This is a genomic window from Providencia sp. PROV119 (assembly GCF_028482435.1).
GTDB lineage: Bacteria > Pseudomonadota > Gammaproteobacteria > Enterobacterales > Enterobacteriaceae > Providencia > Providencia stuartii.
On record NZ_JAMPQL010000008.1, the window covers coordinates 1 to 57671 of the forward strand.

Here is a 57671-nt window from a genome sequence, read left to right on the forward strand (position 1 = left end):
AAGCAGAACGTCAGCGCCAAGCAGAAGAACAAGCTAAGCTGGAAGCTCAAGATATCGTCGCGTTACGCGATGAGGTTCTGAGTGAGCAAGAAGAGCCGAAACAAACAGAGCAAGAAAAACCTAAAAAGGAAGGTTTTTTTGCTCGATTAAAGAAAGGGCTACTGAAAACACGTCAAAATTTAGGCTCAGGTTTTCTTGGGTTATTTACTGGCAAGAAAATTGATGATGATCTTTTTGATGAATTAGAAGAACAATTATTGATTGCCGATGTGGGTGTTGATACAACACGTAAAATTATTGATAACCTGACCGCTCACGCAAGCCGTAAAGAGCTAAAAGATGCAGAGGCGCTATACAGTAAATTGCGTGAAGAAATGTCTGATATTTTAGCGGGAGTGGATAAACCGCTAGTCATTGAAGACAAGAAACCCTATGTTATTCTTATGGTTGGGGTCAATGGTGTTGGTAAAACGACCACGATTGGTAAATTAGCTCGCCAATATCAATCTGAAGGTAAAACCGTCATGTTAGCGGCAGGGGATACTTTCCGCGCGGCGGCTGTTGAGCAATTACAAGTTTGGGGGGAACGTAACCGTATCCCTGTTGTTGCGCAACATACTGGCGCCGATCCTGCATCAGTCATTTTTGATGCAATCCAATCAGCTAAAGCTAAAGGCGTGGATGTTCTGATTGCAGATACTGCTGGGCGTTTACAAAACAAAGCACATCTGATGGAAGAATTGAAAAAAATTGTCCGAGTGATGAAAAAACTGGATGAAGAAGCGCCACATGAAATTATGCTAACACTAGATGCAAGTACTGGACAAAATGCTGTCAGTCAGGCAAAACTTTTTAATGATGCTGTAGGTCTGACAGGTATCACATTGACTAAACTCGATGGCACAGCAAAAGGTGGTGTGATCTTCTCCATTGCTGATCAATTCGGTATTCCTATTCGTTATATCGGGATTGGTGAGGGTATTGAAGACTTACGTCCATTTAAAGCCGATGACTTTATCGAGGCTCTATTTGCCCGAGAGGAATAATTTTCGATGATTCGCTTTGAACACGTCAGTAAAGCTTATCGAGGTGGCCGGCAGGCTCTCCAAGGGGTAGATTTTCATCTACAACCAGGGGAAATGGCTTTTCTTACTGGTCACTCAGGAGCTGGTAAAAGTACGCTACTGAAGCTTATTTGTGGTATTGAGCGCCCGAGTGCTGGGCATATATTGTTTAATGGCCATGATATTAGTCGTTTGAAAAATCGGGAGATCCCTTTTTTGCGTCGGCAAATTGGGATGATTTTTCAAGATCATCATCTGTTATTTGATAGAACGGTGTACGACAATGTTGCAATGCCATTGATCATTTCGGGCGCAAGTTCCGAAGATATTCGCAGACGAGTTTCAGCAGCATTGGACAAAGTGGGTCTACTTGATAAAGCGAAAAATTTTCCAATTCAGTTGTCGGGTGGTGAGCAGCAGCGAGTTGGGATTGCGCGTGCTGTCGTAAACAAACCAACCATGTTACTTGCGGATGAGCCAACGGGGAACCTTGATGGTGAACTATCAGAGGGGATCATGCGGTTATTTGAAGAATTCAACCGTGTTGGAGTAACGGTTCTCATGGCAACCCATGATGTTGCTTTGATTGAGAGGCGTAATTACCGTGTACTGACTCTGAGTGAAGGGAGAATGATCGGAGGTCAACATGGCTAAACACGTTCGCAAATCTAAGTCTGAACGCCCTATGCAATCAAAAAGTAAGGCATTGAAAGGTGGGTGGCGTGAACAATGGCGCTATGCTTGGTTGAATACATTGGCGGATATGTTAAGACAGCCGTTAGCAACCTTTTTAACGGTGATGGTCATTGCGATTTCTCTGACCTTACCAAGCCTTTGTTATATTGTCTGGAAAAATGTGGCTCAAGCAGCTGCTCAATGGTATCCAACACCACAATTAACTGTTTACCTTGATAAATCACTGGATGAACAAGGTGGGCAAAATGTGGTAACTCAGTTGCAAGCGCTTGATGGGGTAGAGCACGTAAACTACTTATCTCGCGACCAAGCGATGAGTGAGTTCCGTAGTTGGTCTGGTTTTAGTACCGCCTTAGACATGCTAGAGGAAAACCCATTACCTGCTGTGGCAATTATTACGCCAAAATTGGATTTTCAAAGTTCTGAAGTGTTAACAACACTGCGTGATCGAGTAAGCCAAGTTAATGGCATTGAAGAAGTTCGTATGGACGATAGCTGGTTCTCTCGGCTGGCGGCATTAACACAACTTGTCGGGCAAGTCGCTTCGGTGATTGGTATTCTAATGATCATTTCACTATTCCTTGTTATTGGTAATAGTGTGCGTTTGAATATTTTTGCGCGTCGAGACACCATCAATGTGATGAAGCTCATCGGTGCGACAGATGGCTTTATTATGCGGCCATTTTTACACGGTGGCTTGTTAATGGGGGCACTGGGCGCGGTAGTATCGCTGATTATGTCAGCGCTACTGGTGTGGAAGTTATCCGATGTTGTAGCACAAGTTGCGAGTGTTTTTGGTACGCAATTTCATATAGAAGGCTTGCTATGGGAGGAATCTTTATTAGTGATCCTTATGTCAGCCATGATTGGTTGGGTGGCAGCTTGGCTAGCGACAGTCCAGCACTTACGTCATTTTACGCCTGAATAATCCTTTTTATCGGCATAGTTTATCGCTATGCCGATAAAAATGGCACAGCTTGGGAACTTTTGAAGTCTTGATTTGTCTGATATTAACCTGTCGCTATCGCACAAGTAGAATTTATTTAACTCAGTAAAACTGGTAAACTACGGTTTTCTAATCTTATATATCGCATCAAATTAATCTCTTTTCTTTATTTTTCAAAGAGGATCTGAATGACCAAAGACATGCAATCATTAGCACTTGTTCCGCAGGGAAGTATTGAAGCTTATATGCGGGCTGCCAATGCTTATCCTATGCTCACCGCTGAGGAAGAAAAGGAACTTGCTGAACGGCTGCATTACCATGGTGATCTGGATGCGGCAAAGCAACTGATCTTATCGCACTTACGTTTTGTGATACATGTTGCTCGTAGCTACGCAGGTTACGGTTTACCGCAAGCAGATTTAATTCAGGAAGGGAATATCGGCCTGATGAAAGCAGTGCGTCGGTTTAACCCTGAAATTGGTGTTCGCCTAGTTTCCTTTGCGGTCCATTGGATCAAAGCTGAAATTCATGAATACGTGTTGCGCAATTGGCGTATCGTTAAGATCGCGACAACAAAATCGCAGCGTAAGTTATTTTTTAACTTGAGAAAAAATAAAAAGCGTCTCGGTTGGTTTAATCAAGATGAAGTTGATATGGTGGCTAAAGAGCTGGGCGTGAGTACCAAGGATGTACGTGAAATGGAATCACGCATGGCGGCTCAAGATATGGCTTTTGATATGTCTGATGATGATGATAGCGGTGATTTAGGGCAACCTATTGCACCCGTACTGTTCTTACAAGATAAATCATCTGATTTTGCAGGCTCTATCGAAGAGGACAATTGGGAAAGTCACGCAACAGATCGGTTAGCCGACGCATTAGATTCATTAGATGAGCGTAGCCAAGATATTATTCGTGCTCGTTGGCTAGATGATGATAATAAGACAACATTACAGGAATTAGCCGATAAATATGGCGTTTCTGCCGAACGAGTCCGTCAGCTCGAAAAAAATGCCATGAAAAAATTGCGTGCCGCAATGGAAGAAGGCGAAGAAGAGAGTTATTAAAATCGATTTCCTTCCTGATTCACTGTTACTGCATTTATTGTCGCCGCCACGCGCGGGGCAATAAATGCAGAATACGCAGTATCATTCACTGTATAATTCTAAGGGGAGTCCATCCGGATCGGCAAAAAAAGTAAACCTTTTTTGTGTGTAGGGATCGATTCGTGGTGATTCACAATCAACATTATGCTGCTTTAAATATTCAATCCATCCGTCAAGATCGTCCACACTAAACGCCAAATGCCTCAAACCACAAGCTTCAGGGTAACTTGGTCTAGCTGGTGGCGTAGGAAAACTAAATAATTCAATTTGGTATTGGTTGCCGAGCGCTAAATCTGCTTTCCATGAATCAGACTCTGCTCGATAATGCTCTTCTAATAAGGTTAATCCAAGAATTTTGCAGTAAAAATGTTTACTGGCAGCATAATTGGAGGCAATGATGGCAACATGGTGAATCCGCTTTAATTTCATAGTATTAAACTCGTTTTTCCCATCGATGACTTTCTTGTGTTGGTGTGAAGCGACAAGCTAATAAAAATTGCTCCATCACGATTTTATCCGCATCTAAAACCCCCTCTAAGCTGAAATACCAATGGGTTATTTGAGGCTCTTGTCGGCATATTTCGTCGAGTAAATAGAGCCCTACGCCACGGCGACGAGTGACCTCGCGCACTAAAAAATCGTAGATAGTACCTTTGTGTTGTTCTCGATGAATTTTGGCTGCGGCTAATAGGCGATCATTAAAGCGTGCCGCATAGATTTTTTGCTCTGATTGGCATTGATGAGCAAGTTGGTCTGGCTTCTGGTCAGGCCAGATTTTGTACAGGTCAAGATATTGTTGCTCAGTAGGATTGACCAAAGGAATGATTGTTAATTTCATAATCTTTCTATCTATATTAGTGAGACACCAAGCTGTAACTCATTGATTATTGCTGCTGTATGTAATCACATAGCCATGTTTGTCATTAAGGATATGCTTAATGGCTACCAAGCTGCAACTCGCATTATTTAGAGTATGCCCTTTGCTTATTTTTCATTCATACTCATCGACAGAGTGATCTGTAACCGATTTTTTGATTTTAGAGATGAAGATTTTGTCTTGGTTGATCTTCCGAGTTTAGCTCGGATTAATTTAAATTTAACTAGAATATAACACTGGCATTTACCAAAAACCCACGTAATAACATTAGATTTTTATTCTGCTGATTATGTAATTACCTGCCATATACATTTGCTATTTAGCATATTTATCTTGTTTAATGTCATGAAATATATAGCCTTATTGGCTATGTTTTTAAATATTAGGCATTCGATAATGCCAATCATAATAATTGACTATAAATCAAACACAAACATGCAGAACCACAGAAGATGGGGACGACAGAATGAAAAAAATGAATAAAATGTTACTGGCAGGATCGATTGCGATGGTGTTTAGCCAGCCGATATGGGCTAAAGAGGTGAAGATCGCAGTTGTTGGTGCTATGTCTGGCCCTGTTGCCCAATATGGCGACATGGAGTTCACTGGTGCTCGCCAAGCAGTCGCTGATATTAATGCAAAAGGTGGGATCAACGGCGATACTTTAGTTGCAGTTGAATATGATGATGCTTGTGACCCAAAACAAGCTGTCGCTGTTGCTAACAAAGTGATCAATGATGGGATTCGTTATGTTATTGGTCATCTCTGCTCTTCTTCAACACAACCTGCATCCGATATTTATGAGGATGAAGGGATTATCATGATCACGCCGGCTGCAACCAATGCTGATCTAACCACGCGTGGTTATCAAATGATCATGCGTACAACAGGTCTAGATTCAGACCAAGGCCCTACCGCAGCGAAATATATTGTCGATGAGATCAAACCAAAACGTATCGCTGTTGTTCATGACAAACAGCAGTACGGTGAAGGTTTGGCGCGCTCTGTCCGTGAAAATCTAAACAAAGCGGGTGTTAAAGAAGTGATGTTTGAAGGGATCACCGCGGGCGATAAGGACTTTTCTGCACTGGTAGCCAAACTGAAAAAAGAGAATGTGGATTTTGTCTATTTTGGTGGCTACTACCCAGAAATGGGGCAAATTTTACGTCAAGCGAAGCAATCGGGTTTGAATATTCGCTTTATGGGCCCAGAAGGAGTAGGTAACTCATCACTTTCAAATATTGCTGGGGAAGCTTCAGAGGGGATGTTAGTAACATTGCCTAAACGCTATGACCAAGTCCCAACTAACAAACCTATTGTGGATGCGATTAAAGCGAAAAAAGAAGATCCAACCGGTCCGTTCGTTTGGACTACGTATGCGGCAATTCAAGGCTTGACGACAGCAATGGAGCGTACAGGGAGCCGAGAGCCAGAAGATTTGGTTAAGGATCTAAAAGCAAATCCAGTCGACACAGTGATGGGGTCATTGACTTGGCAGCCTAATGGAGACCTGAAAGGTTTTGAATTTGGCGTATTTGAATGGCATGCGGATGGTACATCCACTGCAGTGAAGTAATTTCACTATTCAGGCGCTGAACCGGGAGTTGGCTTACCAACTTCCGGCTTCTGCCCTGTTTAGGGATGGTAGTATTAAAGGATAGTCCTATGTCAGATCAAATTCTTTATTTTATCCAACAACTCCTCAATGGCTTAACCTTGGGCAGTACCTATGCATTGATAGCGATTGGCTACACAATGGTTTATGGCATTATTGGTATGATCAACTTTGCTCATGGTGAAGTTTACATGATTGGTAGCTATGTCTCCTTCATTGTCATCGCTGGGCTAATGATGCTAGGTATTGATGTTGGTTGGATCCTTATTGCTGCGGCATTCGTGGCTGCGATTGTTGTTTCAAGCTCCTATGGTTGGAGTATTGAACGCGTCGCATACCGGCCTGTTCGCCATTCAAAAAGGTTGATTGCACTTATCTCTGCAATTGGAATGTCAATTTTCCTACAAAACTATGTCAGCTTGTCACAGGGATCACGTGATCTGGCATTACCGAGTTTGATCACAGGTCAGTGGGTATTAGGCGAAAGCGATGGCTTTGAAGCGAGCATTACAAAAATGCAGCTGACCATTTGGGTGGTTACCTTACTTGCTATGTTGGCATTGACCCTATTTATCCGCTATTCCCGTATGGGAAGGGCGTGTCGTGCCTGTGCTGAAGATTTAAAAATGGCAAGTTTATTAGGCATTAACACAGACCGAGTGATTTCATTAACTTTCGTGATTGGTGCCACAATGGCAGCGGTAGCGGGAGTACTACTTGGGCAGTTTTATGGGGTCATAAACCCTTATATTGGTTTTATGGCTGGAATGAAAGCCTTTACCGCAGCCGTACTGGGGGGAATTGGTAGTATTCCTGGCGCTATGCTAGGAGGCATCATTCTCGGTGTTGCGGAAGCAATGACATCGGCTTATTTAAGCACGGAATATAAAGACGTTGTGTCATTTGGTTTATTAATTGGTGTATTGCTGATCATGCCAACCGGCATTCTGGGGCGCCCGGAGGTCGAGAAAGTATGAGAAAAGAAAATTGGATTAATGCCATTGTCGCGTCTGTGATGTTCTTTATTCTCTCTGTCTTTATGATGGGTCTGCAATTGACACTTGATGGCACGAAACTGGTTGTTTCAAGTGGTGATTCGGTACGCTGGAATTGGATTTTTGCAGGGATTGCAGTGATCTTTATTTTTCAGCTAATACGCCCTTCATTGGTGAGAGTGTGGCAAGGTGTTCCGAAACAATCGTGGTCTATACCTGATTTTGATGGCTCGACAGCGAGGCAAAAGATCCTTGCATTAGTTATTGTTATTGCTGCAATTATTTGGCCTTTTGTTGTTTCTCGAGGTAGCGTCGATATTGCGACATTAACCTTAATTTATGTGATGTTAGGTCTTGGTTTAAATGTGGTTGTCGGGCTATCAGGCTTACTGGTTTTGGGGTATGCAGGGTTTTATGCAATAGGTGCTTATACTTTTGCATTATTAAACCATTACTACGGGTTTGGCTTCTGGGAAAGCCTACCTATTGCTGGGTTAACAGCGGCCTTAGCTGGGTTTTTATTGGGGTTCCCTGTATTGCGGCTAAGAGGCGATTATTTGGCGATTGTCACCTTAGGTTTCGGTGAGATTGTGCGTATTTTATTGCTCAATAACACAGAAATCACGGGAGGACCAAACGGGATTAGCCAGTTGCCTAAGCCAACGTTGTTTGGTTTAGAGTTTAGCCGCACAGCAAAAGAGGGTTGGGATACTTTCCATAATTTCTTTGGCCTTGATTACAACGCAGGCGATAGGATTATTTTCCTCTATTTTGTGGCTCTGCTGCTGGTGCTATTAACGCTGTTTGTGATCAATCGATTATTACGTATGCCTTTAGGACGGGCTTGGGAAGCATTACGGGAAGATGAAATCGCCTGTCGCTCTTTAGGTTTATCACCGACAAAGATCAAGTTAACCGCCTTCACGATCAGTGCTGCCTTTGCTGGGTTTGCGGGAACGCTTTTTGCGGCTCGCCAAGGCTTTATCAGCCCTGAATCATTCACTTTCGTTGAGTCTGCTTTTGTACTAGCCATTGTCGTGCTCGGAGGGATGGGCTCACAAACATCGGTGATATTAGCGGCGATTATACTGGTTGTCTCAAGAGAAATGATGCGTGATTTGAATGCTTACAGTATGTTGCTATTAGGGGCATTGATGGTGCTGATGATGATTTGGCGTCCACAAGGGCTATTACCAATGAAACGTCGCCAAATGAAGCTAAAAAATAGCGAGCAAGTCGCCAGTGAGGGGGAAAAAGTATGACTCCTCTATTACAAGTCAACGGTCTAACCATGCGTTTTGGTGGGCTATTAGCGGTAAATAACGTTGAGCTGAGCTTAAATCAAGGTGAAATCGTTTCCTTGATTGGGCCAAATGGTGCAGGAAAAACGACAATTTTTAACTGCTTAACCGGGTTTTATAAGCCAACTGGCGGCTCAATTCTATACCGAGAAAAGCATTTGGAAGGCTTATCGGGTCAGGCGATCGCTCGGCTTGGGGTGATCCGAACTTTTCAGCATGTACGCTTATTCAAAGAAATGACCGTGATTGAGAATCTGTTAGTTGCTCAACATCAACATTTGAAAAGTGGTATTTTCTCCGGGTTACTGAAAACGCCAGCCTTTCGACGAGCGGAATCAGAAGCGATCGACAATGCAGTAAAGTGGCTTGAAAGGGTCGATTTATTGCAATTTGCTAACCGTCAAGCTGGTAACTTAGCGTATGGTCAACAGCGTCGGTTAGAGATAGCTCGCTGTATGGTGACACGGCCTGAAATTCTTATGTTAGATGAACCCGCGGCCGGCCTAAACCCGAAAGAAACTGATGACCTTGATGAGTTAATTGCTGAGTTACGCTCTCATCACCAAGTATCTATCTTATTGATTGAACATGATATGAAACTAGTGATGGGAATTTCAGATCGCATTTATGTGGTGAACCAAGGCACGCCTTTGGCGAATGGAACACCTGATCAAATTCGTCAGCACCCTGATGTGATCAAAGCTTACTTGGGGGAGGCTTATTGATGTTAGAATTTAAACAAGTTTCTGCCCATTACGGAAAAATTCAAGCACTACATCAAGTGAGCCTGAATATTCAAAAAGGGGAGATCGTCACATTAATCGGTGCTAATGGTGCGGGTAAAACGACGCTACTGAGCACATTATGCGGTGACCCGCGAGCCTCAGAAGGGCAAATTCTCTACCGTGATGTCGATATTACTCAGTTGCCGACCGCGAAAATTATGCGTGAAGATATTGCATTAGTACCCGAAGGTCGCCGCGTTTTTTCACGAATGACCGTCGAAGAGAATTTAGCGATGGGGGGCTTTTTTGCTAATCGCCAACAATATCAAGAGCGCATAGAGCGTGTTTATACGCTGTTCCCGCGTTTGCATGAGCGCCGTAGTCAACGCTCTGGCACCATGTCTGGTGGTGAGCAGCAAATGTTAGCGATTGGTCGTGCGCTGATGAGTCAACCTGAGTTGTTGCTACTTGATGAACCATCATTAGGTCTAGCGCCAATCATTATCATGCAAATCTTTGATACCATTTTGCAACTGCGCGAAGCGGGAATGACTATTTTCCTTGTGGAGCAAAATGCCAATCAGGCATTAAAACTGGCTGATCGCGGCTATGTTCTTGAGAATGGGCGTATTGTATTGGAAGATAGTGGTAAAGCGTTACTCGCTAATGAAGCAGTACGTAATGCCTACTTAGGCGGCTAAACAATCCCCCTTCATATCCTCTATTGGATACTGAAGGGGCTTAATAGTTTAAGGTATTTTTATTAATGTCGGATTGGTTTCGAGTTCAATCTTTATGGTGAGCTTATCTAGATTATCAAATTTTAACGTATGATCTTTATTCACGTTGAAACAAGTTGCTCTCTTTATCTCAATAATAGACCCGGAAATTAATCGTTGAGGCTCAATTTGTTCAAGTTGATAACGGCAATGGGATGTTATTAAATATCCATTTTCCGTTATTTCGATTTGGACTGTTCCTTTATTCTCTCTTTGAGAGATATTGATTTTATCACGGTTTTGATTTGTGTTATATATATCGATATAAGCGTTTAAAATATGCTTTTGGTTCGCAATGTTACATAGATGACTAATGTGCTCAGGTGGTAATTTTTTAAAAGCATAATAAATGTCATTTATTGAATCTAATACAATTGACGAGCCATTCTCTGATTTGAAAATAATCTTCATTGCACCTATATCACGGGATATCTGCTCAAGGCATGAAATCTTATCTTCTGATTTTATTGTTATTTTTGAATTTTCATCCTCTATAATTTCATCTCCTTTACCCCACCGCCTTATCTGATAGTTTAATGCAGCAATCAATTCATTTTGTGTCATCAGAATATCTGTTTTACCTTGATTTGCCTCATTGAAATAAGAGGAGATCTCTTTGTTAAATTCAATAGTAACTTTTTGGTTATCTAATGATAATGACTTTAAACTTAACTTTGTATCGGGTTTATTTGCTATATTCTCTGGTAGGTGAAAATATTGATTAATAAAATCAATGGCAGACTCTTCATCCGTGATTTTAGGTTGCCAATGTGTATTTTCAGCTTGGTTTATTTTTGAAGTTTTAACAGGAAAAGAGTGATCACTATTTTTTACTTTGGCTATTTTTGATTCATGAGTGTGATCGTTATTGAGCCAAGAAGTAAGGCTATAAAATGGATTTTTAATCTTCATAAGTTATCACCAATAAAATTTATTTGCGATAACTTACAATAGGTTTGATGCGAAAGATTGCAATAATCGAGCATCCTATCGCTCATAGTGGGCTTTTCATGACTAGTTTATGTGAAGCGTCTCGCATTTCAGCTATTTACTTGTTTCTGCATATTAAATTAGTTGTCTATACATCTTCCTTCGAATAAACAGCAAGCTATCACTCATTGTATAGCTCATCACCTCCCTAGCTATCTAATCTTTGTGCAAAAATTCAAATTTAAATGTATATACTTTGTGAATTAAATGTATATATATTTAAAGGTAACAAGATAAATGATTTGATAAAAATGATAGAAAATTAGTGCTGAGATAACTTCAACTGATTGAATATCAATAAGTTGAAGGAGGTTTGAAATCAATAAATCTATCAGTGAAAAAATAATGACTAATGAGAAATATCATTGATTGTTACAAAAAAGTTACATAAAAAGGATAAATAGGGGATACACCGATGCTAAACCGTACTGACTCTACACGCGTTATCCGCTCCCCACGTGGCAGCGAAAAAACTTGCAAAAGCTGGCTGACAGAAGCCGTGTATCGCATGATCCAAAATAACTTAGATCCGGATGTTGCTGAGCATCCGCAAAGTCTAGTGGTGTATGGCGGAATTGGACGTGCTGCTCGTGATTGGGAATGTTATGACAAGATTTTAGAAGTATTGAAAACGCTTGAAGATGATCAAACGTTATTAGTGCAATCAGGCAAGCCTGTTGGTGTTTTCCCGACTCACCCTGATGCCCCCCGCGTATTAATTGCTAACTCAAATATCGTCCCTCATTGGGCGAATTGGGAACATTTCAATGAGCTAGATAAAAAAGGCCTAATGATGTATGGCCAAATGACGGCTGGCTCTTGGATCTATATTGGTTCACAAGGCATCGTACAAGGGACCTATGAGACTTTTGTATCTTTAGCTAAGCAACATTTTAATGGTGATCCAGCCGGACGTTGGATCCTAACGGGAGGACTCGGTGGAATGGGGGGCGCACAACCTCTTGCTGCGACCATGGCCGGCTTCAGTATGATTGCTGTTGAATGTGATGAAAGCCGCATTGATTTTCGTTTAAGAACACGTTATGTCGATAAAAAGGCCACTTCATTAGATGAAGCGCTGCACTATATTGAGGAAGCGAAACAGAGCGGTAAGCCAGTTTCAGTTGGCTTATTAGGTAATGCTGCCGATGTTTACAGCGAATTGGTAAAACGTAACATTACCCCAGACTCAGTAACTGACCAAACGAGCGCACACGACCCCGTTCATGGCTACTTACCTCAAGGTTGGACATTGGCGCAATGGCGTGAAAAACAACAGACTGCTGCCGATGAAGTGACTAAAGCTGCGAAGAAGAGTATGGCAGTACAGGTTGACGCTATGCTGACTATGCAAAAACGTGGCTCAGCAGCCTTTGACTATGGTAATAACATTCGCCAAATGGCGAAAGATGAAGGTGTGAGTAATGCCTTTAATTTCCCTGGCTTCGTTCCTGCCTATATTCGCCCTCTATTTTGTGAAGGAATTGGCCCATTCCGTTGGGTGGCATTATCGGGTGATCCAGAGGATATCTATAAAACAGATCAAAAAGTAAAAGAGCTGATCCCAGACGATAAACACTTGCATAACTGGCTGGATATGGCCCGTGAACGCATCGCATTCCAAGGGCTGCCTGCTCGTATTTGTTGGGTTGGCTTAAAAGATCGTGAAAGATTGGGTCGAGCATTTAATGAAATGGTGAAAAATGGCGAGTTAAAAGGGCCTATTGTGATCGGTCGTGATCACTTAGATTCAGGCTCTGTAGCAAGCCCACATCGTGAAACCGAGTCGATGAAAGATGGCTCTGATGCAGTCTCTGATTGGCCTTTACTCAATGCGCTATTGAACACCGCGGGAGGAGCGACATGGGTGAGTTTACATCACGGTGGTGGTGTCGGAATGGGCTTTTCACAACACGCGGGTGTCGTGATTGTCTGTGATGGCACTGATGCCGCGGATAAACGTCTAGCACGAGTTTTACATAATGACCCAGCAACAGGGGTGATGCGCCATGCTGATGCGGGTTATGACATCGCAATACATTGTGCAAAACAGCAAGGTCTGAATTTGCCGATGGTCAAGTAGCACCTTTGGCCTGCCTCAGATTAGGGGCGGCCTTATTTAGAAGGGGATCAGTATGAATACGATGTCAAAGCCAAAAAGAGTAGGGCCATTATCAGGGATCAAAGTTATTGATCTAAGTCGCGTACTTGCCGGTCCTTATTGCACAGGCATGATGGCCGATTTAGGGGCTGAGGTGATCAAAATTGAGGTGCCTGATCATGGTGATGATAGCCGCCATTTGGGGCCATTTATTGATGGTGAGAGCGTTTATTACGGGCTGATTAATCGAGGCAAACGCAGTATTGAGTTAGATCTAAAATCAGAGACTGACCGCGAAATCCTTTATCAGTTAGTCAAAGAGAGTGATGTCGTCGTTGAGAATTTTCGACCGGGGGTAACCGCGAGGTTAGGCATTGATTTTGACAGCCTAAAACAGCACAACCCAAAATTGATTTACGCCAGTATTTCCGGATTTGGTCAAGATAGCCCACTGGCTAATTACCCCGCTTATGACATTGTGGCACAAGCGATGTCAGGGTTAATGAGTGTGACAGGCTTTCCACAAACAGGCCCAACCCGTAGTGGAGAATCGATAGGTGATGTTTGCGCTGGCATATTCGCTGCTTGGGCGATCAGTAGTGCACTATTTGCACGGGAAGCTCACCAAGAAAAAGCACAATATATTGATGTTGCTATGGTTGATGTGCTGCTAAGTATGCAACTAACAGGGTTATCTAACCTATTTGCAAATGGTACAGCGCCCAGCTTAGTGGGTAATCGACACCCTGTATCCACACCGTTTGATACTTATCAGGCACAGGATGGTTTAGTGGTTATTGCTATCGCCAGTGAAAAGTTATTTCAGCGTTTTTGTGAGTGTATGGGGAAACCTGAATTACGCAATGACCCTCGTTATAAAGACGATCCTACAAGAACGCTTTATCAGGCTGAACTTCGAAAAGAAATCGAACGTTGGACATCACAAAAAACGGTCGAAGAAGTTTGTGATTTGCTGCTAAACGCTGGGGTTCCTGCTTCGCCAATCCATGATTTGCAGCAGGCAACTCAGAGCGAACATGCAAAGGTACGTGCTGTTCTTACTCATCTTGATGATGGGGGAACACCATTAGTGTCTCAACCTGTTTTCTTTAATGGGTACAAACCTCATGTGACGCAAAGGGCACCTAGCTTAGGTGAAGCGAATGCTGTTTATAAATCGGCAAATCTCACAATAAAAAATGCGGAGACAATACAATGAGCTTTCAAATTGATGAAACAGAACAAGCAATTGTAGATGCTGTTGAAAAGGTTTGCCGGGATATTCTGCAAGCAAATGCGCAGCGTTACGATGAAACAGAAACCTTTTGTGCAGAAAGCCTAGCAGCACTGGGTGAAATGGGCTGCTGGGGGATCAACTTACCGGAACAATACGGCGGTTTTGGCATTGGCAGTATAGCAATGAGTATGATCGTGGAAGCAGTGGCAGCGGCTTGTGCATCAACATCATCGGCTTTAACGGCACACTTTCTCGCAACAGACTCAATTTTGATTGGGGGAACGGAGGAGCAAAAACAGTATTGGTTACCGAAAGCGGCAAGCGGTGAAATGCTAGGGGCGTTTGGCCTAACAGAGCCAGCGGCGGGATCAAACCCTGCTGACATGCGTACTATCGCGACCCGTGAAAATGGTGGTTGGCGAATTCGTGGCAATAAACACTACATTACCAATGCCAAAGAAGCTGATTTTATCGTGTTATACGCCAAAACGAATCCAGAAGCCGGCGCTCGTGGCATTAGTGCATTTATGATCCCAAAGGGCACTGAAGGCGTCGAGTTTTCTTCACCTGAGAAAACGATGGGGCTACGAGGGAGCACAATCTATGAACTAGCTCTGAATTGTTGGCTGCCTGAGTCGGCGCTATTAGGTGAAGAAAATAAAGGTTTCCATACCGCAATGGAAGTGTTGGATAAAGGTCGCGTGGAAGTTGCGGCGACTTCATTAGGTATTGCTCGTGCTGCCATGGAATGTGCCTTAAATTGGGTGAAAGAGCGCCAAATCGGTAAAAAGCCATTAGCGGCTTACCAAGGAACACAATGGCGACTTGCAGATATGCATACTCAATTAGAAGCCGCGCGTATGTTGACATGGCGTGCTGCGGAGTGTCGAGATTCAGGCGAACGTTTTAGCTTGCAATCGGCAACAGCAAAATTATTTGCCGCGGAGTGTGCTGGTTTTGTTACCGATGCAGCATTACAGCTTCATGGTGGTTATGGCTATATTCGGGATCTACCTTTAGAACGCTATGTACGTGATGCAAGAATTTTACGTATTTTTGAAGGTACTTCAGAAATCCAAAAAATCATTATCTCACGTGCGGTTTTAGATGCTGTTTAATGTGAGATAGGGAAATGCGAGTGGGCAGACAGGGTCCACTCGTAATGAGTAAAAACTGCAATAGGATGAACGACCTGATAACAGGATCATGGAATTAAAAACACAACAACAACCGGGTTTAAGAATGTATTTCAATTTTTAATGGCGGGTAGTTTATAAAACAACAATAACATCCGTCTTAACGTCTCATGGCTGTATCCTACGACAACCATTGCGACAAATTGGTCCATTCTTTAAGCCAAGCCTTGCTTAAAGAGGAGTTACCATGACAGTTTCAAACGACATAATCGCAGATAAAAAACATCGGCAGGATAATGTTCCTTTAATCGAAGCACGCTCTATTGACTATATCCCTGAATCAGAACGGCATGGCACATTATCAAGTCAATTTACTCTCTGGTTTGGGGCAAACTTACAGATTACCGCTATCGTGACTGGGGCACTCGCTGTCGTGTTAGGTGGCGATGTATTTTGGTCATTAATTGGTTTGTTTATCGGGCAACTACTTGGTGGTGCAGTGATGGCACTGCATGCTGTTCAAGGGCCAAAGCTAGGGTTACCACAGATGATCTCAAGCCGTGTTCAGTTTGGTGTCTATGGCGCGGTGATCCCGATCCTTCTTGTGTGCATGATGTATGTTGGCTTTTCAGCGAGTGGCACAGTATTAGCGGGTCAGGCCGTTGGGCAATTGCTCAATGTTAGTGATTGGGTCGGTATCTTGATCTTCGGTGCTGTGATCATCGCGATTACGATCTGTGGCTATCGTATCATCCATATGCTAGGTAAAGCGGCCAGTGTGATCGGTGTAGTTGCATTCTTTTATCTATTTTTCCGCTTGTTTTATATGAATGACGTTTCGGTTTTATTAGAAAACCGTCATTTCACGTGGACCAATTTCTTACTTGCAATGTCACTCTCAGCATCATGGCAAATTGCATTTGGCCCTTATGTTGCCGATTACTCTCGTTATCTACCTACCAAAACGCCGACAATCAAAGCGTTCTTAGCGGTAGGTTCGGGAACGGTGATTGGCACTCAAGCATCTATGATCCTAGGCGTCTTCGCTGCTGCTTTAGCCGGTAACGCATTCGCAGGTCATGAAGTGGCTTATATTGTTGGTCTGGGTAGCACAGGGCTTATTGCCGCGCTGCTCTATATCAGCATTTTCTTTGGTAAGGTGACGATCACTGCACTAAACGCGTACGGTAGCTTTATGTCGATGGCAGCCATCTTCTGTGGTTTCCGTGGCAAGCAGCAAATTTCTCGCAGGCAAAGGCTGTTTTTCATCATATTGATGGTCAGCTTCTCAACGGCTCTGGGCTTAGCTGGGCAACATTCATTCCTAAAACTATTTTCAGCTTTCCTACTGTTCTTACTGGCATTTTTTACCCCATGGAGCGCAATCAACCTTGTTGACTACTACTGGGTAACGAAAGGTCGTTATGACGTGCCTCAGCTATCGAACCCGAATGGTCGTTATGGGCGCTGGAATAAAGTTGGCATCATCACTTATGTGATTGGCGTTATGATTCAATTGCCTTTCATTGCGACAGGTTTTTACACCGGACCATTAGTAGAGAAGCTGGGAGGCGTTGATATCTCATGGATTGTGGGCCTCGTTGCCACCAGTATTATCTACTATGCTGCGATTAAAATATGGCCAATGTCCGTTGCAGATAGGCTAATACTGCCGTCGTCAAATGAAATACTGGACAGCAAATCAGCTAATTAACAAATCACGTTAAAACAAAAATAAGAGGGGATGATAGCAGTGAATATTCACTGCTAAGGCTCCCCTCAGCCTGAAAAACACTTTCTGGCAGAGAGTAATTAGGAGTAATTATGAAAATTTTAGTGGCTGTTAAAAGAGTTATTGACCACAACGTCAAAGTACGAGTGAAAGCAGATGGTTCAGGCGTCGAATTAACGAATGTCAAAATGGCAATCAACCCGTTTGATGAAATTGCCGTTGAAGAAGCGGTGCGCCTAAAAGAAGCTGGAAAAGCGGATGAAGTGGTTGTTGTATCAATCGGTGATGCTCACTCACAGGAAACGCTGCGTAGCGCGATGGCGATGGGTGCCGACAGAGCCATTTTGGTTCAGAAGCCGAGTGATTTAGTGTTAGAGCCACTGGATATTGCTCGCTTATTGCAGCAGGTGGTGGTTTCAGAGCAGCCGGACTTAATTTTGCTTGGTAAACAAGCTATTGATAATGACTGCAATCAAACAGGGCAAATGTTGGCTGCACTTCTTAAGTGTGGGCAAGCGACGTTTGCTTCCTTGATTGAAATTGATGGTACATCACTGCAAGTCACTCGTGAAATTGATGGTGGATTAGAAACATTAACATTAGCGTTACCAGCGGTAGTGACAACCGATTTACGTTTAAATGAACCTCGCTATGCAACCCTCCCTAATATCATGAAAGCAAAGAAAAAACCGCTTGAAGTTCGCGATATTTCAGCGCTGGATTTTACGCCATTAGGGCAAGTAAAAACATTGATGGTTACGGAGCCGAAAAAACGTACAGGACAATGCACATTATTTAATGATGTCAAAGCATTAGTCAGTGAACTGCAAGCTAAAGAAGTTATCTAATCGGGGAGAGCGCCATGAGCCAATTATCAGTATTAGTTGTGGTAGAACATGACAACCAAACTATTAAATCGTCAACATACCATAGCGTGACAGCGGCTAAACAGATCCTTGCAGGCCAAGGGCAATTGCATCTACTCGTTGCTGGTAGCCAATGCGCTAGGGTTGCAGAGCAGGCGGCTAGCATTGCAGGGGTCGAAAAAGTGATCCTTATCGACCATGTAGAGCTTACTCATCAACTCGCAGAAACTGTGACTGACTCAGTGGTTTCGATAGCTAAACATTACAGTCATTTAGTTTTTCCCGCGACCACTTACGGTAAAAATGTTGCTCCACGTGTAGCGGCAACGCTAGGTGTTGCACAGATTTCCGATATTACTGACGTTATTGATGCACAAACCTTTGTGCGTCCTATTTATGCGGGCAACGCATTAGCCACAGTACAAAATAATGGGAACCAAGTGGTGTTAACAATCCGTAGTTCTGCTTTTTCTGCTACGACGGAAACTCAGCCGGCGGCTGCCATCGAAGATTATTGTGCAAACAGTTTTAACCCATTATCTCAACTGAAAAGCCAATCTTTAACCCAAATGAGCCGTGCTGAGCTTAGTTCGGCAAAAGTGGTGATATCGGGGGGAAGAGGGCTAAGTTCTGGTGAAAACTTTGCTTTACTTGAAACCATTGCCGACAAATTAGGGGCTGCGGTTGGGGCATCAAGGGCTGCTGTTGATGCAGGTTATGTGCCGAATGATTATCAGGTTGGACAAACAGGTAAGATTGTTGCCCCCGATCTCTATATTGCCGTTGGAATTTCTGGGGCGATCCAACATATTGCTGGCATGAAAGAGAGCAAGGTGATCGTCGCAATCAATCAAGATCCAGAAGCTCCTATTTTCCAAGTTGCGGACTACGGAATTGTTGGTGATCTGTTTGAGATCTTACCTGAATTAGATAAAGCATTAGCCTAATTAGGGGGAAATATGACTATCGACAATAGTGTCAATATCAATGAGGCTCCAGAGCGCGAATCGATGGAATTTGATGTCCTGATTGTCGGTGGTGGACCTGCGGGACTATCTGCGGCAATCCGCTTAAAGCAACTTGCCTTAGAAAAAAACAGTGAATTATCTGTCTGTCTGATCGATAAAGGTGCTGAAATTGGAGCGCATATTCTATCGGGTGCCGTGATCGACCCCCGTGCCCTTGATGAGCTACTACCCGACTGGCAGCACTTTGTCTCCAGTGACTTAACGGCAGTCACTGAAGATCGCTTTTTGCTCCTAAAAGAGCATAAAGCGAACCGGTTACCACTTGCTCTGTTACCAACCAGTTTAAAAAATGAAGGAAATGTAATTGGTAGTCTAGGGCGGGTATGTTCCGCCTTAGCATCACAAGCCGAACAGCTCGGGGTCGACGTATTTGCGGGCTTTGCGGCAACAGAAGTTATATACAGCGAGTCAGGCTCAGTGATAGGGGTGACGACGGGGGATATGGGGCTTGATAAATCAGGTAATCCGACCTCAATGTATCAACCGGGCATGAATTTATTAGCAAAAATAACGTTTTTTGCAGAAGGGTGCCGTGGGCAATTAGGGAAGCAACTTATTGAACATTTTGACTTATCAGCTGGCCGTGGAAAGCAAACCTATGGTCTTGGATTAAAGGAAATTTGGCAAATACCTAAAGAGCAGCATCAAGCCGGTTTGGTCGTTCATTCAATTGGTTGGCCTTTAGGTAATAATACTTATGGTGGCGGCTTCGCTTATCATTATGGTGAAAATCTGGTTGCTGTTGGTTTAGTGGTAGGGCTGAACTACGAAAATCCTTATTTATCACCGTTTGATGAATTCCAACGTCTCAAAACTCACCCAGCGTTTAGCGCTTTTTTACAAGGTGGCGAACGAGTGAGTTATGGGGCTAGAACCTTGGTTGCTGGAGGACTTTCCGCATTACCAGAACTGAGCTTTCCTGGAGGAGCATTGATTGGTGATGATGCAGGCTTTTTGAATGCGGCTCGGATCAAAGGTAGTCACTGTGCAGTGAAAAGCGGTGCACTTGCGGCAGAAGCCCTGTTCGAATCAATGCGCGATCAATCTATCGATTATGCGGAATTTAAAACACAATATCGTCAAAAATTTGCACAGAGTTGGCTCTATCGTGAGTTATACCAAACTCGTAATTTCAAACCCTATATGAAAAAAGGTTTGTACTTAGGGTCGTTATTATTTGGTGCAGAACAGCTGCTTTTAAAGGGGCGTACACCGTGGACGTTAAAGCTAAAGCAAGCAGACCATGAAAGTTTGCAAGAGGCTAAAAACTTTCAACCGATTGAATACCCCAAACCGGATGGCATTTTGACTTTTGATAAGCCTTCGTCGGTATTTCTATCAAACACTAATCATGAAGAAGAACAGCCGTGCCACTTAAAATTACAGGATAGTCAAATACCTATTAGCGTTAATTTACCTCGATATGCGGCACCAGAGACCCGTTATTGCCCCGCGGGGGTCTATGAAATAGTGAGTGAAAAAGAACAACCAAAGTTACAAATCAATGCGCAAAACTGTTTGCATTGTAAGGCGTGCGATATTAAAGACCCAACGCAAAATATCTGTTGGACAGCACCACAAGGGGGAGAAGGGCCAATTTATCAAGGGATGTAACTGGTTTTGTTGTGATGTATTCCCGCCAATAGAAGCGCGGGTGTGGTTGTGCTTTATTTTATCAGTCGCTTTGGGGCATTTTGTGAATTTGCCCCATTTTTTTGTTTATGTGTTATGGGGTATCAATACGTGAATGTAACTTTAATTTGTAACGAGAGCCTGCTGTTATCATATTGACATAACTAATTAAAATAGAGCCTGTCCAAGTACGGCGGCTAAGTTGTAAGCAGGGGGAACCTTCTTTAATAGAGAGGGATTGGGCAATGGCCTTAGTCGCTAAAGCGGCTTCGATGGTATGCTCCATTTCACTAACGGGAAAATGCCGCTGCAAGTATCCACTTGGTGTTTCTGTATCGCCAAAGTGTTGTTTGACGAAATCAGGAACGATAGCGTGATTGACATAACGCTCCTCAAGCATCAAAGGAATGTCATTTTCAAAATGGAGTACCTTGCAATAGCCGATATCACTTCCTTCCATCACTCCAAGTTGTAACGCAATTTCAGGCGAAGCAGTAATAATTTTAAGTTGTAATTGATGACCGCTATATTTATTACCGCTTAATGATATTTCATCAAAAATATCAAAAGCTTTGGTTACAGGCAGCTCATGCTTTTGGGTCGCAACAAAGGTGCCTTTCCCAGCAATACGATTCAGAATACCTTTTTGGCTTAGCTCAGAAATGGCTTTATTCACCGTCATGCGGCTGACATTAAATTGGGCGCAAAGCTCTAGCTCTGTGGGTATTTGAGTTTCAGGTTTGAAGATACCTAAATCAATACTACGCAGAATATAAGATTGAATTTGCTTGTATGCTGGTTGTGAAGTCATCGTGATTATTTTATTAATAATAAGGTGTTAGAAGAATCCGTTAATCTTCAGTTGTTACCATACCTAATCGGCGGTTTGCCCAAGTTTACCAGCAAACCTGCATCATTGTGACAAAAAAGTGTATTAAAGTACCGTAATGCTATTCAAAATAAGAAACACTGTAATTACCTGAATTTTATTAGTAAAGTCTAATTGTTATTAGGTGCATAATACGCCCTGACTATGATAGTGAAATATTAATAAATAAGATAGGCTCTACGTATGGGGGCAGTACTTTTATGCCACTTTATCCGAGTATGATTATCGGTATGTTAGCCCAAAAGTAGGGTTCGATTGATAGCATCTGATTTAGTATTCTTTTTTACTCTTGAAAGTTATTAAAAATAGCAATATTTTTTGAAAAAATTTTAAAAGTGGCAATAAATTGGTGAGTTGTACGGAAAGCAAATCGATCGAATTGATTGGTTGAGTTGGCTATTCCATCAACCAAAAGGCCGTTTAAAGCTTATGGCGTGAGTAATGCAGGGAACAAACACACTATTTTTCAGACTCAATAATAGGTGAACTTGGTATTTTATTAAGGGGGAAGTTTGCCAAAACATAAAAAATAATGAATAACGTATCGCAAATTTTATTAAGTTATATAAGGTATTTTCATTGATTTTATTTGACTTAAATCTATTTTAACTTAAGTGAGATGTTACTTTAATTTAATAAAATAAACTTAAATCTTAACAAGCTATAATAAAATTTCCTTGTTAATGTTTTTATTAAATTGTTATAAAATTCAGTGTGTTACTTTTATTTTTACGGGTTTTTGATTTCAATAAATAATGTGATGAGCGTCATGTTGTTGTCGATAAATTATTCAATATTGTGATGCGTGTATAATATAATGACAACAGAGATTAAAATAACTAAATAGTTGTTATATATCTAAGCTCGACGGTAGTACTAATCCCTTAATTGAGGAGGCATAGTATGTTATCATTACATAAGCTAGTAATATCGAGGAGTTTCTTCTATATGAAGAAATGGTTCAATATTGATATTCCTTTAGCCTTCTTTTTTCCTCATCGATAATTCCAACGTTTTCTCTTAATTAATCGTTATCTTATTAATCATAATAAGTACGAATTTCTGTTTTTATTATTTAATGAAAATTAAAGGTATTATCATGGCTAAAAGAATCGTAGAACCGTTCCGTATTAAAATGGTAGAAAATATTCGTATTCCATCTAGGGAAGAGCGAGAAGCTGCATTAAAAGAAGCTGGCTACAATCCATTCTTATTACCGAGTAGTGCTGTTTATATTGATTTATTAACCGATTCCGGTACTAACGCAATGAGTGATCAGCAGTGGGCCGCGATGATCACAGGGGATGAAGCGTATGCAGGGTCTCGTAACTATTATGATTTAAAAAATAAAGTTAAAGAGATGTTTGGCTACGATTACACTATTCCTGCTCACCAAGGGCGTGGTGCAGAAAATATGTTGTTCCCCGTATTATTGAAAGCTAAACAACAGGAGGGAGGAGCTAAGAATCCAGTCTTTATTTCTAATTTCCATTTTGATACAACAGCCGCACATGTTGAATTAAATGGGTGTAAAGCGATTAATATTGTCACCGAAAAGGCTTACGATTCGGAAACATATGATGACTGGAAAGGTAATTTTGATATTCAGAAGTTAAAAGATAATATTGCTAAATATGGGGCTGAAAACGTTGTCGCGATTGTTTCTACCGTCACTTGTAATAGTGCTGGTGGTCAGCCCGTTTCTATGGCGAATTTAAAAGAAGTCTATGAAATCGCTAAGCAGCATAATATCTTTGTTGTCATGGATTCCGCTCGTTTTTGTGAAAATGCCTATTTTATTAAAGAGCGTGATCCAAAATATAAAGATGCCACAATCAAAGAAGTTATTTTTGACATGTACAAATATGCCGATGCATTAACCATGTCTGCGAAGAAAGACCCGCTATTAAATATTGGTGGCTTAGTTGCTATTAAAGATGATGAAAATATTTTCACCTTAGCAAGGCAACGCTGTGTTCCAATGGAGGGGTTTGTCACTTATGGCGGTTTAGCCGGACGCGATATAGCGGCGATGGTACAAGGGCTTGAAGAAGGAACTAGGGAGGATTATCTACATTATCGTATTGGTCAAGTGAGATACTTAGGTGATCGCTTACGTGAAGGGGGGATCCCTATTCAGTACCCTACAGGGGGACATGCGGTATTTGTTGATTGTAAAAAGTTAGTTCCACAAATACCGAGCGAGCAATTTCCAGCCCAAGCAGTGATTAATGCACTTTATCTTGAGTCCGGTGTTCGTGCTGTTGAAATTGGTTCATTTTTACTTGGTCGTGACCCTGAAACAGGGAAACAGAAACATGCTGATATGGAGTTCATGCGACTCACTATAGCAAGGCGTGTTTATACCAACGACCATATGGACTATATCGCAGATGCCTTGATTGGCCTTAAAGATAGATTTGCAACGTTAAAAGGGCTGGATTTTGAATATGAGCCACCCGTATTAAGGCATTTTACCGCTAGATTAAAACCTATTAAATAATAGTCAATACTTCAGGTTCCCGTGCAATGCGGGAACTTTACCCTTATTTTTAAGGTGAATAACCATGAATAATTCGTCAGAGAAGAAGGAACCCTCCATATTGGTAGGGGGCTTTGTGCTCGGTGGCGCTATGATAGGGGCGGGCATGTTTAGCTTACCCACAATTATGGCAGGAGCATGGTTTATAAATTCAGTCATTGTTCTATTCGTTGTTTGTTTTTTTATGTTTCATTCAGGGATATATATTCTCGAATGTATTTCTAAATATGGATCAGGAACAAATTACTTTTTTATATCAAAAGAACTATTACCTAAATGGGCTTGTTATATTGCAAATGCAGCATTGATTTTTGTCCTCTATATTTTAATCTATGCGTATATATCTGCTGCTGGATCTGTAATTAAAGAATCAGCCTCCATTTATGGCTTCGATATTAATTTAAGAATTATATTTATTATTTTTACGTTAATATTAGGTGCAACTATTTGGTGGAGTGGTATTGGAGCTAGCCGTTTAACATCAATATTCTTATTGATAAAAATAGTATTATTTGTCTTAGCTTTCTCAGGTCTTTTCTTTGTAGTAAAAACGGATTTACTTTTAAAACTTCCAACAGGAGATACACAAACCTCTCTTTTACCGTTTGTCTTTATTATCATTCCTTATGCAATCACTTCTTTTGGCTACCATGGTAATGTTTGTAGTTTATATAAGCTGTACCATGAAAATGAAAGAAAAGTGGTAAAAAGCTGTGTCATCGGTTGTATTCTTGCCCTTGTTCTCTATTTCCTATGGGTATTAGGAACGATGGGAAATTTACCTAGAACAGAGTTTTTAACCATCATCAATAAAGGTGGCAATCTTGATGCTTTTATTGAGTCACTTTACGCAGTTCTGAATAGCAAGCATATTGCGACATTTTTATTGTGGTTTTCAATCAGCGCCGTATTTTGCTCATTCTTAGGGGTAGCAATCGGTTTATTTGACTACATCTTAGCATCGTTGAATTTCCAAGATAACAGCTCTGGACGTATGAAATCTGCACTACTTTGCTTCTTACCTCCATTAATACTCTGCATGTTATTCCCTAATGGGTTTTTAGTTGCAATTGCCTATGCCGGTATGGCGGCCTGTATTTGGGCGATTATTTGTCCTGCGGTGATGGCACTTAAAGCTAGAGAGCGTTTTCCTGAATCAACGTTTAAAGTATGGGGAGGGAAGGGGTTAATATATGCAGTCATTGTGTTTGGGGTTGTAGGGATTATTTGCCAGCTACTTGCTCAGTTTAATTTGCTACCAATATATCGTTAATTGTTTAATCTCCTTTTATGCTAACTGTCAAAGGCACAGCAATTTTGCTGTGCCTTTTTACTATGGCTTTAACCATAATAAAAAAGCACTTCCTGAGAACCAGAAAGTGCTTCTAAAAACACTGCATTAACCGACTAGGATTAGTTCATGCCGTATTTTTTCAGCTTCTTACGCAGAGTACCGCGGTTGATACCCATCATCAGGGCTGCACGGGTCTGGTTTCCACGGGTATATTGCATAACCATGTCCAACAAAGGCTGCTCTACCTCAGCCAATACCAGCTCATATAAATCATTAACATCTTGATTGTTTAATTGAGCAAAATAGTTCTTCAGTGCTTGCTTAACTGAATCACGCAATGGTTTTTGAGTTACTTGATCTTGTGAATTTACAGTAGCAACGGTTAGTACGTCAGAATTTACGCGTTGTTCGAACATAGTTCTGTCAGCTCTTATCTTTATTTACGCAAAATATTCAAAAAATGCTTCCAACACCTCCAGCTGTTCGCTGGCGTCCTCAATGGCGTTGAATGAGCGCCGGAACTGGTCATCAGGTGCATGCTCTTTTAAATACCAAGAGACATGTTTGCGCGCTATACGGGCTCCTTTGCCTTGACCATAAAAGTCGTGCAACTCCTGTACGTGCGCAATCATAATGCGCTTCACCTCTGCCATAGGCATGGGGGGCAACATTTCACCTGTGTCCAGATAATGCTGGATTTCCCGAAAGATCCAGGGTCTTCCCTGAGCTGCTCGTCCTACCATTAGGGCATCAGCCCCCGTGTAATCTAAGACAGCTCTGGCTTTAAGCGGGTCAGTAATGTCACCATTGGCGATAACCGGTATGGCAACAGTCTGCTTAACTGCCCGTATGTTGTCGTACTCAGCTTCACCATTAAACAAACAGGCACGGGTCCTGCCGTGAATGGTCAGCGCTTGAATACCACAATCTTCGGCCAATTTGGCAATTTCTATGCAGTTTCGTTCTTCAGGTGACCAACCTGTGCGGATCTTCAGTGTAACAGGCACATCTACTGCTTTTACGACTGCCGACAGGATAGACTTCACCAAATCGGGATAGCGCAAGAGTGCAGAGCCTGCCAACTTACGATTCACTTTCTTAGCTGGACAGCCCATATTGATATCAATGATCTGGGCACCACTCTCAACATTAATCTGAGCCGCAGCAGCCATTTCATCGGGATCATTGCCAGCTATTTGAACGGAACGCACCCCCGGTTCATCGCGATGGATCATTCTTAGTCTCGATTTGTCAGTCTTCCAAACCTGTGGGTTAGAAGAAAGCATTTCTGATACCGTCATCCCCGCACCCATGTCATAACAGAGGGACCTAAATGGTCTATCCGTAATGCCTGCCATGGGGGCAGCAATAAGACAGTTTCTCAACTGATATTGTCCGATTCGCATAACTAAAGGGGGCCATACTGTGACTGCAAGGGCGCGTATATTACGCATTTTTTTCGAGATATGAAAGGACAAACTTTGAGCAAACCGTTATTTATCACTAACTTTTTTATCTTGATTTTTTCAAAATACAACTATTAGTCTTTTATAACAATGGGTTAGGTATGTTTGTAAAAAAGCACACGAAAACCGCTGTTAGTCCGTTCAAATCTCAAGCAGGATAGAATATCACCAGCAGTTGAACAATATTTGAGCTATAAGATAATCTATTCCTGCCCTAATTTCAAAGAAATTATTCACTGATTTTTATTATAAATTTGTCAAAAACGCTTGACACCAGTGATACGACACCATTCATCTTTTTCAGCGATAGGGTCTATCTCAAACAGTTGACGATAAGCATCGGCCACCCCTTCTGCTTGGGTAGCAAGGACACCTGAAAGCCCTAATAAACCTCCTGTACGAGGCAATACGCTTATCATAGGCGCTAACTCACGTAATGGGCCAGCTAAGATATTGGCGACCACGACATCGGCTTGTAGCTCTTTTGGCTGGTCTTTAGGCAAGTAGAGTGATAGGCGTTCTGAAACACCGTTGCGTTCTGCATTATCACGACTTGCGATAATCGCCTGTGGATCAATGTCGATCCCGATAGCTTGTGCAGCACCTAATTTTAATGCGGCGATCGCAAGAATACCGGATCCACAACCAAAATCGATGACGGTTTTACCTTCAAGATCAAGTCCATCCAGCCACTCTAGACATAACGACGTTGTTGGATGAGTACCTGTACCAAAGGCAAGGCCAGGGTCTAACATGACATTGACTGCGTTAGGATCTGGAACATCACGCCAGCTTGGGCAGATCCACAGGCGTTGCCCAAAGCGCATAGGATGAAAATTGTCCATCCACTCTCTTTCCCAGTCTTTATCTTCCAGTTGCTCGATTTTGTGAACAAAACCTTTTTCGAGCAGAGGGCTGTTTTCAAGTTGTGCCACAACCATGTTCATGTCAGTTTCAGCATCATAAAGGCCGATAACATCCGTATCGCCCCATAGTCGTGTTTCTCCCGGTAACGGTTCGAAAACAGGGGTATCATGACTATCTTGAAAGGTGACTGACACTGCGCCACTTTCAATAAGTTCATCGCCGAGAGCTTCGGCTTGTTGGCCTGTTGAGTTGAGTCTGAGTTGTATCCAAGGCATAGTTATTCTCTTTTAACTTAATTTTTTGCGGGCGTAGCCTGCTCATTGGGCGCCGATTGTACTGGATTTTTACCGAAAAGATTACCAATTATAAAAGCAATCAAGCTAAATAGTAGTGAAGGCACGATGGCGTGGAACCCCATGATTTCGATTTTAAATGATGCCAGTAGAGCATAAGAGACGCCGCCTACAATCATACCGCTAATCGCTCCCTTGCTGTTGGCTTTTTGCCAATATAGGCCTAAAACCAGTGGCCATAAAAACACTGCCTCCAGTCCACCAAAGGCCAGCAAGTTGAGCCAAATGATCATTTTGGGGGGATCCCATGCCGCGAACAGCAGCAAGATACCGAGTATTAAGGTTGAAAAACTCGAAATGCGGGAGAGCTTTTTCTCATTCTTAATTTGTTCGGGGGCGGCGCTTAAATAGATATCTTTTACAATCGTAGCTGATGACTGCAATAGCTGTGCGTTGATGGTTGACATGATTGCTGCCATTGGTGCGGCTAAGAAAATACCCGCTGCAAAAGGTGGTAGCACTTGCACCATCAATGTTGGAATAACCTGATCTGGAATAGTGAGATCAGGTAAGACGGCGCGGCCTAAGGCTCCGGCAAAGTGCATACCAAACATGAGTATTGCCATCACGATTGTGCCTATTACGATACCACGGTGAACGGCTTTACTGTCTTTGTAGGAAATACAGCGTACAGCCGTGTGTGGCAAACCAATCACCCCAAAACAGACTAAAATCCAAAAAGAGGCAAGGAAAGGGCCACTAAGAATATCATCGGCACCTTCTACGGAAACCAGTTTAGGGTCAATGGCCTGAATTTTTTCGACTGCCGCGCCAAGCCCACCTGCATGGTAAATGATCGCAACAAGCAAAATAACCGTACCTAACAACATAACGAGGCCTTGTAAGGCATCATTGAGCACACTAGCTCGAAAGCCACCGATAGCGGTATAGAGTGCGATAGAGATACCAAAAATCATTAAGCCATAGGTATAAGGGATACCCGCAGCGGTTTCGAGTAGTCGTGCACCGCCAATAAATTGCACGGTCATTGCGCCGAAAAAGGCGACGAGCAAACTGATACTTGCAAATCCAACTAAAAAGCGGCTTTGGTAACGTGCATAAAGCATATCATTGAGTGTTACTGCATTGTATCGGCGAGCTAAGATGGCAAATTTTTTCCCTAGTACACCCAGTGATAGCCAGATAGCAGGAAGCTGGATCATGGCAAGTAGTACCCAACCTAGCCCATATTTATAGGCTGCTCCTGGTCCACCGATAAATGAACTGGCGCTGACATAGGTTGCTGTGATCGTCATGGCGAGCACAAAACCCCCCATAGAGCGATTCCCTAAAAAATACTCATTGAGGAATTCTCCCTTTGTGCGTTTGCGATAAGCGTACACAGATAGCAAGAATACGAGTGCAAGATAACCAATTAGAGGTAGTAGAACTTCAGTCTGCATCCCTATCCTCCAGCGGAATATCTTTAAAAATAATTTTGACCATCATAATACACAGTAAAATGAAAATGACCGGTAGGATGAGACATGACCATTCAAACCATAAAGGTAAACCTGTCAAGCCAATCGCATTACTCGGAAGATAGGCACAAATAACCCAACCAACTAAATAGGCGAGCGTCAGATAGAGTGACCAGCGAGCTTCCCTGTTTGATTGAAGAAAACGTTTATCCATACGTATTTCCCCCTCATAGAAATAAAAATAATCAGGGATTGTACGATAAACCTAGGAATGTGTGTAAAAAAACAGACCAAGGAAAGCCAAGGTGCTTAGTTTACAACCAAAGATAATTTTGAGTATGTAGGATAGTAAGTATTATTTATCTACCAGCAGGTGCACAATCAATAGGATGGACATAGTAAAAATAGCAAAAGCCGTAATATAAAGAAAAAGTGAGCTATCTATCTTAAGTCCACTATTTTGATACGCTGTTGAAATACTCCTTTTGAAGCTAATTAAGCACAGTAGGGCGATCGCAATGACAGCTCCTAATAACGCTAGCCATGACGACTGTATTAGCCCTAGTCGTAAGAACAATAACCCATTGATTGCTAACAGGAGCAAAGTACGGCTCCAGGCTTGTTGTGTTCTTTCCGGCTGTAAACCAGGATCACGCATGATAGTGCCTATAGCAGAACATAGAAGAGTGAAATGACGGCAATGACGGTAATGAATAGCGTCATCATAGTAAGAAAGGAGGTGTATTGTAACGGCTCCTCTTTGCGCATAGCGATTTCGTTTTGTCGCCAGCGATAAAGGGCCATAATGGCGGTAATCCCCCCCGCAGATGCAAGAAAAACCGCTAATAAGGTTCTTAGCCAAGGGGCGGCAGCCTCATGTAGGAGCTGTTCAATGGCAATAGCACCCGCTAATAGTGCTAACGCGGTTCTGATCCATGCTAGAAATGTTCTTTCATTCGCCAATGAGAATCGATAGTCTGGCGTTTTTCCAATGTTTTTCCACTTATTACGTTTAAAAGACATGGTTTTTTCACTATGTTGATTGTCGTGGTGGTGTTTGGGGTATGTGACTCATGATAGCTTGATTATGAGATAAAAAAATACCGGAAAGGTGACTTTCCGGTATTTGATGAATGAGAGGTGAATCTCAGTGTTTCAGTCATTACTCCTGAATACCGAGTTTTTTCTCCAAATAGTGGATGTTAGTGCCACCTTTTTGGAAGTTTTCATCATTCATGATCATTTGGTGCAGTTCAATATTGGTTTTGATGCCATCGATGATCAGCTCATTAAGCGCATTCTTCATACGCATAATGGCGATTTCACGTGTTTCACCGTAGGTGATCAATTTACCAATCATTGAGTCATAGTATGGCGGTACGCTATAGCCTGCATAAATGTGAGATTCCCAACGAACACCAAAGCCACCTGGCGAATGGAAACGGGTGATCTTACCTGGGCTAGGCATAAAGGTATTCGGATCTTCAGCATTGATACGACATTCAATCGCATGACCACGAACGATAACATCTTCCTGTTTTACTGATAATGGTAAACCAGATGCGATGCGTAACTGTTCTTTGATCAAGTCAACGCCAGTGACCATCTCTGTTACTGGATGCTCAACCTGAATACGGGTGTTCATCTCAATAAAGTAGAATTCACCATTCTCATAGAGGAATTCGAAAGTACCTGCACCACGATAGCCAATTTCGATACAAGCATTAGCACAACGCTCACCGATATTGCGGCGAACTTCAGGAGTAATACCTGGTGCTGGGGCTTCTTCAACGACTTTTTGGTGGCGACGTTGCATTGAGCAGTCACGCTCTGCCAAGTAAATGGCATTGCCTTGACCATCAGCCATAACTTGAATTTCAACATGACGAGGGTTTTCAAGGTATTTTTCCATGTAAACCATATCATTATTGAAGGCCGCTTTAGCTTCTGCACGCGTCAGATTGATGGAAGATTCCAAATCTTTTTCGTTACGCACAACACGCATACCACGACCACCGCCGCCGCCAGAGGCTTTGATGATAACAGGATAGCCGATACGTTGTGCGATAGCTTTGTTTTTATCAGTATCGCTGCCTAGTGGACCATCAGAACCTGGTACACAAGGAACACCGGCAATTTTCATCGCTTCGATAGCGGAAACTTTATCGCCCATTAGGCGGATGGTTTCAGCTTTTGGTCCGATAAAAATAAAGCCTGAGCGTTCAACTTGTTCAGCAAAATCAGCATTTTCAGACAGGAAACCATATCCTGGGTGAATAGCTTGAGCCCCTGAAATCTCTGCCGCTGAAATGATAGCGGGAATGTTCAAGTAGCTTTTTGCGGAGGCTGCTGGGCCGATACAAATAGTCTCGTCTGCCAACAGCACATGTTTTAAATCACTATCTGCCGCGGAGTGCACAGCTACGGTCTTAATGCCTAACTCTTTACAGGCACGAAGAATACGCAGTGCGATTTCGCCACGGTTAGCAATGACAATTTTTTCCAGCATGGAAACGCCTCGTTATTCGATAACCACCAACGGCTGGTCATATTCAATTGGCTCGCCGTTCTCTGCCAGGATTGCTTTCACAACACCTGCTTTTTCTGCTTCGATTTGGTTCATCATTTTCATTGCTTCGATGATGAAAAGTGGATCACCGACGTTGACAGTTTGGCCAACTTCAATAAATGGTTTTGCTTCAGGGCTTGGTGAACGGTAGAAAGTTCCCACCATAGGTGAGCGAACTTGGTGGCCCGCAACAGCAGCCGCTGCTGGAGCTGGGGCTGCCGCCGCCGCTTCTTGAGCAGGTGCAACAGCGGTAGCTAATGCTGGCTGAGCTGCTGGCGCTGAATAAAATTGTTGAGGAGCCGTCATGACCTGAGAAGTAGCTGAAACGCGACTGATGCGTACTGATTCTTCACCTTCAGAAATTTCCAGTTCAGAAATACCAGACTCTTCGACCAGTTCGATCAGCTTTTTAATTTTACGAATATCCATGGATATGATTCCGTACTCTTATATTTGGATTTAATTGATTTATGACAGACGGTTAACCGCTGCCTGTAACGCGAAACTGTAACCGTCAGCACCAAGACCACAAATCACACCGACAGCTTTATCGGAAAGATAGGAGTGATGGCGAAACGGTTCTCTGGCATGCACATTAGACAGATGGATCTCGATAAACGGGAGTGCAACTGCTAATAATGCATCACGTAGGGCAACACTTGTATGTGTGAATGCCGCCGGGTTAATCAGAATAAAATCTACGTTATCTTTTGCAGCATGAATTTTTTCAATCAACTCATGTTCTGCATTAGACTGAAAATGACTCAATTTTACACCTAGCTGTTCCGCTTCTGCGGTTAACTTGGAGACAATATCTACCAGAGTTTGATTACCATATTTCTCTGGCTCCCTTGTGCCAAGTAGGTTTAGATTCGGTCCATTGAGGAGTAAAATGTGAATATCTTCTGTCATTGTGGTGCTAACTCCGACGATATGTCAATAACCTGACAACATAACCTGATGTTGGCGGTTTGTCATCTTTTATCATAAAAATAAATGAAATCTTTATCGATAAAAAACGCTATTATAATTATTTCGTGGCATATGACAGCAAAATACTGGTCTTATCAGAGAAATTACCCGAATTTATTTTTTGAATTGTGCGGTAATCCAAATTTCTGAATATCTCCGCACAAATTCAAATTATGAACGCGAAATGTTCACCAGTGTACGCCCTGTTATCTGATTTTTTAAGATCTTTTGTGCGTACTCAATGGACTGCGTTAAGGTAATTTCTGAGGTAACCTGTGTATAAAATGACTCAGGAAGTAATTGTGTGAGGCGTTGCCAAACGGCGGAGCGCTTCGCGGCAGGGTAGTAAACAGAATCGACGCCTTGCAGGCGAATATTGCGCAAAATAAATGGCATGACAGTCGTCGGTAATGAAAATCCTCCGGCTAGGCCACAAGCCGCGACAGCGCCATTATATTGTGTTTGGGCTAATATATTCGCGAGTACCTCTGCGCCTACCGTATCAATTGCACCAGCCCAATGTTGCTTATCAAGTGGTTTGGCCGGGGAGGTAAATTGGCTTCGTGGTAGCACTCTTTTCGCCCCTATTTGCTGCAAATAGTCACTGTTTTCGGCGCGTCCTGAGATGGCAACGACATCATAGCCTAACGATGATAAAAGCTGTATTGCGGTAGAGCCGACACCGCCGCTAGCGCCACTGACAATAATTTCCCCTCTCTCTGGCGTGATCCCAGCATCTTCTAATGCGTTGACACAGAGCATAGCGGTGAAGCCTGCCGTACCGATAATCATCGCTTGGCGTAATGATAAATCTTCAGGAAGCGGGGTGAGGTAATCTGCGGGAACACGAGCTTGTGTCGCCAGTCCACCCCAGTGCGTTTCGCCTACACCCCAGCCTGTGAGTAAAACATGTTGGCCGACACTAAAGCGAGGATCTTCGCTGTGGTGTACGACACCCGAGAAATCAATGCCAGGCACCATGGGGTATTGACGTACAATCCCTGCCTTACCACTGATAGCGAGGGCATCTTTATAATTTAATGTGGACCAATAAATATCCACGATAACATCGCCAGCAGGAAGTTGTTCAGTGGGAATGGATTGGATATCGGATGTGAGTTGGTCATCGTGTTTCTGTAGGACGAGGGCTTTCATACTTCGCTCCTAATTTTGAGGGGATTTTTTAGTCAATTTAAGAATAATGAATGATATCTATCATGGCAACTTTATCGCAACCGAGTGAGTTGTGACGCTCGTATCATTACTATTGTAATTAATTTGTAAAAATGTAATTTTTTCTGGCATAAACACTGTTTTATCGTGCAAAATATCACGTTACGAAGATTTCTGTTTGTGAATAAGTACCATTACCTAGTTTCTTTAGTGAGTAATGGAACTAACATACAGAAAATGCACGTGTTTAGCTGTGAAGCTAGTCGATGTGCAACAATAAAAAAAATAACAAAATATTATTTGAACTTGTAGCTATAAAAACTTGTCAACACAGGGTGGAAGAGAAGACGGCGTATATAACAACCAAAGTGCTATTGTCTGTTGATAAATTTATGCATAAATAAGTTAAATTTACTCACCAATAAATGGCCCTTTTTAAAGGTTGTTATCTGCTTCGTTTTCTAAAGAGGCATGTACAGTCATTTGTGCTGTAACAACAGATGGATTAACCATATTTTTCGAAGCGGCTCATTAACGCCTTGAGACAGCTTCAAGTGGTTGGTAGAGTAGACGGGTTTTTATTCGTCCCCAGCTTGCAGGATAACCCTTTCGTTATGTTTAAAAAATTTCGTGGCATGTTTTCTAATGACTTGTCAATTGACTTGGGTACGGCCAATACCCTTATTTATGTCAAAGGACAAGGCGTAAAATTAAATGAACCTTCTGTTGTCGCTATTCGCCAAGACCGCTCAGGTACGCCAAAAAGCGTCGCGGCTGTTGGTGGTGAAGCTAAGCAAATGCTGGGGCGTACACCAGGTAACATTTCAGCGATAAGACCAATGAAAGATGGTGTTATTGCAGACTTTTTCTTAACTGAAAAAATGCTTCAGCATTTTATCAAACAGGTTCATAGCAATAGTTTCCTTCGCCCAAGCCCTCGCGTGCTGGTCTGCGTTCCTGTTGGCGCAACTCAAGTTGAACGTAAAGCAATTCGTGAATCTGCGTTAAGTGCGGGTGCACGTGAAGTCTTTTTAATTGAAGAACCTATGGCTGCGGCAATTGGTGCTGGGTTGCCGGTTTCTGAAGCGACAGGTTCAATGGTTGTTGATATCGGTGGTGGTACTACCGAGGTAGCGGTTATTTCGTTGAATGGTGTTGTCTATTCTTCTTCTGTTCGCATTGGGGGTGACCGTTTTGATGAGGCGATCATTAACTATGTTCGTCGCAACTATGGCTCTTTAATTGGTGAGGCAACCGCTGAGCGTATTAAGCATGGTATCGGTTCTGCTTACCCAACTGATGAAGTTTATGAAATAGAAGTTCGTGGTCGTAACCTCGCTGAAGGTGTGCCGCGCGGCTTCAAAATGAATTCAAATGAAATTTTAGAGGCATTGCAAGAGCCACTAACCGGTATAGTTAGTGCTGTCATGTTAGCATTAGAACAGTGCCCTCCTGAATTAGCTTCTGATATTTCAGAACGCGGTATGGTATTAACTGGTGGCGGTGCTCTGCTACGTAACCTCGACCGCTTACTAATGGAAGAGACAGGTATACCTGTTATCGTTGCTGAAGATCCTTTGACCTGTGTTGCTCGTGGTGGCGGTAAAGCACTAGAGATGATTGATATGCACGGTGGCGATCTGTTTAGCGATGACTAAATAACGCTATAGGCAAGCTGGGGCTTTGGCTCCGGCTGCTGATTTGCCTATTTTTGTTCCTCCGAACTTAGTGAAACACAGCCATACATGAAGCCGATTTTTAGGCGAGGTCCATCGCTCCAGCTGCGTATTTTTATTGCTGTTATTGCCGCAATCGCACTGGTCGTGATCGATCATCGCTTTGAGCCTTTCAATAAAATCCGTAACTATCTAGACACGGCGGTTAGCCCATTTTACTTTTTGGCTAATGGCCCACGTCAATTTCTTGATAATATTTCGGAAAATTTCTCCTCGCGTGAACAACTCCAGTTTGAAAATAAGGCATTGCGTCAGGAATTGTTGTTGAAAAAAGCAGATAGTCTTTTGCTCGAACAATTAAAGCAAGAGAACGCTCGCCTGAGAGAATTACTTGGCTCACCGCTCCGTCAAGATGAACACATGATGGTCACACAAGTGATCTCGGGAGCGAACACGCCTTATCGAGACCAAGTCGTTATCGATAAAGGTGAAAATGATAATGTGTACGAAGGGCAGCCCGTCATTAGTGATAAAGGGGTTGTAGGGCAAGTCGTTGGTGTTAGCCAATTTAATAGTCGCGTCTTGCTGATTTGTGACACGACCCATGCGCTACCGGTACAGGTATTACGTAATGATATCCGAGTGATCGCCGCGGGGTCGGGGTGTGCCGATGACTTACAGTTAGAGCCACTGCCTGAAAATACGGATATTCGCGTTGGGGATGTTTTGGTCACATCCGGTTTAGGTGGTCGTTTCCCTGAAGGCTACCCTGTGGCCGTTGTCTCTAATGTTAAGCACGATACTCAGCGGGCTTATACGATTATTAGCGCAAGGCCAAGTGCTGAGTTGCAGCGCTTACGCTATTTGTTACTATTATGGGGTAATGATAACGATGCCGTTACACCATTACAGCCTTCAGAGGTCTATCGCGCTGCCAATGAGCGTCTGATGAAGGTGCTCCCACAAGTATTACCAAACCCGAGTGAAATTCAGGGTCCACCGTTACCTCCATCAATGTCTCAAGAAGCCCAACCATAAAGGAAGGTATAATGGCTATGGGTAAAGAGGGTTAGTTAAATGGATGAATATCGCGGTAATGGTCGCAGTATTATTTGGATTTCTTTTTTCATTGCATTGATTTTGCAATTGGTCCCATGGCCGGAACAATTTACGTTTTATCGGCCATCATGGTTACTTTTGATCCTTATCTACTGGGTTATGGCGTTACCGCACCGTGTAAGTGTGGGAACGAGCTTTATTCTTGGCATTATTGTTGACTCTATTCAAGGTTCGGCATTGGGGGTTCACGCCCTTTCATACAGTATTATTTGTTATCTTGTCTCCTATAAATACCAATTACTGAGAAATATGGCGCTGTGGCAGCAAGCCTTAATCATTGTGTTGCTGACAATCATACTGGATATGACTGTTTTTTGGGCTGAATTTGTCTCTTCTCAGGTATTATTCCACCCTCAAGTATTCTGGAATAGTCTCGTAAATGGTATTCTGTGGCCATGGCTGTTTTTGCTATTACGGAAAATTCGTCGTCAGTTTTCAGTGTGTTAAGATTTTTACCGGCTGGCAATTATCTCTGGAATATCGTTTTATGAGTTATATTTATTTGGCTTCTGGTTCGCCGAGAAGAAGAGAGCTTGTGCAACTATTAGGATATCATTTTGATATCTTGCTTCCCAACGTTGAGGAACAATGGCAACCGGGTGAAACTCCTGAAGCGTATGTTCAACGTTTGGCGCGGGAGAAATCACAGGCGGGGGTTAAAATAGCGCCTAAAAAATGCCCGGTAATTGGGGCAGACACCATTGTTGTTCTTAATAATCAAATCCTAGAGAAACCTCGCCATGAACAGCATGCTCAAGAAATGCTGTCAGCCCTTTCGGGAAATACGCACCAAGTGATGACGGCTGTCGCAATCTCGGATATGGATCGCACACTCAGCGCATTGATTGTGACAGATGTGACGTTCCGCGAGTTATCTTTAACTGAAATACAGGATTATATAAAGTCAGGGGAGCCTATGGATAAAGCTGGAGCCTATGAGATCCAAGGTAAGGGTGGCTGTTATGTAAGGCGTATAAATGGCAGCTATCATGCAGTTGTTGGTTTACCGTTAGTAGAAACAGATGAATTAATACAACGATTTTTAGCGTTAAGTGATGGTAAGGGGATGTCATGACGGCTGAGTTACTAGTAAATGTTACACCATCTGAAACGCGCGTTGCTTATATTGATGGTGGGATTTTGCAAGAAATCCACGTAGAGCGAGAAGCAAAAAGAGGAATTGTAGGGAATATCTACAAAGGTCGTGTGAGCCGTGTGTTGCCCGGTATGCAGGCGGCCTTTGTTGATATTGGTCTGGATAAAGCTGCCTTCTTACATGCCTCCGATATTATGCCTCATACCGAGTGCATTGCTGGGGATGAGCAAAAGAATTTCCATGTTAGAGATATCGCTGAACTTGTTAAACAAGGGCAAGACTTGATTGTTCAAGTCGTGAAGGATCCCTTAGGCACGAAAGGTGCAAGGCTCACGACAGATATTACATTGCCTTCTCGCTATCTGGTATTTATGCCGGGAGCTTCACATGTTGGTGTGTCACAGCGCATTGAAAGTGAAAGTGAACGCGAGCGTTTAAAAGAGTGCGTGTCTCAATATTGCGATGAAAATGGTGGCTTTATCATACGCACCGCTGCTGAAGGGGTGGGTGAAGATGAAGTGAAGCAAGATGCGGCATTTCTCAAACGTTTGTGGGCTAAAGTCATTGAACGGAAGAAACGTAATGTCACTCGCACCAAAATTTATGGCGAATTATCACTCGCTTACCGGATAATTCGTGATTTTGCGGGGGCTTCATTAGATAGAATTCGTGTGGATTCTCGTCTAACCTATAAGGAGTTACAGGAGTTTATTGAAGAATATGTTCCTGAAATGACAGCTAAGCTTGAATTGTATCAAGGTAACCAGCCGATTTTTGATTTGTTTGACGTAGAGAACGAGATCCAACGCGCGATGGATCGGAAAGTCGAATTGAAATCAGGTGGTTATTTGATTATCGATCAAACTGAAGCGATGACGACAATCGATATCAATACAGGGGCGTTTGTAGGGCATCGCAATCTTGAGGAGACCATCTTTAACACCAATATAGAGGCGACCCAAGCGATTGCTCGTCAGTTACGGCTGAGAAATTTGGGCGGTATTATTATTATCGATTTTATTGATATGAGTGATATCGAGCACCGTCGCCGTGTTTTAGCCTCTTTGGAGCAGGCGCTTAGTAAAGATAAAGTAAAAACCACGATCAATGGCTTTTCTCAGCTAGGGCTAGTGGAAATGACGCGTAAGCGTACCCGGGAGAGCCTTGAGCATGTTTTGTGTGATGTGTGCCCAACTTGCCAAGGGCGTGGCACAGTAAAATCGGTTGAAACCGTGTGTTATGAAATTTTACGAGAAATTGTTCGTGTTCATCGCACAATCGATGCAGATAGGTTCTTAGTTTATGCTTCCCAATCAGTGGTTGATGCACTGACTGGTGACGAGTCTCATGCCCTTGCGGAAGTGGAAATTTTTGTCGGTAAGCAGGTTAAAGTTCAGACTGAATCGTTATACAGTCAGGAACAGTTTGATGTCATCATGATGTAGTTTTTACGTGAAGGAGAAACGGGTGAAACGACTGCCACGGGTAGTATGGATGACGACGGCTATCGTGCTGCTGCTTGGTGCATTGCTGCTCACTGGGCTACGTTTCTTCTTACCGAATATCAACTATTACCGGCAAGATATCATTGGCTATATTGAAAAAAACACGGATATCACCTTACAAATAGGTGAAATTGAGGGGGCATGGCAATCGTTTGGGCCGGTTCTGACCTTAACCGATGTGGTTGTTCGCAATGAAGAAGTCGATGCAAAAGCCAGCAAAATCGCCGTTGAACTCGATATTTGGAGCTCGTTACTTTCTTTAACATGGCGTTTTCGTGACATCACTTTCTACCAGCTCAATGTCGATTATAAAGTGCCTTTTAGTTTTGAAGGCCGCGCACAACCGATTGATAGTGATAGTATTGAAGGGCTATTTCTAAAGCAATTTAACCATTTTACTCTCAAAAATAGCCAACTGACCTTTCTGACGCCATCAGAGCAAAAAACAACCCTGATTTTACCTGAATTAACTTGGTTGAATGAGCAACGCCGCCACCGTGCCCAAGGGTTTGTTAGCTTAGAAACGATCAACAAACAGCATGGTTTTTTGCAAGTCAAAATTGATATTAAAGATAAAAACGGCATCTTGAGCGACGGCACCATTTATCTACAAGCTGACAATATAGATATGCAGCCATGGTTAAGTCGCTGGTTACGTGAAAATACTGGGCTGCGCGATGCCAATTTTAGCTTATCCTCTTGGGTTACCATCAAAAATAATCGTATTGATAGCGGCCTCTTGCAGTTACGACAAGGCGAAGCGAATTGGGGGGAAGCCCCTTTAGCGCAAAACCTACAAGTTAATGATTTACTCATCCGCATGAGAAGGCAAGGGGAAGGCTGGTTATTTAATATTCCTGAGTTAGATACATTAAAAACCAATGAATATATTTGGCCGAATGGGAGTGTTTCGGTACTTTATCTGCCTTCATCGATGAAATACCACCAAAAAGATCACTGGCGGATCCGAGCTAAAAATATTGAGTTAGAGCGCCTTAGTGAAATCTTACCTACTTTTTCATTTGTGACGCCAGAAACGGTGCAAGAATGGCAGCATCGCCAACCGAAAGGTTTATTATCCGTTTTTGCTCTAGATATTACTCCCGATCAACTTGAGCACACGCAAATTGATATGGACTGGCAGGATGTCAGTTGGAAAAAATGGAAACAACTCCCTTCGGTTGATCACTTCACGGGGGTCTTGGTCGGGAATGCGCAGCGAGGGGTTCTCTCTGCGACATTAGATAAGAGTTATGTTGACTATGAGCCTCAATTTAAAGCCCCTTTTCAAATTGATAAAGCACGCGGACAACTGTATTGGCAAAATGATGACAATCAATTCAAGTTGTGGAGCGACCAACTGGATATACAGGCCTCTTCATTATGGGCGAATGGGCAGTTTAGTTTTTATCAGTCGAAAAAAAGTGATGATACTGACCTGAGCATCTTAGCGGGCGTCAATATTGATAATGCGGGAGAAGCGTGGCGCTATTTCCCGCAACAGTTGATGGGGGAAAGCCTAGCGGACTACCTATCAAACGCTATCATCGCAGGGCAAGCGAAAGATGCGACAGTCGTCTTCAAGGGTGACCCTAAACATTTCCCATTTAATCAGAACGATGGCCAGTTCCAAGTCTTTGTGCCCTTACGCAAAGCGACCTTTGAGTATGATAAAGGTTGGCCTGCTTTATCTAATTTAGACATTAACCTTGATTTTAAACGTTCAGGTCTGGCAATGCGTGCAGACAGTGTCAAATTAGGTGAAGCAACAGCCACACAGCTAACCGCTGATATCCCGAATTATCAAAATGAAATGCTATTTATTAAGGCTGATTTAGCGGGTACAGGCTCACAAATACAGCAGTATTTTAGTATGACACCACTGAAAAGCTCGATTGGCAATACGTTAGATGAGTTGCAAATTGGAGGCATGGTAACAGGTGATCTCGCTTTATCTATTCCGTTAGCACACGGCAAGGAAGTTAACGCGAAAGGGAATATCAATCTGAATAAAAATGATTTATTGATTAAGCCTATCGACAGTAAGCTCACGGAGTTGACGGGGCAGTTTAAATTTAACAACGGCGATTTGGTCGGTGATAAATTAAAAGCACAATGGCTGGGGCAACCTGTCGACGTCAATTTTTCAACGGTTGATAACCCTAAAGATTACCAAGTGAAGGTGGATCTAGGGGGAAATTGGGATATAGCAAAAATTGCTCAATTGCCTGATTCATTAAAGCAAAAAGTGGCGGGAACCAGCGATTGGAACAGTCATATTGAAATTACACTTCCACATTCGCCGTCCGATGATATGGCTCTTGCCGTGGAATTCTCCGCTGGTTTAAAAAAACTGAAGAGCCGCCTCCCTGCATTGGACGATCGCTTACTTAAAGAGTTAGGGACGGTCAATGCAACAGCTAAAGGCTCATCGACACATTTAAATATAGGCGGTGATATTGGTCGGCGTATTGGTTTCAACACGCGTTGGGATCTGAGAGCACCACAATTACGTTTAGAAAAAGGCACTCTGGCAAAATGGAATGGCAAGCCACCAGAGTTACCGCAGTCATCAATGCTACTTGCTGATTTGCCAGTGATTACTAACCCACAATGGTTAAAAACAGTCGATACATTTTTTTCAGCAGATCAAGGTGGTAAATCGATAAATATTGGCTTACCTGAAACAGTGAGAGTGAAGACACCATCCCTATCTTTAGGTGGACAAGCATGGCAAAATTTAGACCTCTCATTTAATTTGTTGGCTAAAGAGCAGCAAATTAAGGTATCAAGCGAAAATCTTAAAGGGGAATTACAGATTTTTGCTCAACAGCCTTGGGTGCTGAATATCGATTACCTGTATTACAACCCAATGGCATTCCCTGGAGAACAAACAACCAGTAGCAATGACTCTTCCTCATTCAATTTTAGCCATTGGCCTGAAATGACGGTTAATTGCCAAGATTGCTGGGCAGGTGGACAAAAATTAGGGAAATTGAGTGCCCACTTGAAGCCGCAAGGAAATACATTGCAACTAAGTGGTGGAACATTAAGTAATAGCGCCACTCAATTAAAATTAGATGCTTTATGGCAAAGCGGTAAACAAAACCGTACACAAATTGCAGGCTCCTTAAGTGGGGAGCAATTTGATGAAACAGCCGCTTACTATGGTATTTTAGTTCCTATTATCGGTTCACCTTATACGCTTGATTTCGAACTCAATTGGCAAGATGTGCCTTGGTCGCCAGATATTGCAACCCTTAATGGCGCGTTATCAAGTAAGCTTGGTAAAGGCGCGATCGCTAAAATGGGCGGAGGGCGAGCGGGCCAACTGTTACGGCTAGTGAGTTTTGATGCACTATTACGCAAACTTCAATTTGATTTTCGCGATACCTTTAGTAATGACTTTGACTTTGACTCAATTAAAGGTAATGCCAAGATCCGTAATGGTATTCTATCAGCAAAAGATGTGTACATTGATGGGTTAGTTGCCGATATTACGTTAAGTGGGGAAATTGATTTGGTGAAACGCCAAATTAACGGTGAAGCGGTCGTGACGCCCGAAATATCTGCTACAGTAGGAGTAGCAACGGCATTTGCAGTTAACCCGATTGCGGGTGCAGCGGTTTTTGCTGCATCAAAAGTATTAGGTCCGCTATGGAGCAAAATTTCTGTGATACGTTACCGTGTGACAGGAAGCTTGGATGAACCCAAAATTGATGAAGTATTGCGTCAGCTAAAGGAGACTCAAGAGTAATGAAAAATGGCAATGTTGCACTTTTGCAGTTATGCAGCGGTAAAAATACGAAACATAATTTGGCACAGATTGAGCAGCAAATTAAGCAGTTGCCAGAGACTGTTGAGCTAGTATTGACACCTGAAAATGCCTTGTTGTTCGCAGATGCGGCGACTTACCGTAAACAGGCCGAAAAAGAAGGGCAAGGCCCTTTACAAGAAGCTATTGCCAATATGGCGAAGCGCTACAATGTCTGGATTTTAATTGGCTCAATGCCATTGATCAGCCGTGAGGATCCTGAACGCATTACGAGCAGCAGTATTTTAATTGATTCCCAAGGGCAGATTCAGGCGCGCTATGACAAGATCCACATGTTTGATGTGAATATTGAAGATGAGCAGGGAACCTATAATGAATCGGTTATTTATCAGCGTGGTGAACATATCACGGTGGTTGATACGCCTGTAGGTCGATTAGGTATGACAATCTGTTATGATCTCCGCTTCCCTGGTTTATTCCAAGCCTTGCGTGAGCAGGGGGCTGAGATTATCTCTGTACCTGCCGCTTTCACGCGTTATACCGGTAAAGCACATTGGGAGCCACTGCTGCGTGCAAGGGCGATAGAGAACCAATGTTTTATATTAGCGCCCGCTCAAGTTGGTGTACATGGTACGCGCAGAACGTGGGGCCACACCTTAGCCGTCGATGGTTGGGGTAAAGTTATGAAAAAGAACGTTGATGCTGTAGCATCGACGGTTTTAAATATTCAAACTGAAAATTTAAGTGGGATGCGGGAACAAATCCGAGTGGTGAAACATAACCGCTTTAGGCCGCAACTGACTTCATTGATTAAAAAAGACACAATAAAAGAGTAACCAATATGAGTTTAGCTTCTGTCAGCGAACATTTGCTGGCCGCCAATGGTCTTGACCATCAAAAACTGTACGACACACTAGGCTTGTTATCTGAGCGTAAAATTGATTATGCGGATCTCTATTTTCAATCAAGCTACCACGAAGCGTGGGTATTAGAAGATCGCATCATCAAGGACGGCTCTTATAACATTGACCAAGGCGTCGGTGTTAGAGCGATAAGTGGCGAAAAAACGGGATTTGCCTATGCCGATCAGGTTTCGTTGATGGCGTTACAGCAAAGCGCGACTGCGGCACGTAGCATCGTCAGCGAGCAAGGTAACGGTAAATCACAAATTTTGACTGAAGTGGGCTACAAGAAGCTATACTCAGAAACGGATCCACTGCAAAGCTTGTCACGAGAGGACAAAATTGCGTTATTGCACCGTATTGATCAGGTTGCAAGAGCAGAAGATCCGCGAGTGATCGAAGTCAATGCAAGCCTAACGGGTGTTTATGAGCAAGTATTAGTAGCAGCAACGGACGGTACGTTAGCGGCCGATATTCGCCCATTAGTTCGTTTATCTGTCAGTGTGCTGGTGGAGCATGAAGGTAAGCGTGAGCGCGGTGCTAGCGGCGGCGGCGGGCGCTATGGCTACGAATATTTTCTTGAAATTCATCAAGGACAAGTGCTTGCAGAGCAGTATGCGAAAGAAGCGGTACGTATGGCACTGGTTAATCTGTCAGCGATTGCAGCGCCAGCTGGTATGATGCCTGTTGTATTGGGGGCAGGCTGGCCGGGCGTATTGCTTCACGAAGCGGTAGGACATGGCTTAGAAGGTGATTTTAACCGTCGCGGCACGTCTGTTTTCTCAGGGCAAATTGGTGAGCTGGTCGCATCTCCTCTTTGTACTGTCGTTGATGATGGCACAATTGCAGGCCGTCGAGGCTCTTTAGCCATCGATGATGAAGGTGTACCGGGTCAGTATAATGTCTTGATTGAAAATGGTATTTTGAAAAATTACATGCAGGATAAATTGAATGCACGTTTAATGGGGGTCGCACCAACCGGAAATGCGCGTCGTGAATCTTATGCGCACCTACCAATGCCTCGTATGACCAATACCTATATGTTGTCAGGTACGTCAACGCCTGAAGAGATTATCTCTAGCGTGGATAAAGGCATCTACGCACCTAATTTTGGTGGTGGTCAGGTTGATATTACTTCCGGTAAGTTTGTTTTTTCAACTTCTGAAGCTTATCTAATTGAAAATGGCAAAATTACCTCTCCGGTTAAAGGCGCAACGCTCATTGGTTCTGGCGTTGAAGCAATGCAGCAAATCTCCATGGTAGGTAACGATCTTGCGCTCGACAAGGGAGTGGGTGTGTGCGGAAAAGAAGGGCAAAGTGTGCCTGTTGGTGTTGGGCAACCGACACTGAAATTGGATAAAATGACTGTTGGCGGCACCGCATAAATTGGAATTAAGCAATGAATAAACGGATTATTTCAATGCTGTTGATGGCGGTCTTGATCGCGCTTAGCTTATATTTTAATGCGGGTGAACAACAAGACAAAAAACAGGCCGAAAGGCCTGTTTCAGTGCCAGCGCAAACAACAGAACAACAGCCGCATCCCCAGAAAATTGATGAACTAACCAAACAGGCAAATGTGGTGAGCTATATGCAAAAACATCAGCAATTGCCGAGTTTTTACATCACGAAAAAAGCGGCTCGTCAGGCTGGTTGGGAGCCGAAACAGGGGAACCTGTGTGATGTGCTACCTGGGAAAGCGATTGGGGGAGATAGGTTCTCTAATCGAGAGAAGCGGTTACCCATCGCTCCGAATCGCCAATGGTATGAGGCTGATATCAATTACAACTGTGGGCACCGCGGTGCAGACCGTTTGCTATACTCCTCCGATGGCATGATTTATGTCACTACAGATCACTATAAAAGCTTCCAGCAGGTAAACTAAGAGATAGCAGCGATGAACCAAAAAATAGTTTTTGACTTTCGGCAGATCAAAACAGTTGAAGACTTTTATTTGCAATTTTCACAACGGTTCTCGCTGCCAAATTGGTTTGGTCACAATCTTGATGCCCTTTGGGATATGGTCTCTGCGGGGCTAGAGCTGCCTATTACCATTGTTTTTAGCCACATGACATCAACTCAGCGGATAGAATTCTCGGATATTATTGATGTAATGAATGATGCACAAGATATGTGGGAAGATGAGTTTATTTTCGCCCTAGATATAACGAAAAATTCTAAATAACCATTAAACTATGCATGGTATAGTATATGCCAACTGATTAGGGTTATGGAGAAATAAAAATGGCAAATGACGTTTCTCAAAATGAGTCATTGAAAGGTAAGAAGTTTGTCATTGTGCATGGTTATACCGCTTCACCAGAAAAAAACTGGTTTCCATGGTTAAAGGCTGAGTTAGCGTCGTTAGGCGCGTTAGTGTATGTACCTGAAATGCCTGAACCGCTATCACCCGAGCCATTAAAGTGGCAACAACATCTCAAAAACTTAGCAATTGAGATTGATGAAAATACCCTATTTATTGGGCATAGCCTAGGGTGTGTGACCGTATTGCGCTTTTTAGAGCAGCAGGTTGCAAAAGGCAATAAAGTCGGTGGCTATATTTTAGTAGCGGGTTTTGATCAGGAGCAAAGCACACTACCTGAATTAAAGCCTCACACGTTGAGCCGATTAGATTACCCATATTTAATTGATATAGCAGATAAAAGGATTTCAATTATCTCTACCAATGATTGGGTCGTTTCACCACAATCATCACAAACACTCGCCAAGGCATTACAAACCGAAGTGATTATTGAGGAAGAAGCTGGGCATTTCCTTGATAGAGAAGGGTATACAGAATTCCCAACATTACTTCACTCAATAAAAACTCAATTTAACTGAATATAAAATCAGGCTGATTGAAGTCAACCAGCCTGATTTTATTAATCTTCAAGTGGCTCGCCCCGTAAGAGGGCTGCAAATCTTGCCTTGGCTTCGTTATCCGGCTCAATGGCATGACATTGAGTCAGCAATGGCTCTAAGTCTTGAGGCCAATCTTCTCTTTTCCAATTCGCTAATGCCCTAAGAGCCATATTACGGTTACGCACTACAGGGCTTTGCAACCCACAGAGGATCATAGATAAACCGACACCAGGAAAACGCGGTAATTCTTGTAAAATAAAATCAAGTTTTCCATGTTGTGCATAGCCAGCACCAAGACCAAGGCTATCACTCGGCCCTGTCGATATTGCTTCTAATGGGAGCTGCTGCTCTGCTAAGGCTATCACTTGTTTGACTTGGTCTATATCGTTCGTTTTCATTAACTCAAACCACAAATCATTCTCAGGATGATTTAACTGTTTTTCGTATAGATAAGGGAAGATATCTTGACCACGGGCTCTGGCTATACTGGTGCTATTACGGAATAAGATATCATCATCACTATTTAAACCTTGAGCGATTAATTTATCCCATATAGGGTTATCCAATATAGTTTGTGCTAATGAAGTGATGGCTGTGCTATTTTCAAATTTCTCGCTATTTTCTTGAAAATAATCATTAATGCCGAGTACAGTAAAATAATAGTCTAATAAATAATCTTGTTCTAAAATGCGGCTCAAGTAATTGAAGCAACAACGAAAAGCATCATCATAGTCATTGATATCACGTGCCGGTCCACCGCCTAGCAACGCTTGAATAATATCGGATGAGGCTACTAATAATTGGCTATCATTTTGTGTTTCTAATGCATCTGCCAAGTGGCAATAGGTTGCACAGTGCCAAGCGGTATATTCAACCATAACACTATTTTGATAGCCTGTAGTCAGTATCCATTGCTTGGTTTCCTCACTTATTTCATCGGGTAGATGTTCAATAAGATGTACGCGCCCCCAGCCTTCAACACGTTTTGCTAACTTTAGCCACATTGCATCATAGTCAGATGTGGATGTGAGCATCGCATGGATTGGGATAATAGTGTAAAGCGTGAATTCATCATGGCAAGCAAGACAATAAAGTGTCTTAAGGCGTTCATCACTTGGAAAAAACACAGTAAAGGAAATGGCCAATTTAACCACATTAGTATCGGGGCTATTGTGGAGTAACCAGTCGGTAAAGGCTTCCAATTTTGGCGCATGGATCTCTTGTTTATCGACGATTAAATGGATTAGATCGTCGATATAAGATAACGGGCTTTGTTCGGCGACTTGCTGATAGAAATGATAAACCGATTCTTTGTCGTTTTTCTCCAGCGCTCTTTTTAGTGAAGTGTAAATTTCGCTAGCAGTGATTTCAGAAGCCCCCATTCCGTGGTGGCTGAATACACCATCTTCAGCGCCATTAGCCCAACGAATTGTATTTTCATCGACTTCAGTTGTATCTGGGAGCTCAGACAGTGATTCAGGGAGTGGGGATAATTCGTTTATCCAAGGCAATAAATGCTGATAGATTGGCGTGATATTCGTATTCCAAACGACAGGATAATTTTCTTGTCCTTTTTTAAAAAGAGAGGCTAACCATTTTTTCATTTTTGATAACATCCTATTGTGTTTGAATTATGGGTTTTTATATTGAATAAGCCAATAAAATGTTTTTTTAATCATAAAATAGATAACACGGTAGGTTCGATGTTGGCTCAATCAATTTTGTGATAAAACCTTCTTTAAGGGTAATTAAAAAAGGTTTCACTTATCGTCATTTCTTACGGGATAAACTCGCTGAGATAACTTGGAACAATATCTTTAAGTATCTCAATTAATTGCGGGTCCATGTATTGATACTCATCAGGAATATCGAGTACATAAAGTGATTTGTGTTCGAGTAGGCGAGTAAAATTGGCTTTTAGCCGATCTTTATGTTTTTGTTCCATGACAAAAATAACATCAGCCCAACGGAGCAAATCTGCGGTAATTCGGCGTCTTGCATTGCTACTGGTGCCAGCAGAGCGTACCGACCAGCTTGGATGGTGGCGCCAAATTTGCTCTGCGGTTGGGCTACGCCATTGGTTACGACTACAAATAAATAAAATATTCATTTACTGTTATGTATTTCCTCCAAACCTTTCAGAGCAAGCTGTCTGTTACTGATTTGGGGGTATGCCATACCTAGCTGTGTCGCGCGAATAATTTTTTCCTACGCCCATACATCTGTTTCCAGTTTTTCTCAGCGGGAAAGCGATCTCGTTTTTTTCGCGGCGAGTGGATTCTATTTTTGGCTCTACGCCATGCTCGATTTCTTGAATTATCCATATCTTCCACATAAGGTTATCGGGGATAGCAGCCGCGATAATACGGGTAAGAATATGATTAACGTCAGTATCATACGGAGACATTGTATGACTATCAAGCAAATTCAAGATAGCTAACGTTTTTTAGGATTATTACGTTATTTATATCCTAATAATGATTATTCTACTGTTATTGGGTTTAATCATTTTACATTTATCTCAAGGTTAATGATAATTGAATATTTATGACTAAAGCTAGATTTATTTATAATAAAATAATGCTAAATAAGGTAAGGGAAATGAATTTTTTTGAAAGAATAAACATCAGTTTTTCCGATTGTGTTAAAAAATACCATCTCGAGTTTCTACCTAGTTATCTTGAGGATTATTATAACGGTCGACTTTTACGGGTCAAAGAAAGTGTCACATTGGACTCTTTAGAAATTGATGATATAGACGAGATGGGAGGGACTATTATTCTTTTTGAAAAAGACCTTATTATCGAAAATGCGTTAACTCAAAGTAATGTAGATTATGGTCCAACCGTTATTGTAAAAGGGAATGTATCAGCTAAGAACATAGCATTTGGGGGAGCTTGTATTATCATCAAGGGGGATGTGACCGTTGAGCAAACCATGATAGGAATTTATAATCATGGAGTGATAAATATAACAGGTAAAGTCACAGCGGAATATATTATTTCGGATGACCACTGTTTTTCAATCTATGATAAGGGGAGTAAAGGTATCTTTTTAGGTTTCCAAGATTTAAGGTATCATGCAAAAGACGTATTATCTGGAAAGTATTATGATGACGCCGAAGAAAATATCAAAATAGATAAAATCATTGAGGCGATAAAAAAAGGTAATTCGATTAAGAAAAATGGTAATATAGTAAGTCAAGTTCAGAAGGCAATAGATAAGTTTAAAGCATCAAAAAATGCTAAACTTAATTTGTCTAACCTAAATCTTACAGAAATACCCGAAGAAATATTTCAGCTTGAAAATATTAAAGAGCTAGATTTATCAAATAATCCGCTAAAAGAATTATCGTTGAAGGGCATGCAGACTGACCATTTAAAATCCATTAATTTAGCGTGCTGCTCGTTGACTGAATTTCCAATAGATATATTAAATATCAATCAGATAGAATCCATTGATTTAAGTTTTAACACTATTTCAAGTTTACCCGAAGAACTACCTGTACTCAATCAATTGAAAAAACTATTGTTAAGCCATTGTAATTTTACCGAGTTCCCTTGTATTTTATATCAGGTAGTCAATTTAGAATATTTAGATCTTGGTTTTCAAGATGAAGAAACCTTATTTCTTATCGACAAAGCACTTCAAAGTTTAAAGGTGTTACTGCTATCGGGTAATGCAAATATCAATATTACTGCACCACAACCCAAATTATATGAACTGAATATCAGCCATTGTCTAATGGATACTTTTCCAATTGCATTAACCAAGTCAACACATCTTACACACTTGGATATGAGTTATAATCATAAAATGAGATGGCTACCTGATGAGTTTTCTGAGTTAAAAAAATTAAAAAAACTCTCTTTTTCAATTCTCTATATGGAAGAAAGTCATATCAATATTTTACAAAAACTTCCTAAGCTACAATATATCACTAATTTTCTAAAGAGTGATAATCCGTTCTATGGTAATCAGGTGGCTCAAGCACTATTAGCCGTCAAAAATTGGAATACATTGGTTATTGATAGTGTCTTAGAAGATCAAACAATTATTGATGCAATCGTACTCAGAGAGAACCTTAAAAAATTCATTATGGGTGAATATGAAGTTGATATAAAAGAAGCAAGGCAATGTTTAGGGGTTAGTTTTTAATCTATTTTTGACATCATCCCCTATAGCATATTGTGAGTGGTATAGGGGATGGTGATTTAAGCGCTTTCGGACAGCTCTTTTAAATATTGAAAAACTTGGCGGAAGGCTTTTGGTGGCTTATTGCCTTCACGCTCTTTTTTAGCGTTACGTACCAATGCCCTAAGTTGTTGTCTATCTGTATGGGGAAACAGAGCAACGACTTCTTCGATAACATCATCACCATTTTCAATAAGGCGTGTACGCAGGTCTTCAAGCTTATGCAGAATGACAACTTGCTGATTATGGCGATTTTTCAGTTTATCTAAAGCCTCTGTGATGGGGTCAACGTCTCGAGAGCGTAGCAACTTACCAATATATTGTAGTTGGCGACGACGACCTTCACGCTTGATTTTTTGTGCCAGTTCAATGGCATCGAGTAACTGAGCATCAAGTGGAATGCGCTCAAGTTCATTTTTGCTTAATTCAACAAGTTCGGCCCCCAGTTTTTTGAGAACTTCAGCATCGCGTTTAATTTCGTTTTTACTGACCCAAATGATCTCATCATCGTCTTCATCTTGCGGCGCTGGGACATCATCCAGCCAGTCTTCAGGCTGTTTGGCCATATATCGATTTCCTTTTTACAGAACGCAGCGTGTAATTGCATGACCTGCCGCGTTGTGGATGTTAACATTCATATATTATGTATTGTAACTGGGAAAAAGCCCTGATGACACCCGACATTTGTGAGTTGGTGTAAAAAAAGCCGGGTTTCCCCCATTTTATGTGGATTGAATCGATGAATTTAACTGAACAAGTCAGCGAACAACGTAAAAATTTAGAAGAGGCGGTTGCACGGGCGCTTCATTTTGCAAAAAGTCGTTGTGATGCCGCTGAAGTTGCTGTGAACAAAAGCACTGGAATTAGTGTCAGTACCCGTCAAGGAGAAGTCGAAAATGTTGAATTCAATAGTGATGGCGCACTTGGGATCACCGTTTATCACAACCAACGTAAAGGGAGCGCCTCTTCAACAGATTTAAGCCCCGAAGCGATTGAGCGTACAGTACAAGCTGCGGTAGACATTGCCCGTTACACATCGGAAGACCCATGTGCAGGCCCTGCTGAGAAGTCACTATTAGCCTTTGATGCCCCTGATTTACAACTATTCCAAGCCAGTAATATCACTCCTGAAGAAGCAATTAAATTGGCGTCACAAGCGGAAATGTCGGCACTTAAGGTTGACCCGCGTATTGTGAATACGGAAGGGGGAAGCTTTAATGGTCATTATGGCGTGCGGGTTTTTGGTAACTCTCACGGTATGCTACAAAGCTATTGCTCAAGCCGTTATTCGATGTCAAGTTGTGTGATCGCAGAGCAAAATGGTGAAATGGAACGTGATTATGCTTATACCATCGGGCGCAGCTTAAGTGCTTTGAAATCGCCTGAATGGGTGGGGCAAGAGTGCGCTCGTCGTACATTGGCACGCCTCTCACCGAGAAAGCTGCCAACGATGAAGGCACCTGTTATTTTTGCTGCTGAAGTGGCGACAGGGTTGTTTGGTCATCTTGTTGGGGCAATTAGTGGAAGTAGTATTTACCGCAAATCTTCTTTTCTACTCGATAGCTTAGGTAAGCAAATTTTACCTGATTGGTTAACCATCACTGAACAGCCGCATTTAATCGGTGGATTAGCGTCATCGCCATTCGACAGTGAAGGGGTTCGCACCACTGAGCGCAATATTATTGAAAATGGTGTGTTGCAAACGTGGCTAATGACCTCTTATTCAGCCAGAAAGTTAGGCTTACAAAGTACAGGGCATGCTGGAGGGATCCATAACTGGCGTATTGCTGGTCAGGGGCTGTCATTCGAAGCATTGCTAAAACAAATGGGAACAGGACTGGTTGTTACTGAACTGATGGGGCAAGGGGTCAGTGGGATCACCGGAGATTATTCACGTGGTGCTTCCGGTTTTTGGGTGGAAAATGGTGAGATCCAATATCCTGTCAGCGAGATCACAATAGCAGGTAATTTAAAAGATATGTGGGCAAATATCGTCACGATTGCCGATGATATTGAAACTCGCAGTAATATTCAGTGTGGCTCTGTATTGTTACCTGAAATGAGTATTGCGGGAGAGTAATTTGCTCAAATGAATAAGGCACTCCTTTTGAAGTGCCTTATCAATAAACAGAATAGATTTATTTTTTGCCTGATAAAGTGGCTTCAAGCGCTTTGCCTGCAAAGCCTATCGTGGAAAACCCATTTTTTATTCTGTTAACGTCAGCCTGCTTATTTAATACATTGATGTTATTGCTAAGTTAGGCGATTTTATACCATTAACGATGGTATTCACCCGCGGCTTCTGGCTGATAAATAATTTCGAGTACTCTTACGCGTGTTTCAACACCATTAGGCAATGCCCAACTGATCTCATCATTAACATGCAGACCAAGCAAAGCCGCACCGATTGGCGCCATAACAGAGAGCTGCTCAGCACTATCTTTTAAAGAGGCTGGGTAAACTAAAGTGCGTGTGCGTTCTTCATTGCTAATCAAATCAAGAAAACGCACCGTACTGTTCATTGTGACGACGTCGGCAGGAATTTCCTGTGGTGACAGGATGTCTGCACGATCAAGTTCATCATTCAGTGCGTCAGCAACTGGGGTACCCGCATAAGCTGCTTGTTCCAACAGTGCATCTAGGCGTTCTGCATCTAAATCATTGATAATAATTGTTGGCTTTGTCATACCACACTCCAATAGAGACGTACAAAGCAAACACCCCCCACCCAATAAGGTAGGGGGTGTCGCTGTGATAAAATTGTATAAAATATTAGGCTCTTCAAGCTCCAAAAGGAAGAGATCATGATCACGATCTTTGAGCCAATACTTGTAAAATTATTGATATTTAGTTCATAAATAAATGGTGGATTATACTAGCTTTCATCAAATCCACTTTCGAACAGGTTAATAATCGCGGATAAAGCCTGATCCTCATCAGGGCCGCTAACCTCAATATCAATGGTACTTCCTTGCTCTGAGTCTAACATCAACATCGCAATAACGCTATCGGCCTCAGCCTCAATCTGATTATTATTGCGTAAAATAACCTTAGAGTTAAATTTTTTAACTAATTCATAAAGTAACATTGCCGGCCTAGCATGCATACCAAGCCGGTTTTTTAATGTGATTGTCGCTTTTAAGGTCATTACTTGCGTTTTTCTAGGGTTCTGTGGCGAGATTGTACATTCTTACCACGAGAACGGAAGTAATCAGCTAATTGCTCAGCGACATAGACCGAACGGTGTTTCCCTCCGGTACAGCCGATTGCCACCGTGAGGTAACTACGGTTATTGGTCTCAAGCATAGGCAGCCATAATTCAAGGTAGCTACGTGTTTGATAAATAAAGTTGTGTACCTCTGTGTGCCTATCGAGGAATGCGGCAACAGGGCGATCGAGGCCTGTCATTGGGCGCAATTTCGGATCCCAATGTGGGTTCGGTAAAAAGCGCACATCGAAAACATAGTCTGCATCGATAGGAATACCATGTTTGAAACCAAAAGATTCGAATACCATGGTTAGCTCTCGTTCACGTTTACCCATCAAACGCGTTCTGAGCATCTCGGCTAATTCATGGACTGACATTTCTGAGGTATCAATCACTAAATCAGCGCGTGACCGTAAAGGCTCTAAAAGCTCATTTTCTTCATCGATAGCACTTTCAAGTGACAAGTTTTTGCTCGAAAGTGGATGTAATCTACGAGTATCACTATAGCGGCGAATTAATGTGTTGCGATCGGCATCCAGAAATAGCAATTGCGGCGAAAAGCTAGAAGGTAATCTACCTAAAGCCTCTTCAAAGATTTCTGGGTTGTCAGGCATATTACGCACATCAATGCTCACAGCAGCTGAAATATTACGATCTGCGAGTGAATTGGCCAGTTCTGGAAGCAGCACAACCGGCAGGTTATCCACACAATAGAAACCCATATCTTCCAGCGCACGTAAGGCAACGGATTTTCCCGAACCGGAACGGCCGCTGACAATCATCAGCACCATGAGCTAACTCCCTTTTGTTTCTTTTCGGTGATCATAGGACCCCGATAGTTGAATAGATCGTTTGCTTACTTATCAGAACATCACAGTCTATGTCAGTACAGCTATATAGAAAATATCAAAATTTCATAGACATGTAACCCTGTGATGACGAAGTTATTTAATTATAGGCTACTCAGTAATAATACTATATAACTCTGCATCGCTTTGTGCCGATCTCAGACGCTTACAAAGAGATTTGTCGGCTAATTTTTTCGCGATTAATGATAAAGTGTGTAGATGCGTTTTACACTGATCTGCGGGCACTAATAGCGCAAAAAGCAGATCAACAGGTTGGTTATCAATGGCATCGAAGGCGATTGGCTCTTCCAGATGCAAAAAAACACCAACAGCTTGTGTATGTTCACCTTCTGCTAGCTTGCCGTGAGGGATGGCGATTCCTCCGCCAATACCTGTTGTTCCTACTTTTTCTCTGGTGAGTAAAGCTTCAAATACCGTGTTTTCCGCTAATCCCAACTCTGCGGCAGCCAGTTCACTAATAATCTCAAGTGCTCTTTTTTTACTAGTACAAGTAAGGTTATTGCGTGTACAAGCTGAAGATAATACGGCGCTTAATTGGATTTCTATATCACTGTTCATTTTATTGTTCACTTAGGACTACAAAACCAGATGGTGTATGCCACCATCTGGTTTAAGCCATTTATTAGTTATACACCACAGTATGATTTGGGATTGTTGTTAACAAACTGAGAACGCATACTGTTGTTCGCATTGTTTCATACGTTGAAAACCAACCGTTTGGCTTTCGACGCTTATTTTTACAATCCCTAATGACCGCCACTAAACATTGAAGGTCTGGTGAAGGCCTGAAATCAACCTGTGATTTCACCATAAATGTATTAGTGTTGTCTCAGTTTTTCTTTATGTTTAGTTAATTGGCGTGACAGTTTGTCTACCAGTTGGTCAATTGCAGCGTACATATCACTTTCTTCCGCTGACGCATGGAGTTCAGCACCATTAACCTGCACAGTTGCTTCAGCAATTTGCTGAACTTTTTCAACTTTCAGAATGACTTGAATACCGTTAATGCGATCAAACAATTGTTCCAATTTTCTGATCTTTTTCTCAACAGTTTCACGTAATGCAGGGGTGACTTCAATATTGTGTCCAGTAATCTGAAATTCCATACAACCTTCCTTATTTTATCAATTAAACCAACTGTTTGCGTTGGTTTGAGGGCGGAATAGATAACGATTCACGGTACTTAGCGACAGTTCGACGTGCAACCTGAATGCCCTGTTCGGCTAGCATGCTTGTCAATTTACTGTCACTTAATGGTTTTGCTGGGTTTTCAGCAGCAACCAGTTTTTTCACTAACGCACGTATTGCCGTTGAAGAGGCTTCACCTCCTGTATCGGTACTGACGTGGCTAGAGAAAAAATACTTCAACTCGAAAATTCCTCGCGGGCTATGGAGAAACTTTTGAGTTGTCACTCTCGAAATCGTTGATTCGTGCATATCCACCTGATAAGCAATATCTGCCAATATCATGGGTTTCATGTACTCTTCACCGAACTCAAAGAATTCTTGTTGTTGTTCTACAATACAAGTCGCCACTTTTAACAAAGTTTCATTACGGCTTTCTAAGCTTTTTATCAGCCATTTGGCATCTTGTAAGTGACTACGAATATATTGTGAATCACTTTCGTTCACGGAATCTTTTATCAAAGAAGCATAGTGATTATTGATACCTAATTTAGGGATGCTATCTGTATTTAATTCAACTTGCCAGTGCCCGTTGATTTTTTTCACCAAAACATCGGGAATAACATATTCCGACTCTCCGGTATTGATAGATTGGCCCGGTTTAGGGTTCAACGTCAATATCAGGTCAATAGCGGTTTTTAAAGCATCCTCTTTTAGACGGGTGAGTTTACTGAGCTGGCGAAAATCACGATTAGCCAGTAAATCAATATGTTGACTAATAATCAACCGAGCCTCATCTAGCCCGTCAGTACCTTTTGGGTAAAGGGATAGCTGGATCAATAAGCACTCTTTCAGATCTTGTGCTGCCACACCAAGCGGATCAAAATGCTGAATGCGTTTTAAAACAGCGACCACTTCTTCAAGTGTGATATCTGGGTTATTGATACCTTCGTGGATCTCTTTTATTG

At 42.3% G+C, this 57671-nt stretch carries 55 protein-coding genes (1 of these 55 running past the window's edge); 31 read left to right on the plus strand and 24 right to left on the minus strand.

Going from position 1 to position 57671, the window contains the following annotated elements; all coding sequences use genetic code 11:
* From ftsY to rpoH, 4 genes are all read left to right on the plus strand, one after another.
* Positions 1–1046, plus strand: a 1046-nt coding sequence (gene ftsY / locus PSF11_RS09300; protein ID WP_272682756.1) for a signal recognition particle-docking protein FtsY, incomplete at its 5' end; no start/stop codon positions are given.
* Positions 1047–1052: 6 nt separating this feature from the next.
* On the plus strand, positions 1053–1718 hold the full coding sequence (gene ftsE / locus PSF11_RS09305; RefSeq protein ID WP_004925727.1) for a cell division ATP-binding protein FtsE: 666 nt from the start codon (positions 1053–1055) through the stop codon (positions 1716–1718).
* On the plus strand, positions 1711–2688 hold the full coding sequence (gene ftsX / locus PSF11_RS09310) for a permease-like cell division protein FtsX (RefSeq protein WP_004925722.1): 978 nt from the start codon (positions 1711–1713) through the stop codon (positions 2686–2688). Before ftsE ends, ftsX begins: the two co-directional genes overlap by 8 nt.
* A gap of 206 nt (positions 2689–2894) precedes the next feature.
* Positions 2895–3773: an RNA polymerase sigma factor RpoH gene (rpoH, locus tag PSF11_RS09315; RefSeq protein WP_004925718.1), complete on the plus strand. Its 879-nt coding sequence runs from the start codon at positions 2895–2897 to the stop codon at positions 3771–3773.
* A gap of 81 nt (positions 3774–3854) precedes the next feature.
* Here the strand turns inward: rpoH and PSF11_RS09320 are convergent, their stop codons facing one another.
* Together PSF11_RS09320 and panM are read right to left on the minus strand one after the other, a co-directional pair.
* Positions 3855–4241: a VOC family protein gene (locus tag PSF11_RS09320; RefSeq protein WP_036943022.1), complete on the minus strand. Its 387-nt coding sequence runs from the start codon at positions 4239–4241 to the stop codon at positions 3855–3857.
* 4 nt (positions 4242–4245) lie between these two features.
* A complete protein-coding gene (gene panM / locus PSF11_RS09325) occupies positions 4246–4650 on the minus strand; it encodes an aspartate 1-decarboxylase autocleavage activator PanM (protein WP_014657531.1) in 405 nt (134 codons plus the stop codon).
* 505 nt (positions 4651–5155) lie between these two features.
* Here panM and PSF11_RS09330 point away from each other — a divergent pair.
* The 5 genes from PSF11_RS09330 (at position 5156) to livF (ending at position 10026) form a co-directional block, all read left to right on the plus strand.
* Positions 5156–6265 carry a branched-chain amino acid ABC transporter substrate-binding protein gene (locus PSF11_RS09330; RefSeq protein WP_004925706.1) on the plus strand — a complete coding sequence of 370 codons (1110 nt, stop codon included), beginning with the start codon at positions 5156–5158 and terminating at the stop codon, positions 6263–6265.
* A gap of 89 nt (positions 6266–6354) precedes the next feature.
* A complete protein-coding gene (gene livH, locus PSF11_RS09335) occupies positions 6355–7281 on the plus strand; it encodes a high-affinity branched-chain amino acid ABC transporter permease LivH (RefSeq protein ID WP_014657532.1) in 927 nt (308 codons plus the stop codon).
* Positions 7278–8561: a high-affinity branched-chain amino acid ABC transporter permease LivM gene (locus PSF11_RS09340; protein ID WP_004925698.1), complete on the plus strand. Its 1284-nt coding sequence runs from the start codon at positions 7278–7280 to the stop codon at positions 8559–8561. Before livH ends, PSF11_RS09340 begins: the two co-directional genes overlap by 4 nt.
* Positions 8558–9325, plus strand: a complete 768-nt coding sequence (gene livG, locus PSF11_RS09345; protein ID WP_004925696.1) for a high-affinity branched-chain amino acid ABC transporter ATP-binding protein LivG — start codon at positions 8558–8560, stop codon at positions 9323–9325. The genes PSF11_RS09340 and livG overlap by 4 nt, the downstream gene beginning before the upstream one ends.
* Positions 9325–10026, plus strand: coding sequence for a high-affinity branched-chain amino acid ABC transporter ATP-binding protein LivF (livF, locus tag PSF11_RS09350; RefSeq protein WP_060560744.1), 702 nt, complete (start codon positions 9325–9327; stop codon positions 10024–10026). Before livG ends, livF begins: the two co-directional genes overlap by 1 nt.
* Positions 10027–10074: 48 nt before the next feature.
* Here the strand turns inward: livF and PSF11_RS09355 are convergent, their stop codons facing one another.
* A complete protein-coding gene (locus PSF11_RS09355) occupies positions 10075–11016 on the minus strand; it encodes a hypothetical protein (protein WP_072502755.1) in 942 nt (313 codons plus the stop codon).
* 493 nt (positions 11017–11509) lie between these two features.
* Here PSF11_RS09355 and hutU point away from each other — a divergent pair, with 493 nt between their 5' ends.
* The 7 genes from hutU to PSF11_RS09390 all read left to right on the plus strand — a co-directional run bounded on the left by hutU (position 11510) and on the right by PSF11_RS09390 (position 20808).
* Complete coding sequence (gene hutU / locus PSF11_RS09360) at positions 11510–13177, plus strand: urocanate hydratase (RefSeq protein WP_060560742.1); 1668 nt, start codon at positions 11510–11512, stop codon at positions 13175–13177.
* A 52-nt stretch (positions 13178–13229) separates the two neighbouring features.
* On the plus strand, positions 13230–14414 hold the full coding sequence (locus PSF11_RS09365) for a CaiB/BaiF CoA transferase family protein (protein ID WP_004925680.1): 1185 nt from the start codon (positions 13230–13232) through the stop codon (positions 14412–14414).
* Entirely contained in the window at positions 14411–15550 is a 1140-nt protein-coding gene (locus PSF11_RS09370) for an acyl-CoA dehydrogenase family protein (protein WP_004925677.1), read from the plus strand. Before PSF11_RS09365 ends, PSF11_RS09370 begins: the two co-directional genes overlap by 4 nt.
* A gap of 265 nt (positions 15551–15815) precedes the next feature.
* Positions 15816–17282, plus strand: a complete 1467-nt coding sequence (locus PSF11_RS09375) for a purine-cytosine permease family protein (protein WP_004925674.1) — start codon at positions 15816–15818, stop codon at positions 17280–17282.
* Between the two features lie 110 nt (positions 17283–17392).
* Positions 17393–18148, plus strand: a complete 756-nt coding sequence (locus tag PSF11_RS09380; protein WP_053109797.1) for an electron transfer flavoprotein subunit beta/FixA family protein — start codon at positions 17393–17395, stop codon at positions 18146–18148.
* Between the two features lie 14 nt (positions 18149–18162).
* Positions 18163–19113, plus strand: coding sequence for an electron transfer flavoprotein subunit alpha/FixB family protein (locus PSF11_RS09385; RefSeq protein WP_004925668.1), 951 nt, complete (start codon positions 18163–18165; stop codon positions 19111–19113).
* Between the two features lie 12 nt (positions 19114–19125).
* On the plus strand, positions 19126–20808 hold the full coding sequence (locus PSF11_RS09390; RefSeq protein WP_072502756.1) for an electron transfer flavoprotein-ubiquinone oxidoreductase: 1683 nt from the start codon (positions 19126–19128) through the stop codon (positions 20806–20808).
* Positions 20809–20920: 112 nt separating this feature from the next.
* Here the strand turns inward: PSF11_RS09390 and PSF11_RS09395 are convergent, their stop codons facing one another.
* The gene (locus PSF11_RS09395; RefSeq protein WP_004925662.1) at positions 20921–21637 is read right to left on the minus strand and encodes a UTRA domain-containing protein; all 717 of its coding nucleotides are present in this window, start codon (positions 21635–21637) and stop codon (positions 20921–20923) included.
* Between the two features lie 1177 nt (positions 21638–22814).
* Here PSF11_RS09395 and PSF11_RS09400 point away from each other — a divergent pair.
* Both PSF11_RS09400 and PSF11_RS09405 read left to right on the plus strand, forming a co-directional pair.
* On the plus strand, positions 22815–24218 hold the full coding sequence (locus PSF11_RS09400) for a tryptophanase (RefSeq protein ID WP_014657544.1): 1404 nt from the start codon (positions 22815–22817) through the stop codon (positions 24216–24218).
* Between the two features lie 64 nt (positions 24219–24282).
* Positions 24283–25530: an aromatic amino acid transporter gene (locus PSF11_RS09405; RefSeq protein WP_072502757.1), complete on the plus strand. Its 1248-nt coding sequence runs from the start codon at positions 24283–24285 to the stop codon at positions 25528–25530.
* A gap of 140 nt (positions 25531–25670) precedes the next feature.
* On the opposite strand, the gene fis is transcribed toward PSF11_RS09405, so the two are convergent.
* The 11 genes from fis to acuI form a co-directional block, all read right to left on the minus strand.
* On the minus strand, positions 25671–25967 hold the full coding sequence (fis, locus tag PSF11_RS09410) for a DNA-binding transcriptional regulator Fis (RefSeq protein WP_004258438.1): 297 nt from the start codon (positions 25965–25967) through the stop codon (positions 25671–25673).
* A 24-nt stretch (positions 25968–25991) separates the two neighbouring features.
* The gene (dusB, locus tag PSF11_RS09415; protein WP_014657558.1) at positions 25992–26957 is read right to left on the minus strand and encodes a tRNA dihydrouridine synthase DusB; all 966 of its coding nucleotides are present in this window, start codon (positions 26955–26957) and stop codon (positions 25992–25994) included.
* A 317-nt stretch (positions 26958–27274) separates the two neighbouring features.
* The gene (prmA, locus tag PSF11_RS09420) at positions 27275–28159 is read right to left on the minus strand and encodes a 50S ribosomal protein L11 methyltransferase (protein ID WP_004925579.1); all 885 of its coding nucleotides are present in this window, start codon (positions 28157–28159) and stop codon (positions 27275–27277) included.
* 17 nt (positions 28160–28176) lie between these two features.
* Positions 28177–29640: a sodium/pantothenate symporter gene (panF, locus tag PSF11_RS09425; protein ID WP_004925575.1), complete on the minus strand. Its 1464-nt coding sequence runs from the start codon at positions 29638–29640 to the stop codon at positions 28177–28179.
* Positions 29630–29872, minus strand: coding sequence for a YhdT family protein (locus PSF11_RS09430; protein ID WP_004925572.1), 243 nt, complete (start codon positions 29870–29872; stop codon positions 29630–29632). The genes panF and PSF11_RS09430 overlap by 11 nt, the downstream gene beginning before the upstream one ends.
* Before the next feature lie 141 nt (positions 29873–30013).
* A complete protein-coding gene (locus PSF11_RS09435) occupies positions 30014–30316 on the minus strand; it encodes a DUF202 domain-containing protein (protein ID WP_004925569.1) in 303 nt (100 codons plus the stop codon).
* An 8-nt stretch (positions 30317–30324) separates the two neighbouring features.
* On the minus strand, positions 30325–30681 hold the full coding sequence (locus PSF11_RS09440; protein ID WP_004925566.1) for a YidH family protein: 357 nt from the start codon (positions 30679–30681) through the stop codon (positions 30325–30327).
* Between the two features lie 139 nt (positions 30682–30820).
* Positions 30821–32167, minus strand: coding sequence for an acetyl-CoA carboxylase biotin carboxylase subunit (gene accC, locus PSF11_RS09445; protein WP_004925561.1), 1347 nt, complete (start codon positions 32165–32167; stop codon positions 30821–30823).
* 12 nt (positions 32168–32179) lie between these two features.
* Entirely contained in the window at positions 32180–32656 is a 477-nt protein-coding gene (accB, locus tag PSF11_RS09450; protein WP_004925558.1) for an acetyl-CoA carboxylase biotin carboxyl carrier protein, read from the minus strand.
* Positions 32657–32695: 39 nt separating this feature from the next.
* Positions 32696–33139: a type II 3-dehydroquinate dehydratase gene (aroQ, locus tag PSF11_RS09455; RefSeq protein ID WP_004925554.1), complete on the minus strand. Its 444-nt coding sequence runs from the start codon at positions 33137–33139 to the stop codon at positions 32696–32698.
* Positions 33140–33370: 231 nt separating this feature from the next.
* Positions 33371–34354 carry an acrylyl-CoA reductase (NADPH) gene (gene acuI / locus PSF11_RS09460; RefSeq protein WP_014657561.1) on the minus strand — a complete coding sequence of 328 codons (984 nt, stop codon included), beginning with the start codon at positions 34352–34354 and terminating at the stop codon, positions 33371–33373.
* Positions 34355–34986: 632 nt separating this feature from the next.
* Here acuI and PSF11_RS09465 point away from each other — a divergent pair.
* The 11 genes from PSF11_RS09465 (at position 34987) to PSF11_RS09515 (ending at position 47286) form a co-directional block, all read left to right on the plus strand.
* The gene (locus tag PSF11_RS09465) at positions 34987–36030 is read left to right on the plus strand and encodes a rod shape-determining protein (protein ID WP_014657562.1); all 1044 of its coding nucleotides are present in this window, start codon (positions 34987–34989) and stop codon (positions 36028–36030) included.
* A gap of 87 nt (positions 36031–36117) precedes the next feature.
* A complete protein-coding gene (gene mreC, locus PSF11_RS09470) occupies positions 36118–37086 on the plus strand; it encodes a rod shape-determining protein MreC (protein WP_004925539.1) in 969 nt (322 codons plus the stop codon).
* Positions 37087–37125: 39 nt separating this feature from the next.
* Entirely contained in the window at positions 37126–37614 is a 489-nt protein-coding gene (gene mreD, locus PSF11_RS09475; protein ID WP_004925536.1) for a rod shape-determining protein MreD, read from the plus strand.
* Positions 37615–37654: 40 nt separating this feature from the next.
* On the plus strand, positions 37655–38242 hold the full coding sequence (locus PSF11_RS09480) for a Maf family protein (protein ID WP_072502758.1): 588 nt from the start codon (positions 37655–37657) through the stop codon (positions 38240–38242).
* A complete protein-coding gene (gene rng / locus PSF11_RS09485; RefSeq protein ID WP_004925530.1) occupies positions 38239–39708 on the plus strand; it encodes a ribonuclease G in 1470 nt (489 codons plus the stop codon). Before PSF11_RS09480 ends, rng begins: the two co-directional genes overlap by 4 nt.
* Positions 39709–39730: 22 nt before the next feature.
* Positions 39731–43525, plus strand: a complete 3795-nt coding sequence (gene yhdP / locus PSF11_RS09490; protein ID WP_071821175.1) for an AsmA2 domain-containing protein YhdP — start codon at positions 39731–39733, stop codon at positions 43523–43525.
* Positions 43525–44379 (plus strand): deaminated glutathione amidase, encoded by an 855-nt coding sequence (gene nit1 / locus PSF11_RS09495; RefSeq protein ID WP_004925524.1) that lies wholly within the window; start codon positions 43525–43527, stop codon positions 44377–44379. Before yhdP ends, nit1 begins: the two co-directional genes overlap by 1 nt.
* Positions 44380–44384: 5 nt before the next feature.
* The gene (tldD, locus tag PSF11_RS09500) at positions 44385–45830 is read left to right on the plus strand and encodes a metalloprotease TldD (RefSeq protein WP_040132455.1); all 1446 of its coding nucleotides are present in this window, start codon (positions 44385–44387) and stop codon (positions 45828–45830) included.
* Positions 45831–45844: 14 nt separating this feature from the next.
* On the plus strand, positions 45845–46330 hold the full coding sequence (locus tag PSF11_RS09505) for a ribonuclease domain-containing protein (protein WP_004925521.1): 486 nt from the start codon (positions 45845–45847) through the stop codon (positions 46328–46330).
* Positions 46331–46342: 12 nt separating this feature from the next.
* A complete protein-coding gene (locus PSF11_RS09510) occupies positions 46343–46630 on the plus strand; it encodes a barstar family protein (RefSeq protein ID WP_004925519.1) in 288 nt (95 codons plus the stop codon).
* 59 nt (positions 46631–46689) lie between these two features.
* Entirely contained in the window at positions 46690–47286 is a 597-nt protein-coding gene (locus tag PSF11_RS09515) for an RBBP9/YdeN family alpha/beta hydrolase (RefSeq protein WP_014657567.1), read from the plus strand.
* Positions 47287–47327: 41 nt separating this feature from the next.
* Here PSF11_RS09515 and PSF11_RS09520 read toward each other — a convergent pair whose 3' ends face one another.
* Positions 47328–48911, minus strand: a complete 1584-nt coding sequence (locus PSF11_RS09520) for a hypothetical protein (RefSeq protein WP_225829603.1) — start codon at positions 48909–48911, stop codon at positions 47328–47330.
* A gap of 173 nt (positions 48912–49084) precedes the next feature.
* A complete protein-coding gene (locus PSF11_RS09525) occupies positions 49085–49417 on the minus strand; it encodes a low molecular weight protein tyrosine phosphatase family protein (protein ID WP_004925512.1) in 333 nt (110 codons plus the stop codon).
* A 437-nt stretch (positions 49418–49854) separates the two neighbouring features.
* Between PSF11_RS09525 and PSF11_RS09530 the strand changes: the two genes are divergently transcribed.
* The gene (locus tag PSF11_RS09530; protein ID WP_072502760.1) at positions 49855–51465 is read left to right on the plus strand and encodes a leucine-rich repeat domain-containing protein; all 1611 of its coding nucleotides are present in this window, start codon (positions 49855–49857) and stop codon (positions 51463–51465) included.
* A gap of 56 nt (positions 51466–51521) precedes the next feature.
* Here PSF11_RS09530 and yjgA read toward each other — a convergent pair whose 3' ends face one another.
* Entirely contained in the window at positions 51522–52067 is a 546-nt protein-coding gene (gene yjgA / locus PSF11_RS09535; RefSeq protein WP_072502761.1) for a ribosome biogenesis factor YjgA, read from the minus strand.
* A gap of 173 nt (positions 52068–52240) precedes the next feature.
* On the opposite strand from yjgA, the gene pmbA reads away from it, so the two are divergent.
* Positions 52241–53581 carry a metalloprotease PmbA gene (gene pmbA / locus PSF11_RS09540; RefSeq protein WP_014657572.1) on the plus strand — a complete coding sequence of 447 codons (1341 nt, stop codon included), beginning with the start codon at positions 52241–52243 and terminating at the stop codon, positions 53579–53581.
* A 196-nt stretch (positions 53582–53777) separates the two neighbouring features.
* Here the strand turns inward: pmbA and rnk are convergent, their stop codons facing one another.
* The 6 genes from rnk to rpoN all read right to left on the minus strand — a co-directional run.
* Positions 53778–54188 carry a nucleoside diphosphate kinase regulator gene (gene rnk, locus PSF11_RS09545; protein WP_004925498.1) on the minus strand — a complete coding sequence of 137 codons (411 nt, stop codon included), beginning with the start codon at positions 54186–54188 and terminating at the stop codon, positions 53778–53780.
* A gap of 188 nt (positions 54189–54376) precedes the next feature.
* Positions 54377–54649: a PTS phosphocarrier protein NPr gene (npr, locus tag PSF11_RS09550; RefSeq protein ID WP_004925495.1), complete on the minus strand. Its 273-nt coding sequence runs from the start codon at positions 54647–54649 to the stop codon at positions 54377–54379.
* Positions 54649–55500, minus strand: a complete 852-nt coding sequence (gene rapZ, locus PSF11_RS09555; protein ID WP_004925493.1) for an RNase adapter RapZ — start codon at positions 55498–55500, stop codon at positions 54649–54651. Before rapZ ends, npr begins: the two co-directional genes overlap by 1 nt.
* Positions 55501–55668: 168 nt before the next feature.
* Positions 55669–56136, minus strand: coding sequence for a PTS IIA-like nitrogen regulatory protein PtsN (ptsN, locus tag PSF11_RS09560; protein WP_272682757.1), 468 nt, complete (start codon positions 56134–56136; stop codon positions 55669–55671).
* A gap of 260 nt (positions 56137–56396) precedes the next feature.
* Positions 56397–56684, minus strand: a complete 288-nt coding sequence (gene hpf, locus PSF11_RS09565) for a ribosome hibernation promoting factor (RefSeq protein WP_004925485.1) — start codon at positions 56682–56684, stop codon at positions 56397–56399.
* A gap of 22 nt (positions 56685–56706) precedes the next feature.
* Positions 56707–57671: the 3' portion of an RNA polymerase factor sigma-54 gene (gene rpoN, locus PSF11_RS09570; protein ID WP_072502762.1), read on the minus strand. It continues 481 nt past the right edge of the window; 965 of the gene's 1446 nt are visible here — the last part of the coding sequence; its start codon lies off the right edge, out of view; the stop codon is at positions 56707–56709.

Bases quoted from the DNA above. Each gene is read 5' to 3' on its own strand.
- ftsE (WP_004925727.1), top strand. From the start codon at position 1,053: ATGATTCGCTTTGAACACGTCAGTAAAGCTTATCGAGGTGGCCGGCAG.
- ftsX (WP_004925722.1), top strand. From the start codon at position 1,711: ATGGCTAAACACGTTCGCAAATCTAAGTCTGAACGCCCTATGCAATCA.
- rpoH (WP_004925718.1), top strand. From the start codon at position 2,895: ATGACCAAAGACATGCAATCATTAGCACTTGTTCCGCAGGGAAGTATT.
- PSF11_RS09320 (WP_036943022.1), bottom strand. From the start codon at position 4,241: ATGAAATTAAAGCGGATTCACCATGTTGCCATCATTGCCTCCAATTAT.
- panM (WP_014657531.1), bottom strand. From the start codon at position 4,650: ATGAAATTAACAATCATTCCTTTGGTCAATCCTACTGAGCAACAATAT.
- PSF11_RS09330 (WP_004925706.1), top strand. From the start codon at position 5,156: ATGAAAAAAATGAATAAAATGTTACTGGCAGGATCGATTGCGATGGTG.
- livH (WP_014657532.1), top strand. From the start codon at position 6,355: ATGTCAGATCAAATTCTTTATTTTATCCAACAACTCCTCAATGGCTTA.
- PSF11_RS09340 (WP_004925698.1), top strand. From the start codon at position 7,278: ATGAGAAAAGAAAATTGGATTAATGCCATTGTCGCGTCTGTGATGTTC.
- livG (WP_004925696.1), top strand. From the start codon at position 8,558: ATGACTCCTCTATTACAAGTCAACGGTCTAACCATGCGTTTTGGTGGG.
- livF (WP_060560744.1), top strand. From the start codon at position 9,325: ATGTTAGAATTTAAACAAGTTTCTGCCCATTACGGAAAAATTCAAGCA.
- PSF11_RS09355 (WP_072502755.1), bottom strand. From the start codon at position 11,016: ATGAAGATTAAAAATCCATTTTATAGCCTTACTTCTTGGCTCAATAAC.
- hutU (WP_060560742.1), top strand. From the start codon at position 11,510: ATGCTAAACCGTACTGACTCTACACGCGTTATCCGCTCCCCACGTGGC.
- PSF11_RS09365 (WP_004925680.1), top strand. From the start codon at position 13,230: ATGAATACGATGTCAAAGCCAAAAAGAGTAGGGCCATTATCAGGGATC.
- PSF11_RS09370 (WP_004925677.1), top strand. From the start codon at position 14,411: ATGAGCTTTCAAATTGATGAAACAGAACAAGCAATTGTAGATGCTGTT.
- PSF11_RS09375 (WP_004925674.1), top strand. From the start codon at position 15,816: ATGACAGTTTCAAACGACATAATCGCAGATAAAAAACATCGGCAGGAT.
- PSF11_RS09380 (WP_053109797.1), top strand. From the start codon at position 17,393: ATGAAAATTTTAGTGGCTGTTAAAAGAGTTATTGACCACAACGTCAAA.
- PSF11_RS09385 (WP_004925668.1), top strand. From the start codon at position 18,163: ATGAGCCAATTATCAGTATTAGTTGTGGTAGAACATGACAACCAAACT.
- PSF11_RS09390 (WP_072502756.1), top strand. From the start codon at position 19,126: ATGACTATCGACAATAGTGTCAATATCAATGAGGCTCCAGAGCGCGAA.
- PSF11_RS09395 (WP_004925662.1), bottom strand. From the start codon at position 21,637: ATGACTTCACAACCAGCATACAAGCAAATTCAATCTTATATTCTGCGT.
- PSF11_RS09400 (WP_014657544.1), top strand. From the start codon at position 22,815: ATGGCTAAAAGAATCGTAGAACCGTTCCGTATTAAAATGGTAGAAAAT.
- PSF11_RS09405 (WP_072502757.1), top strand. From the start codon at position 24,283: ATGAATAATTCGTCAGAGAAGAAGGAACCCTCCATATTGGTAGGGGGC.
- fis (WP_004258438.1), bottom strand. From the start codon at position 25,967: ATGTTCGAACAACGCGTAAATTCTGACGTACTAACCGTTGCTACTGTA.
- dusB (WP_014657558.1), bottom strand. From the start codon at position 26,957: ATGCGAATCGGACAATATCAGTTGAGAAACTGTCTTATTGCTGCCCCC.
- prmA (WP_004925579.1), bottom strand. From the start codon at position 28,159: ATGCCTTGGATACAACTCAGACTCAACTCAACAGGCCAACAAGCCGAA.
- panF (WP_004925575.1), bottom strand. From the start codon at position 29,640: ATGCAGACTGAAGTTCTACTACCTCTAATTGGTTATCTTGCACTCGTA.
- PSF11_RS09430 (WP_004925572.1), bottom strand. From the start codon at position 29,872: ATGGATAAACGTTTTCTTCAATCAAACAGGGAAGCTCGCTGGTCACTC.
- PSF11_RS09435 (WP_004925569.1), bottom strand. From the start codon at position 30,316: ATGCGTGATCCTGGTTTACAGCCGGAAAGAACACAACAAGCCTGGAGC.
- PSF11_RS09440 (WP_004925566.1), bottom strand. From the start codon at position 30,681: ATGTCTTTTAAACGTAATAAGTGGAAAAACATTGGAAAAACGCCAGAC.
- accC (WP_004925561.1), bottom strand. From the start codon at position 32,167: ATGCTGGAAAAAATTGTCATTGCTAACCGTGGCGAAATCGCACTGCGT.
- accB (WP_004925558.1), bottom strand. From the start codon at position 32,656: ATGGATATTCGTAAAATTAAAAAGCTGATCGAACTGGTCGAAGAGTCT.
- aroQ (WP_004925554.1), bottom strand. From the start codon at position 33,139: ATGACAGAAGATATTCACATTTTACTCCTCAATGGACCGAATCTAAAC.
- acuI (WP_014657561.1), bottom strand. From the start codon at position 34,354: ATGAAAGCCCTCGTCCTACAGAAACACGATGACCAACTCACATCCGAT.
- PSF11_RS09465 (WP_014657562.1), top strand. From the start codon at position 34,987: ATGTTTAAAAAATTTCGTGGCATGTTTTCTAATGACTTGTCAATTGAC.
- mreC (WP_004925539.1), top strand. From the start codon at position 36,118: ATGAAGCCGATTTTTAGGCGAGGTCCATCGCTCCAGCTGCGTATTTTT.
- mreD (WP_004925536.1), top strand. From the start codon at position 37,126: ATGGATGAATATCGCGGTAATGGTCGCAGTATTATTTGGATTTCTTTT.
- PSF11_RS09480 (WP_072502758.1), top strand. From the start codon at position 37,655: ATGAGTTATATTTATTTGGCTTCTGGTTCGCCGAGAAGAAGAGAGCTT.
- rng (WP_004925530.1), top strand. From the start codon at position 38,239: ATGACGGCTGAGTTACTAGTAAATGTTACACCATCTGAAACGCGCGTT.
- nit1 (WP_004925524.1), top strand. From the start codon at position 43,525: ATGAAAAATGGCAATGTTGCACTTTTGCAGTTATGCAGCGGTAAAAAT.
- tldD (WP_040132455.1), top strand. From the start codon at position 44,385: ATGAGTTTAGCTTCTGTCAGCGAACATTTGCTGGCCGCCAATGGTCTT.
- PSF11_RS09505 (WP_004925521.1), top strand. From the start codon at position 45,845: ATGAATAAACGGATTATTTCAATGCTGTTGATGGCGGTCTTGATCGCG.
- PSF11_RS09510 (WP_004925519.1), top strand. From the start codon at position 46,343: ATGAACCAAAAAATAGTTTTTGACTTTCGGCAGATCAAAACAGTTGAA.
- PSF11_RS09515 (WP_014657567.1), top strand. From the start codon at position 46,690: ATGGCAAATGACGTTTCTCAAAATGAGTCATTGAAAGGTAAGAAGTTT.
- PSF11_RS09520 (WP_225829603.1), bottom strand. From the start codon at position 48,911: ATGAAAAAATGGTTAGCCTCTCTTTTTAAAAAAGGACAAGAAAATTAT.
- PSF11_RS09525 (WP_004925512.1), bottom strand. From the start codon at position 49,417: ATGAATATTTTATTTATTTGTAGTCGTAACCAATGGCGTAGCCCAACC.
- PSF11_RS09530 (WP_072502760.1), top strand. From the start codon at position 49,855: ATGACTAAAGCTAGATTTATTTATAATAAAATAATGCTAAATAAGGTA.
- yjgA (WP_072502761.1), bottom strand. From the start codon at position 52,067: ATGGCCAAACAGCCTGAAGACTGGCTGGATGATGTCCCAGCGCCGCAA.
- pmbA (WP_014657572.1), top strand. From the start codon at position 52,241: ATGAATTTAACTGAACAAGTCAGCGAACAACGTAAAAATTTAGAAGAG.
- rnk (WP_004925498.1), bottom strand. From the start codon at position 54,188: ATGACAAAGCCAACAATTATTATCAATGATTTAGATGCAGAACGCCTA.
- npr (WP_004925495.1), bottom strand. From the start codon at position 54,649: ATGACCTTAAAAGCGACAATCACATTAAAAAACCGGCTTGGTATGCAT.
- rapZ (WP_004925493.1), bottom strand. From the start codon at position 55,500: ATGGTGCTGATGATTGTCAGCGGCCGTTCCGGTTCGGGAAAATCCGTT.
- ptsN (WP_272682757.1), bottom strand. From the start codon at position 56,136: ATGAACAGTGATATAGAAATCCAATTAAGCGCCGTATTATCTTCAGCT.
- hpf (WP_004925485.1), bottom strand. From the start codon at position 56,684: ATGGAATTTCAGATTACTGGACACAATATTGAAGTCACCCCTGCATTA.